The organism is Caulobacter sp. DWR3-1-2 (assembly GCF_049896225.1).
In the GTDB taxonomy this organism is placed as follows: domain Bacteria; phylum Pseudomonadota; class Alphaproteobacteria; order Caulobacterales; family Caulobacteraceae; genus Caulobacter.
This window is the reverse complement of sequence record NZ_JAFCTW010000011.1, coordinates 1-53,613: the sequence shown is the minus strand read 5'-3', so window position 1 is coordinate 53,613 and position 53,613 is coordinate 1. Positions and strand designations below refer to the sequence as shown.

The 53,613-nt window shown below is 66.5% G+C and carries 58 protein-coding genes, 1 tRNA gene and 3 pseudogenes (1 of these 62 only partly in view); 34 read left to right on the top strand and 28 right to left on the bottom strand.

Translation table 11 applies throughout. The annotated features are described in order from the left end of the window. A protein-coding gene (locus tag ACP696_RS15285; RefSeq protein WP_426043995.1) for an acyl-CoA dehydrogenase crosses the window boundary here: on the bottom strand, nt 1-1,036 show its 5' portion. Its footprint begins 704 nt before the window's first position; the window shows 1,036 of its 1,740 coding nt (coding positions 1-1,036); it begins with the start codon at nt 1,034-1,036; its stop codon lies beyond the left edge, outside the window. Nucleotides 1,037-1,206: 170 nt separating this feature from the next. Between ACP696_RS15285 and ACP696_RS15280 the strand changes: the two genes are divergently transcribed. From ACP696_RS15280 to ACP696_RS15265, 4 genes are read left to right on the top strand one after another with little or no spacing between them, the layout of a single operon-like run. Further along, nucleotides 1,207-1,824 carry a YceI family protein gene (locus ACP696_RS15280; protein ID WP_426011199.1) on the top strand — a complete coding sequence of 206 codons (618 nt, stop codon included), beginning with the start codon at nt 1,207-1,209 and terminating at the stop codon, nt 1,822-1,824. Between the two features lie 39 nt (nt 1,825-1,863). Further along, nucleotides 1,864-3,219, top strand: a complete 1,356-nt coding sequence (locus tag ACP696_RS15275; protein ID WP_426011200.1) for a YceI family protein — start codon at nt 1,864-1,866, stop codon at nt 3,217-3,219. Then, entirely contained in the window at nt 3,150-4,139 is a 990-nt protein-coding gene (locus tag ACP696_RS15270; RefSeq protein WP_426011201.1) for an L-threonylcarbamoyladenylate synthase, read from the top strand. The genes ACP696_RS15275 and ACP696_RS15270 overlap by 70 nt, the downstream gene beginning before the upstream one ends. A gap of 5 nt (nt 4,140-4,144) precedes the next feature. Continuing rightward, the gene (locus ACP696_RS15265; protein ID WP_426011202.1) at nt 4,145-4,465 is read left to right on the top strand and encodes a 1-deoxy-D-xylulose-5-phosphate synthase; all 321 of its coding nucleotides are present in this window, start codon (nt 4,145-4,147) and stop codon (nt 4,463-4,465) included. Here the strand turns inward: ACP696_RS15265 and ACP696_RS15260 are convergent. Continuing rightward, nucleotides 4,462-4,857, bottom strand: coding sequence for a type II toxin-antitoxin system VapC family toxin (locus ACP696_RS15260; RefSeq protein ID WP_426011203.1), 396 nt, complete (start codon nt 4,855-4,857; stop codon nt 4,462-4,464). The genes ACP696_RS15265 and ACP696_RS15260 overlap by 4 nt on opposite strands. Beyond that, nucleotides 4,854-5,138, bottom strand: coding sequence for a type II toxin-antitoxin system VapB family antitoxin (locus ACP696_RS15255; RefSeq protein ID WP_426011204.1), 285 nt, complete (start codon nt 5,136-5,138; stop codon nt 4,854-4,856). Before ACP696_RS15255 ends, ACP696_RS15260 begins: the two co-directional genes overlap by 4 nt. 67 nt (nt 5,139-5,205) lie before the next feature. Here ACP696_RS15255 and ACP696_RS15250 point away from each other — a divergent pair, with 67 nt between their 5' ends. Continuing rightward, on the top strand, nt 5,206-6,630 hold the full coding sequence (locus ACP696_RS15250) for an FAD-binding oxidoreductase (RefSeq protein WP_426011205.1): 1,425 nt from the start codon (nt 5,206-5,208) through the stop codon (nt 6,628-6,630). Here ACP696_RS15250 and ACP696_RS15245 read toward each other — a convergent pair. Beyond that, nucleotides 6,627-6,944, bottom strand: coding sequence for a hypothetical protein (locus ACP696_RS15245; protein WP_426011206.1), 318 nt, complete (start codon nt 6,942-6,944; stop codon nt 6,627-6,629). The two genes, ACP696_RS15250 and ACP696_RS15245, sit on opposite strands and share 4 nt — an antisense overlap. A 14-nt stretch (nt 6,945-6,958) precedes the next feature. Next, on the bottom strand, nt 6,959-7,762 hold the full coding sequence (locus ACP696_RS15240; RefSeq protein ID WP_426043994.1) for a hypothetical protein: 804 nt from the start codon (nt 7,760-7,762) through the stop codon (nt 6,959-6,961). Between the two features lie 94 nt (nt 7,763-7,856). On the opposite strand from ACP696_RS15240, the gene yaaA reads away from it, so the two are divergent. From yaaA to ACP696_RS15220, 4 genes are all read left to right on the top strand, one after another. Next, nucleotides 7,857-8,624 carry a peroxide stress protein YaaA gene (gene yaaA / locus ACP696_RS15235; RefSeq protein ID WP_426011208.1) on the top strand — a complete coding sequence of 256 codons (768 nt, stop codon included), beginning with the start codon at nt 7,857-7,859 and terminating at the stop codon, nt 8,622-8,624. A 93-nt stretch (nt 8,625-8,717) separates the two neighbouring features. Then, complete coding sequence (locus tag ACP696_RS15230) at nt 8,718-9,515, top strand: 3-hydroxybutyrate dehydrogenase (RefSeq protein WP_426011209.1); 798 nt, start codon at nt 8,718-8,720, stop codon at nt 9,513-9,515. Between the two features lie 87 nt (nt 9,516-9,602). Beyond that, nucleotides 9,603-10,676 carry a patatin-like phospholipase family protein gene (locus ACP696_RS15225; RefSeq protein WP_426043993.1) on the top strand — a complete coding sequence of 358 codons (1,074 nt, stop codon included), beginning with the start codon at nt 9,603-9,605 and terminating at the stop codon, nt 10,674-10,676. A gap of 65 nt (nt 10,677-10,741) precedes the next feature. After that, a complete protein-coding gene (locus tag ACP696_RS15220; protein ID WP_426011211.1) occupies nt 10,742-11,167 on the top strand; it encodes an NUDIX hydrolase in 426 nt (141 codons plus the stop codon). A gap of 137 nt (nt 11,168-11,304) precedes the next feature. On the opposite strand, the gene ACP696_RS15215 is transcribed toward ACP696_RS15220, so the two are convergent. Both ACP696_RS15215 and ACP696_RS15210 read right to left on the bottom strand, forming a co-directional pair. Continuing rightward, the gene (locus tag ACP696_RS15215; RefSeq protein ID WP_426043992.1) at nt 11,305-11,538 is read right to left on the bottom strand and encodes a hypothetical protein; all 234 of its coding nucleotides are present in this window, start codon (nt 11,536-11,538) and stop codon (nt 11,305-11,307) included. Nucleotides 11,539-11,628: 90 nt separating this feature from the next. Next, a complete protein-coding gene (locus tag ACP696_RS15210) occupies nt 11,629-13,089 on the bottom strand; it encodes a catalase (protein WP_426043991.1) in 1,461 nt (486 codons plus the stop codon). A 125-nt stretch (nt 13,090-13,214) separates the two neighbouring features. On the opposite strand from ACP696_RS15210, the gene ubiA reads away from it, so the two are divergent. Beyond that, the gene (gene ubiA, locus ACP696_RS15205; protein WP_426043990.1) at nt 13,215-14,159 is read left to right on the top strand and encodes a 4-hydroxybenzoate octaprenyltransferase; all 945 of its coding nucleotides are present in this window, start codon (nt 13,215-13,217) and stop codon (nt 14,157-14,159) included. Nucleotides 14,160-14,287: 128 nt separating this feature from the next. Here ubiA and ACP696_RS15200 read toward each other — a convergent pair whose 3' ends face one another. Next, nucleotides 14,288-14,641, bottom strand: a complete 354-nt coding sequence (locus ACP696_RS15200) for a lysozyme inhibitor LprI family protein (RefSeq protein ID WP_426043989.1) — start codon at nt 14,639-14,641, stop codon at nt 14,288-14,290. Nucleotides 14,642-14,708: 67 nt separating this feature from the next. Here ACP696_RS15200 and ACP696_RS15195 point away from each other — a divergent pair, with 67 nt between their 5' ends. Then, complete coding sequence (locus ACP696_RS15195) at nt 14,709-15,659, top strand: fatty acid desaturase family protein (protein WP_426043988.1); 951 nt, start codon at nt 14,709-14,711, stop codon at nt 15,657-15,659. Between the two features lie 49 nt (nt 15,660-15,708). Here the strand turns inward: ACP696_RS15195 and ACP696_RS15190 are convergent, their stop codons facing one another. Next, entirely contained in the window at nt 15,709-16,044 is a 336-nt protein-coding gene (locus ACP696_RS15190) for a hypothetical protein (RefSeq protein ID WP_426011217.1), read from the bottom strand. A gap of 121 nt (nt 16,045-16,165) precedes the next feature. Between ACP696_RS15190 and ACP696_RS15185 the strand changes: the two genes are divergently transcribed. The 4 genes from ACP696_RS15185 (at nt 16,166) to ACP696_RS15170 (ending at nt 18,411) form a co-directional block, all read left to right on the top strand. Continuing rightward, nucleotides 16,166-16,837, top strand: coding sequence for a class I SAM-dependent methyltransferase (locus ACP696_RS15185; RefSeq protein ID WP_426011218.1), 672 nt, complete (start codon nt 16,166-16,168; stop codon nt 16,835-16,837). Nucleotides 16,838-16,878: 41 nt separating this feature from the next. Beyond that, on the top strand, nt 16,879-17,223 hold the full coding sequence (locus tag ACP696_RS15180) for a VOC family protein (RefSeq protein ID WP_426043987.1): 345 nt from the start codon (nt 16,879-16,881) through the stop codon (nt 17,221-17,223). Between the two features lie 205 nt (nt 17,224-17,428). Next, nucleotides 17,429-17,887 carry a YkgJ family cysteine cluster protein gene (locus ACP696_RS15175; RefSeq protein ID WP_426030325.1) on the top strand — a complete coding sequence of 153 codons (459 nt, stop codon included), beginning with the start codon at nt 17,429-17,431 and terminating at the stop codon, nt 17,885-17,887. Beyond that, nucleotides 17,884-18,411: a YkgJ family cysteine cluster protein gene (locus ACP696_RS15170; protein ID WP_426011221.1), complete on the top strand. Its 528-nt coding sequence runs from the start codon at nt 17,884-17,886 to the stop codon at nt 18,409-18,411. The genes ACP696_RS15175 and ACP696_RS15170 overlap by 4 nt, the downstream gene beginning before the upstream one ends. Nucleotides 18,412-18,496: 85 nt before the next feature. On the opposite strand, the gene ACP696_RS15165 is transcribed toward ACP696_RS15170, so the two are convergent. The 4 genes from ACP696_RS15165 to ppk2 form a co-directional block, all read right to left on the bottom strand. Next, nucleotides 18,497-19,384 carry an SDR family oxidoreductase gene (locus tag ACP696_RS15165; protein WP_426011222.1) on the bottom strand — a complete coding sequence of 296 codons (888 nt, stop codon included), beginning with the start codon at nt 19,382-19,384 and terminating at the stop codon, nt 18,497-18,499. A 27-nt stretch (nt 19,385-19,411) separates the two neighbouring features. Then, nucleotides 19,412-19,642 carry a hypothetical protein gene (locus tag ACP696_RS15160; protein WP_426011223.1) on the bottom strand — a complete coding sequence of 77 codons (231 nt, stop codon included), beginning with the start codon at nt 19,640-19,642 and terminating at the stop codon, nt 19,412-19,414. An 8-nt stretch (nt 19,643-19,650) separates the two neighbouring features. Then, on the bottom strand, nt 19,651-20,490 hold the full coding sequence (locus ACP696_RS15155; RefSeq protein WP_426011224.1) for an alpha/beta hydrolase family protein: 840 nt from the start codon (nt 20,488-20,490) through the stop codon (nt 19,651-19,653). Between the two features lie 62 nt (nt 20,491-20,552). Then, on the bottom strand, nt 20,553-21,314 hold the full coding sequence (gene ppk2 / locus ACP696_RS15150; RefSeq protein WP_426011225.1) for a polyphosphate kinase 2: 762 nt from the start codon (nt 21,312-21,314) through the stop codon (nt 20,553-20,555). Nucleotides 21,315-21,425: 111 nt separating this feature from the next. Here ppk2 and ACP696_RS15145 point away from each other — a divergent pair, with 111 nt between their 5' ends. Both ACP696_RS15145 and ACP696_RS15140 read left to right on the top strand, forming a co-directional pair. Continuing rightward, the gene (locus ACP696_RS15145; protein ID WP_426011226.1) at nt 21,426-22,142 is read left to right on the top strand and encodes a 16S rRNA (uracil(1498)-N(3))-methyltransferase; all 717 of its coding nucleotides are present in this window, start codon (nt 21,426-21,428) and stop codon (nt 22,140-22,142) included. Between the two features lie 137 nt (nt 22,143-22,279). Further along, nucleotides 22,280-23,638, top strand: coding sequence for a glutamate--cysteine ligase (locus ACP696_RS15140; RefSeq protein WP_426011227.1), 1,359 nt, complete (start codon nt 22,280-22,282; stop codon nt 23,636-23,638). Between the two features lie 127 nt (nt 23,639-23,765). Here the strand turns inward: ACP696_RS15140 and ACP696_RS15135 are convergent, their stop codons facing one another. After that, a complete protein-coding gene (locus ACP696_RS15135; protein ID WP_426011228.1) occupies nt 23,766-23,924 on the bottom strand; it encodes a hypothetical protein in 159 nt (52 codons plus the stop codon). 109 nt (nt 23,925-24,033) lie between these two features. Next, nucleotides 24,034-24,609, bottom strand: coding sequence for a DUF427 domain-containing protein (locus tag ACP696_RS15130; RefSeq protein WP_426011229.1), 576 nt, complete (start codon nt 24,607-24,609; stop codon nt 24,034-24,036). Nucleotides 24,610-24,797: 188 nt separating this feature from the next. Between ACP696_RS15130 and ACP696_RS15125 the strand changes: the two genes are divergently transcribed. Beyond that, nucleotides 24,798-26,699 carry a peptide MFS transporter gene (locus tag ACP696_RS15125; RefSeq protein WP_426011230.1) on the top strand — a complete coding sequence of 634 codons (1,902 nt, stop codon included), beginning with the start codon at nt 24,798-24,800 and terminating at the stop codon, nt 26,697-26,699. Nucleotides 26,700-27,066: 367 nt separating this feature from the next. Here ACP696_RS15125 and ACP696_RS15120 read toward each other — a convergent pair whose 3' ends face one another. The 3 genes from ACP696_RS15120 to gloB are packed head-to-tail and all read right to left on the bottom strand — an operon-like array spanning nt 27,067 to nt 28,510. Beyond that, nucleotides 27,067-27,252: a hypothetical protein gene (locus tag ACP696_RS15120; RefSeq protein WP_426011231.1), complete on the bottom strand. Its 186-nt coding sequence runs from the start codon at nt 27,250-27,252 to the stop codon at nt 27,067-27,069. Nucleotides 27,253-27,308: 56 nt separating this feature from the next. Next, nucleotides 27,309-27,767, bottom strand: coding sequence for a cupin domain-containing protein (locus ACP696_RS15115; protein ID WP_426011232.1), 459 nt, complete (start codon nt 27,765-27,767; stop codon nt 27,309-27,311). Then, nucleotides 27,764-28,510: a hydroxyacylglutathione hydrolase gene (gene gloB / locus ACP696_RS15110; protein WP_426011233.1), complete on the bottom strand. Its 747-nt coding sequence runs from the start codon at nt 28,508-28,510 to the stop codon at nt 27,764-27,766. The genes ACP696_RS15115 and gloB overlap by 4 nt, the downstream gene beginning before the upstream one ends. 84 nt (nt 28,511-28,594) lie before the next feature. Here gloB and ACP696_RS15105 point away from each other — a divergent pair, with 84 nt between their 5' ends. From ACP696_RS15105 to ACP696_RS15095, 3 genes are all read left to right on the top strand, one after another. After that, entirely contained in the window at nt 28,595-29,431 is an 837-nt protein-coding gene (locus ACP696_RS15105; RefSeq protein WP_426011234.1) for a class I SAM-dependent methyltransferase, read from the top strand. Further along, entirely contained in the window at nt 29,428-29,772 is a 345-nt protein-coding gene (locus tag ACP696_RS15100) for a P-II family nitrogen regulator (protein WP_421739545.1), read from the top strand. Before ACP696_RS15105 ends, ACP696_RS15100 begins: the two co-directional genes overlap by 4 nt. A gap of 91 nt (nt 29,773-29,863) precedes the next feature. Continuing rightward, a complete protein-coding gene (locus ACP696_RS15095) occupies nt 29,864-31,405 on the top strand; it encodes a phospholipase D-like domain-containing protein (RefSeq protein WP_426011235.1) in 1,542 nt (513 codons plus the stop codon). Here the strand turns inward: ACP696_RS15095 and ACP696_RS15090 are convergent. The 3 genes from ACP696_RS15090 to metX all read right to left on the bottom strand — a co-directional run bounded on the left by ACP696_RS15090 (nt 31,329) and on the right by metX (nt 34,073). Further along, nucleotides 31,329-32,138, bottom strand: a complete 810-nt coding sequence (locus ACP696_RS15090) for an endonuclease/exonuclease/phosphatase family protein (protein WP_426011236.1) — start codon at nt 32,136-32,138, stop codon at nt 31,329-31,331. The genes ACP696_RS15095 and ACP696_RS15090 overlap by 77 nt on opposite strands. Beyond that, complete coding sequence (metW, locus tag ACP696_RS15085; RefSeq protein ID WP_426011237.1) at nt 32,135-32,791, bottom strand: methionine biosynthesis protein MetW; 657 nt, start codon at nt 32,789-32,791, stop codon at nt 32,135-32,137. Before metW ends, ACP696_RS15090 begins: the two co-directional genes overlap by 4 nt. A 130-nt stretch (nt 32,792-32,921) precedes the next feature. Further along, the gene (gene metX / locus ACP696_RS15080) at nt 32,922-34,073 is read right to left on the bottom strand and encodes a homoserine O-acetyltransferase MetX (protein WP_426011238.1); all 1,152 of its coding nucleotides are present in this window, start codon (nt 34,071-34,073) and stop codon (nt 32,922-32,924) included. Between the two features lie 86 nt (nt 34,074-34,159). On the opposite strand from metX, the gene ACP696_RS15075 reads away from it, so the two are divergent. The 5 genes from ACP696_RS15075 to ACP696_RS15055 are packed head-to-tail and all read left to right on the top strand — an operon-like array spanning nt 34,160 to nt 38,332. Then, nucleotides 34,160-34,672, top strand: coding sequence for a SixA phosphatase family protein (locus tag ACP696_RS15075; protein WP_426011239.1), 513 nt, complete (start codon nt 34,160-34,162; stop codon nt 34,670-34,672). Beyond that, nucleotides 34,669-35,013 (top strand): DUF952 domain-containing protein, encoded by a 345-nt coding sequence (locus ACP696_RS15070; protein ID WP_426011240.1) that lies wholly within the window; start codon nt 34,669-34,671, stop codon nt 35,011-35,013. Before ACP696_RS15075 ends, ACP696_RS15070 begins: the two co-directional genes overlap by 4 nt. Further along, nucleotides 35,010-36,074: a quinone-dependent dihydroorotate dehydrogenase gene (locus ACP696_RS15065; protein ID WP_426011241.1), complete on the top strand. Its 1,065-nt coding sequence runs from the start codon at nt 35,010-35,012 to the stop codon at nt 36,072-36,074. Before ACP696_RS15070 ends, ACP696_RS15065 begins: the two co-directional genes overlap by 4 nt. Beyond that, nucleotides 36,071-36,808, top strand: a complete 738-nt coding sequence (locus ACP696_RS15060; RefSeq protein ID WP_426011242.1) for a TVP38/TMEM64 family protein — start codon at nt 36,071-36,073, stop codon at nt 36,806-36,808. The genes ACP696_RS15065 and ACP696_RS15060 overlap by 4 nt, the downstream gene beginning before the upstream one ends. 9 nt (nt 36,809-36,817) lie before the next feature. Then, nucleotides 36,818-38,332: a sensor histidine kinase gene (locus ACP696_RS15055; RefSeq protein WP_426011243.1), complete on the top strand. Its 1,515-nt coding sequence runs from the start codon at nt 36,818-36,820 to the stop codon at nt 38,330-38,332. 90 nt (nt 38,333-38,422) lie between these two features. Here ACP696_RS15055 and ggt read toward each other — a convergent pair whose 3' ends face one another. Continuing rightward, entirely contained in the window at nt 38,423-40,153 is a 1,731-nt protein-coding gene (gene ggt / locus ACP696_RS15050) for a gamma-glutamyltransferase (protein ID WP_426011244.1), read from the bottom strand. Between the two features lie 218 nt (nt 40,154-40,371). On the opposite strand from ggt, the gene ACP696_RS15045 reads away from it, so the two are divergent. Further along, nucleotides 40,372-40,448: transfer RNA gene (locus ACP696_RS15045), tRNA-Arg, on the top strand. A gap of 177 nt (nt 40,449-40,625) precedes the next feature. On the opposite strand, the pseudogene ACP696_RS15040 reads toward ACP696_RS15045, so the two are convergent. From ACP696_RS15040 to ACP696_RS15025, 4 genes and pseudogenes are all read right to left on the bottom strand, one after another. Next, nucleotides 40,626-41,098, bottom strand: a pseudogene (locus tag ACP696_RS15040) (transposase). Between the two features lie 416 nt (nt 41,099-41,514). Then, complete coding sequence (locus tag ACP696_RS15035; RefSeq protein ID WP_426011245.1) at nt 41,515-42,072, bottom strand: SOUL family heme-binding protein; 558 nt, start codon at nt 42,070-42,072, stop codon at nt 41,515-41,517. 211 nt (nt 42,073-42,283) lie between these two features. Further along, on the bottom strand, nt 42,284-42,580 hold the full coding sequence (locus ACP696_RS15030) for a hypothetical protein (RefSeq protein WP_426030348.1): 297 nt from the start codon (nt 42,578-42,580) through the stop codon (nt 42,284-42,286). A 72-nt stretch (nt 42,581-42,652) separates the two neighbouring features. After that, entirely contained in the window at nt 42,653-43,558 is a 906-nt protein-coding gene (locus ACP696_RS15025) for a MerR family transcriptional regulator (RefSeq protein ID WP_426011246.1), read from the bottom strand. Between the two features lie 111 nt (nt 43,559-43,669). On the opposite strand from ACP696_RS15025, the gene folE2 reads away from it, so the two are divergent. The 7 genes and pseudogenes from folE2 to ACP696_RS14990 all read left to right on the top strand — a co-directional run. Then, nucleotides 43,670-44,467 carry a GTP cyclohydrolase FolE2 gene (folE2, locus tag ACP696_RS15020; RefSeq protein WP_426030350.1) on the top strand — a complete coding sequence of 266 codons (798 nt, stop codon included), beginning with the start codon at nt 43,670-43,672 and terminating at the stop codon, nt 44,465-44,467. 2 nt (nt 44,468-44,469) lie between these two features. After that, nucleotides 44,470-44,853, top strand: a complete 384-nt coding sequence (locus ACP696_RS15015; protein ID WP_426011248.1) for a DCC1-like thiol-disulfide oxidoreductase family protein — start codon at nt 44,470-44,472, stop codon at nt 44,851-44,853. Next, nucleotides 44,850-45,293: a DUF3429 domain-containing protein gene (locus ACP696_RS15010; RefSeq protein WP_426011249.1), complete on the top strand. Its 444-nt coding sequence runs from the start codon at nt 44,850-44,852 to the stop codon at nt 45,291-45,293. The genes ACP696_RS15015 and ACP696_RS15010 overlap by 4 nt, the downstream gene beginning before the upstream one ends. Beyond that, nucleotides 45,290-46,030, top strand: coding sequence for an SDR family NAD(P)-dependent oxidoreductase (locus tag ACP696_RS15005; RefSeq protein ID WP_426011250.1), 741 nt, complete (start codon nt 45,290-45,292; stop codon nt 46,028-46,030). Before ACP696_RS15010 ends, ACP696_RS15005 begins: the two co-directional genes overlap by 4 nt. Nucleotides 46,031-46,573: 543 nt before the next feature. Continuing rightward, nucleotides 46,574-47,027 (top strand): annotated as a pseudogene (locus ACP696_RS15000) (transposase); the annotation flags it as partial. A gap of 464 nt (nt 47,028-47,491) precedes the next feature. Beyond that, on the top strand, nt 47,492-48,544 hold the full coding sequence (locus ACP696_RS14995) for a hypothetical protein (RefSeq protein ID WP_426043986.1): 1,053 nt from the start codon (nt 47,492-47,494) through the stop codon (nt 48,542-48,544). A gap of 197 nt (nt 48,545-48,741) precedes the next feature. Continuing rightward, nucleotides 48,742-49,275, top strand: a pseudogene (locus ACP696_RS14990) (haloacid dehalogenase); the annotation flags it as partial. Here ACP696_RS14990 and ACP696_RS14985 read toward each other — a convergent pair. Both ACP696_RS14985 and ACP696_RS14980 read right to left on the bottom strand, forming a co-directional pair. Next, nucleotides 49,230-52,409, bottom strand: coding sequence for a PAS domain-containing protein (locus ACP696_RS14985; RefSeq protein ID WP_426044015.1), 3,180 nt, complete (start codon nt 52,407-52,409; stop codon nt 49,230-49,232). The pseudogene ACP696_RS14990 and the gene ACP696_RS14985 sit on opposite strands and share 46 nt — an antisense overlap. Before the next feature lie 358 nt (nt 52,410-52,767). Continuing rightward, complete coding sequence (locus ACP696_RS14980) at nt 52,768-53,169, bottom strand: PAS domain S-box protein (protein WP_426030354.1); 402 nt, start codon at nt 53,167-53,169, stop codon at nt 52,768-52,770. Between the last annotated feature and the right edge of the window lie 444 nt (nt 53,170-53,613).

The window sequence follows — 53,613 nt, the reverse complement described above, 5'->3', positions numbered from 1 at the left end:
TCATCAGCAGCAAGGTGCGGCGGATGTCGGGATGGTCGAACAGCCGGGCGGGATAGGCGCCCGTCCAGGCCGAGCGGCCTTGCGTGCGTTCCAGCGAGAAGGCCAGGGCCTGCTGATAGGCCCGCTCGGCGATGGCCACGCCCTGGGTTCCGACCTGCAGCCGCGCGGCGTTCATCATCGTGAACATGTGGGCCAGGCCCTTGCCCAACTCGCCCACCAGGGTGGCCTTGGCCCCCTCGTACAGCATCACGCAGGTGGGCGAGCCGTGGATGCCCAGCTTGTGCTCCAGCCCGCCCACCCGCAGGGCGTTGGCCACGCCCAGCACGCCATCCTCGCCGACCAGAACCTTCGGCGCCAGGAACAGCGAGATGCCCTTGACGCCGGGCGGCGCGTCGGGCGTGCGGGCCAAAACGAGGTGGCAGACATTGTCGGCCACGTCGTGGTCGCCCCAGGTGATGTAGATCTTCTGGCCGACCAGGGCGTACCCGCCCTCGCCATCGGGCGTGGCCATCGTCGTCAGGGCCGCCAGGTCCGAGCCGGCCTGGGGCTCGGTGAGGTTCATGGTGCCGGTCCATTCGCCGGAGACCAGCCGGGGCAGATAGAGCCGCTGCTGGCTTTCCGAACCATGGCTGGCCAGGGCCTCGATCGCCGCCAGGGTCAGCATCGGGCACAGGCCGAACGCCATGTTGGCGGCGTGGACCATCTCGAAGACGGCGATTTCCAGCGTCTTGGGCAAGCCCTGGCCGCCGTGCTTCGGATCGGCCGCCAGGCTGTTCCAGCCGGCCTGGGCGAAGGCCTTGTAGGCGGCGGGGAAGCCTGGCGAGGTGCGGACCACGCCATTGTCCAGCTGCGCGGGCGTCAGGTCGCCGGCCCGGTTGATCGGGGCCAGAATCTCGCTGGCGAAGACGCCGGCCGCGTCGAGAACCGCGTCCACCGTGTCGGCGTCGGCCTCGGGAAAGGCCGCGGCCAGGCGGTCGAAGCCGGCCACATGGCGCAGGGCGAAGGCGAGGTCGCGAACGGGCGCGCGGTAGGTCATGAGGGAGGTCCGATCCAGGGGACGGCGAGGTGAACCCTGTTTAGAGACGGCCGCCGCGTGTGCAAAGCCGAAGGGATCACGGCTTCGTGAAGCGCTGACCCTTTATCGCTGGGCCAAGCTTCCCAAGTTGGGGTTCAGCAACTATTTCTATTACAGTTTGGAGACTGCCCATGAACCGCCGTTTCGCCTCCGCCCTCCTGGCCGGCGCTCTTCTGCTCGCTCCGGCGGCCCTCCCCGCCGTCGCCTCGGCGCAGGCCGTCGCCACCGACCCGGCCCAGGCTCCGGCCGGCAATTGGACGATCGACAAGAAGCACGCCAGCCTCGAGATGAAGGTCTCGCACTTCGGCACGTCGCACTACACCTTCCGCTTCGCGCGCGAAGCCATCGACGGTTCTTACGTCTATGACCCGGCCAAGCCGCTGGCCACCAAGGTGTCGATCACCATCGACGCCGCCGCCGTCGATACTGGCCTGCCGGACTTCAACAAGGAAATCGGCACGGACCCCAAGTTCTTCAACGCCGGCCAATATCCCAAGATCACCTTCGTCTCGACCAAGGTCGAACCCGGCAAGCTGACGGGCGACCTGACCTTTCGCGGCGTGACCAAGCCGGTGACCCTGGACGTCAAATATAACGGCTACGCCAAGACCCCGTTCGGCTCGCAGATCATGGGCTTCTCGGCCACCGGCACGATCAAGCGCTCGGACTTCGGCTTCACCCACCTGAAGGGCCTGGTCGGCGACGACGTCGATCTGGAAATCGAAGCCGAGTTCAATCCGAAGAAGTAGGGTTGGATTCGAAACCCGCGATTTCTGACGAGGTACGCCATGACCACCGAGTCGACCGTTGAGACCGCCTCGGTGGCGGGACGCACGCGATACACGCCCCCTTCTCGCTACACGACGGTGGCGATCATCCTGCACTGGCTGATCGCCGCCGCCATCATCTTCCAGATCATCCTGGGCTGGCGGATGGGGGACGGTCCCAAGGGGCCGACCACCTACGCGATCTTTCAACTGCACAAGTCGATCGGCATCACCATCCTGCTGCTCAGCTTGGGCCGGCTGGCCTGGCGGCTGACCCACAGGCCGCCGCCGCACCCGGTGGGGCAACCCCGCTGGGAGACGATCGCCTCGCAAGTGGTCCACGTGGCCTTCTACGTGATCATGATCGGACTGCCGGTCACCGGCTGGATCATCGTCTCGACCAGCCGGCTGCCGATCCCGACCGTGCTGTTTGGCGCGATCCCCTGGCCGCACCTGCCGTTCCTGCCCGAGCTGGCGGCCGGTCCCAAACACCTGTGGAATCAGGTCGGCGAGCTGGGTCACGGCCTGCTGGTCAAGACCACCTATCTGCTGCTGGCCCTGCACCTGGGGGCGGTGGCCAAGCACCAGATTCTCGACCGCGACGCCGTTTTCGGCCACATGGCGGCTGGCGCCAAGCCGGGTTGGAAAGAGCCGCGCGCCTGGCTGGCCGCCGCGGGACTCATCGCGGTGGTCGCCGCCGGCTATCTCTACATGCCGTCGGTGAAGGCCAAGACGCCGGCGGCGCCCGTTCCTGCGCCTGAAGTGCAATGGCGAGGCAAGCCGGCCTTGGTTCAAAACGCCGCGCCCGCCGAGCAAACACCGTCCGCCGAAGCCGCCACCGCCCCCGCCGCGCCCGCCGAGTTGGACAAGGCGCTGAAGGACCCCGTCGCCTGGACCGTGGCCAAGAGCTCGACCCTGGGCTTCTCCGCCGCCTGGGAAGACAACACCATCCAGGGTCAGTTCAAGCGCTGGACCGCCGACATCCTGTTCTCGCCCGACGCCCTCGACCGCTCGAAGCTGACGGTCAGCATCGACATGGCGTCGGCCGCCACCGGCGACGACCAGCGCGACGCCAGCCTGCCCAGCGAGGACTTCTTCGCGGCGGCGACCCATCCCAAGGCTGTCTTCACCGCCAGCAAGTTCCGCCAGACCGGCGAGGGCCGGTTCGTCGCCGACGGCGTGCTGGATCTGCGCGGAGTCAAGAAGCCCGTCAGCCTGCCGTTCTCGCTGAAGATCGACGGCGACACGGCCACGGCGCGCGGTGTAACCACCCTGGACCGGACGGTGTTCGGGGTAGGACAGGGTGAATGGGCGTCGACGAGCGAGATCGGGGCGAAGGTGAAGGTCAGCTTCGCCATCGCGGCCAAGCGGAAATAGACCCGCAAGTTGTTGGGGCCGCGCGGGCGCTCGCCGCCGGCGGCCTGGTGCTCCTGCCGACCGAGACGGTCTATGGCCTGGGGGCCGACGCCTCGAACCCGACCGCCGTGGCGGCGATCTTCGAGGCCAAGGGCCGCCCGCGCTTCAACCCGCTGATCGCCCATGTCGCCAGCATCGAAGCCGCCGCCCGCATTGCCACCTTCGACGATCGCGCCCTGGCTCTGGCGCGAGCCTTTTGGCCCGGCCCGCTGACGATCGTCGCCCCGATCCGCGACACCGCCGCCGTCTGCGATCTGGCCCGGGCGGGTCTCGACACCGTGGCCATCCGGGTGCCCGGCCACCCCCTGTCGCGCGCCGTGCTGGCGGCGTTCGGCGGTCCGGTCGTTGCGCCTTCGGCCAATCGCTCGGGCCGGCCGAGCCCCACCACCTTTGCCGACGCCTTCGCCGAGACCGGCGACAAGACCGCCGCCGCCCTGGACGGCGGGCCCTGCGACGTCGGGCTGGAAAGCACGGTTGTGGCGGTGCTCGACGGTCCGGTGAGCCTGCTGCGCCCCGGCGCCGTGACTCGCGCCCAGCTGGAGGCCGTGGTCGGCCCGCTGGCCGAGGCGCAGAATGACGCCAAGCGCTCGCCCGGCAGGCTGGCCCTGCACTATGCCCCCGACGCGCCGGTGCGGATCAATGCCGAGACCCCGGCGGCGGGCGAGGCGTTCCTGGCCTTTGGGCCATGGCCGCAAGGGGATAGGGTGTTCAATCTCAGCCCCTCGGGCGATCTGGCGGAGGCGGCGGCAAACCTGTTCGCGTTCCTTCGCGCCGCCGACCGCACCCAGCCGACAGCCATCGCCGTCGCGCCGATCCCGGGCGAGGGCCTGGGCGAAGCGATCAATGACCGGCTGCGGCGCGCGGCCGGTTTCATAGGATAGAGCCGATGAAATTCCGCATCATGTATATCGAGGACAAGTCCAAGGGGCTGAACGGTCCGGCGCGGATCGGGCGCGTCCGGCTGTCGAAGACCGGCGAGACGCTCTACTACGCCGGCCGGGCCTTTGAGGCGCTGCGCAATTCAGGCCTGAAGGCCAATTTCACCGACGTCGACACGGGCCACCCCTTCTGGATCGCCAAGGCGCGCAAGGATGGCGGCGACCGGCTCTTCAAGGGCGCGGGCGATCCGCCGGTGATCGACGACGACGTGCGCGAGGACTATTGGCGCGACGTTCGGGGCCTGCCGGATCCGGACGTGGCGGGCTAGGCGTCCAGCGCCGAGCGGACGTCGGTCATCGGAAAGTCGTCGCCCTTGTAGAGCAGTGGCGCGCCGAGTTGCTTGGCCAAGGCGTAGGCGAAGCAGTCGGCGAGGTTCAGGCGGGCGGGGTGGTGTCCTTTGCCGTAGGTGAGGTAGGCGTCTAGAGCCTTGGCGGAGTCCTCGGGGTCGGGGTGGACGGCGACTCCGAGTTGAGCAAGCCAAACGTCCAGTTCAGCCCGGTCTTCGAGATGGCCCCGACTGATCAAGACGACGCCGGTTTCAACATAGTTGAATGCGGAGATTACGGTCCGATCCGAGGATAACAAGGCTTGCATGATCAGAATGTGGTCAGGCTCGCTGGTGGCGACGGCGACCAACGCCGAGGTATCGACGACAATCATTCAGGATCGGTTGTGTCGAGGCCGGGGATTTCGTTAAGCTCATCGAAGTCGGCCTTGGTGACGTTCAGCTTGACCTTGTCCAGGCCGACGGCGCGCCTGAAGCGATCGGTCGCTTCGCGCATTTCCTCGATCGTCCGCGCTCGATGCGGTCGGGCTTCGTGTTGCTTGGCCAAGCGTTCGCGCACCGCGACCTCTACGGCGGTTGTCAAGCTTTCGCCCGTCAGTCCGGCGAGTTCGCGCACGGCGCGCTCGGCCTCTGGATTCTTGATCAGGATGCCCATGGCGATCTCCGTATAGACCGCAGTATATACTGACAGCCTCGCTCCCGGAAGCGTATCCTCCGCCACCATGACCAAGCCCCTCCCCGCCGACACCCTGTCCCGCCTGAAGGCCGTGCTCGGCGAGGGCGGGTGGAGCCAGGACCCTGATCGTCTGGCCCCCAAACTGGTCGAATGGCGCGGGCGGTGGTCCGGCCAGACCCCACTGCTGGCCCTGCCACGCTCCACGGCCGCGGTGGCCGCAGTGGTCGGCATCTGCGCGGCCGACGGCGTGGCCATCACCCCGCAGGGCGGCAATACCGGCCTGGTCGCCGGCCAGATCCCGCAGGGCGAGATCCTGCTCTCCACCGAGAAGCTGACGAGGGTGCGCGACATCGACGCCTTCGACGACGTCATGGTGCTGGAGGCCGGGGTCACCTTGGCGACGGCCCATGAGGCCGCGCTCTCGGTCAGCCGCCGCTTTCCCCTGAGCCTGGCCTCGGAAGGCTCTTGCACCATCGGCGGCCTGGCCTCGACCAATGCCGGCGGCACGGCGGTGCTGCGCTATGGCACGATGCGCGACCAGGTCCTGGGGATCGAGGCGGTGCTGCCCAATGGCGAGGTTTGGAACGGCCTGAAGCGGCTGCGCAAGGACAATACCGGCTATGACCTCAAGCACCTGCTGATCGGGGCCGAGGGCACGCTGGGGGTGATCACCGCCGCCAGCCTCAAGCTCTATCCGCTGCTGGCTTCACGCTGCGTGGCCATCGCCGCCGTCGCTACCCCCCACGCCGCCATCGCCCTGCTAGCCAGGGCCAAGGACGAGACCGGGGGCGCGATCGAGGCCTTCGAGCTGATGAGCCGGCTGGGCGTGGCGTTCGCGATCAAGAACATCCCCGGCCTGCGCGAGCCGCTGGAGGCCGTCCATCCCTGGTACGTGCTGATCGAGACCGCCTCGGGCGAACCGGGCGCCGCCGAAGCGGCCATGCAGCGGTTGCTGTCGGACGCGCTGGAGACCGGCCTGATCCAGGACGCGGCCGTCGCACAATCCCAGACCCAGGCCCACGCCTTCTGGGCCGTGCGCGAGAACCAGTCCGGCGGCCAGAAGCCCGAAGGCGCGGCCTGGAAGCATGACGTCTCCGTGCCGGTCTCCAAGGTCGCCGCCTTCATCGACCAGGCCACGGCGGCGGTGGAAAAGCTGTCGCCCGGCGTCCGGGTGGTCGCCTTCGGCCATGTTGGCGACGGCAATGTCCATTACGACGTCCTGCGGGCCGACGGCGCGCCCATGAACGAGAAGGGCGACGACCCGCACGACGCCCTGCGCGATACGGGCGCCCGCATCGTCCATGACATCGTGGCGTCGATGGACGGCTCGATCAGCGCCGAGCACGGCCTGGGGGCGATGAAGTCGGTCGAGGCCCTGCGCTACAAGAGCGCCGTAGAGGTCGAGGCCCTGCGCGCCATCCGCGCCGCGCTGGACCCCCAGCGGATCATGAACCCGCGCGTGCTGTTCTAGGCAGTCCTGTCCGCCGCCTTCGCCAGGGCGTTGGCGCGGGCTCTCCGGACGCCCAGACAGACGAACATCGACGCCAGGGCGCCGAGCGGAACCGTCGCCTTGTAATAGCCGGCCTGCTGGCCCGGCCCGAGGATGTTGATGGCCGCCGGCACGAAGCCCCACACGCCGTCCGAAGCGCGCATCCAGAACGCCCCGATCCCGACGAAACACAGCACCGCCCACAGGATGCGGTACTTCAGGCCCTGGGTGCGCAGCACCAGGAACAGGGCGCCGAACATCACCAGCGGGCAGGTCAGGGCGGCCAGCAGGCCCAAGGTCTGGGGTACGATCAGAACGCCTCCTCCACTACGGGCTCAGCCTTCGGCTTGGCCCATACCCCGGTTAGGATCAAGACCGCGCCCAGCGGAACGATGAAGGTCAGGATCCAGGGGTCGAACCGTGAGCCCCCGCGGACCACACCGGCGCCGAGCAGGGCGATGTTCACCAGCTTCCAGCTGAACACGGCGTTGAACCAGTTCATCTGCAGGCTGCCGACCCCCGCGAACGCGGCGATCCCCCATAGCCATTTGCGCTTCAGGCCCTTGATTCGGATTACCTTTATCAAGGCGGCCAGCATCAGGCCAAGGCTGGCCGCCAGACCGGCTAGAAAAACGTATTGGGTGTAATGCTTGCCAGCCAGGGAGAATTTCAGCGCCTGGAGTTCCTCCGTGGTGGCGACCTGGGCATTGAACCCGGTCATCAGCCAAGCCTTTGCGCCCTCCGGCCGCGCTAGCGCCACCCGGGCCAGAACCACCTTGCCGGGATAGTCGTATTCGTGGGCGAGCGTCGCCGTCTTGCCCTTGCCGACCATGGAGAGATAATTCCAGCCCACGGCCTTGCCCAGGCTCGGTTCGCCCGCGGGAATATAGGCCCGGACCTTGACCAATTCCTCGGCGGTCTGCGGCGTGCGAATTTCCGGCGACAGGCGGGCTTGCAGGCTCGGTGACTGAGTGCGGATCTCCGAATAGACCGCACGCGCCACGGCGTCGGCCTCGGGATCCAGGGCCGGCGCCTGACAGCTGGCAAGTCCAGCGAACCCGGCGCAGACGAGCAGCGCCGCGATCCTTCTCAAAGTCGGTCCGAAATCAATCATGCTGTCCCCACCCTACGCGTAACATCGCGGCGCGCCGGCCCATTGTCCAGCCTCGCACTAGCCGTGGCCCTCCGGAGCCTCTATCTCCCCGCCCATGTTGATGGTCATCTCCCCCGCCAAATCGCTGGACTTCACCGCCCCTGACCAGGTGCTGCCGCTCACCACGCCCGAGTTGAAACCGCAGATCGCCGAACTGGCCAAGCTGACGCACAAGCTGAAGGCGACCGACCTGCGCCGGCTGATGCACATCTCCGAAAAGCTGGCCGAACTGAACTACGAGCGCTTTCAAGTCTTCGACCCGCAGGTCGAGGAGGGGCTCCAGGCCGTGATCGCCTTCAACGGCGACGTCTATGCGGGTCTCGCCGCGCGCGAGCTGGACCGCCCGGCCCTGGAGTGGGCCCAGGACCACCTGCGCATCCTGTCGGGCCTGTATGGCGTGCTGCGACCGCTCGACGCCCTGCAGGCCTATCGCCTGGAGATGGGCGTGCGGTTGAAGACCAAGAAGGGCTCCAACCTCTACGACTTCTGGGGCGAAACAATCTCCAAGACCCTGAACGCGGCGGCCCAGGACCAAGCCGATCCCACCCTGGTGAACCTGGCCAGCCAGGAATATTTCGGCGCCGTCGACGCCAAGGCGCTCAAGTTGCCCATCGTCAACTGCCACTTCAAGGAAGAAAAGGGCAACACGCTGCGCGTGCTGGGCTTCTTCGCCAAGAAGGCCCGCGGCCGCATGGCCCGCTTCGCCATCGACAACCGCGTCGAGCGGGCGGAAGATCTCAAGGGCTTCGACCTGGACGGCTACAGGTACCGCAAGGATCTCTCGACACAGGCCGACTGGGTTTTCGCTCGGCTCCAGCCCTGAATTTATCCACCGGTGAGTTATAAACGCTCGCTGATCGCAACAGCGAGCTATATGTTGCGTTGCAGCATGAGCGGGATGCGCAAGGAGTTGCCGATGGCCGTGGATTTCGGTTTGCAAGGTCAGGTCGCGATTGTGACCGGTTCGACCAGCGGCATCGGCCATGCCATGGCCGACGCGCTCGCGGCCCAGGGCGTCAATATCGTCCTGAATGGCCTGGGCGAGATGACCGCTATTGAGAAAACCCGCGCCGACCTGGCCGAAAAGCACGGCGTCGAGGTGCTCTACAACGGCGCCGACATGACCAAGCCCGGCCAGATCGCCGAGATGATCGCCGCCGCCAAGGCCGAGTTCGGCGAGCTGGACATCCTGATCAACAACGCCGGCGTCCAGCACGTGGCGCCGATCGAGGACTTCCCCGCCGACCAGTGGGACCTGATCATCGCCATCAACCTGTCGTCGGCCTTCCACGCCACCAAGGCGGCGATCCCGATCATGAAGGAGCAGGGGCGCGGACGGATCGTCAACATCGCCTCGGCCCACGGCCTGGTCGCCTCGCCGTTCAAGAGCGCCTATGTGGCCGCCAAGCACGGCATCCTCGGCCTGACCAAGACCGCCGCCCTGGAACTGGCCACTTTCGGTATCACCTGCAACGCCATCTGCCCGGGCTTCGTGAAGACCTCGCTGGTCGAGGCCCAGATCGTCGATCAGGCCAAGGCGCGCGGGATCTCGGAGGAGGCGGTGATGAAGGACGTGATCCTGGCCGCCCAGCCGACCAAGCAGTTTGTCACCTTCGACCAATTGAACGGTCTGCTGCTGTATCTGGTGTCCGACGCCGGGGCCTCGGCCAACGGCGCGGCCTTCAGCATCGATGGAGGCTGGACCGCGGCGTAGGTCCAGACTTTTCTTCCGTCTTCCCGGCCTTCGCCGGGAAGACGGAGTGGGGGGAGCGTCGAGACCGTCTGAACTCGGAGCTTCTCCATGCCCATCGGTCCGTTCAAGAAAAAGCCCTCGGGCCCCAAGCCCATCAGCCTGGCCCTGCAGGGCGGTGGCTCGCACGGGGCTTTCGAGTGGGGGGTGATCGACCGCCTGCTCGAGGAGGAGGACATCGAGATCCATGCGGTGACGGCCGCCTCGGCCGGCGCGATGAACGCCGTCTGCCTGGCCCAGGGCCTGATCGACGGCGGCCGCGCCAATGGACGAGAAGCCGCCAGGACCCGGCTCGAACGCTTCTGGAAACAGGTCAACCGCAACGGCGGGCGCAACGTGTTTGGCGACACCAGCATCTGGACCAACGCATTTTCCGGCGGGACCGACTGGCTGAAAAACACCCCCGGCTGGCGGATGGCCGAGACCTTCGCCCTGTCGATGAGCCCCTACGAGTTCAACCCGTTCAACCTCAATCCGCTGCACGACGCCCTGGAAGGCGAGATCGACTTCAAGGCGCTGCGCGAGCGCTCGCCGATCAAGCTCTACATCGCCGCCACGGCCGTGCGCACCAGCAAGTTGAAGGTCTTCCGCGAGACCGAGCTGACCGCCCGCCACATCATGGCCAGCGCCTGCCTGCCCCAGGTGTTCCAGGCGGTCGAGATCGACGGCGAGCCCTATTGGGACGGCGGCTTTCTGGCCAATCCGCCGCTATGGCCGCTGTTCTACGACGACACGCCCGATGATATCCTGCTGGTCAGCCTCAACCCCTTCGTCCGCGACGAGACGCCCAAGACGCCGGGCGAGATCATGGATCGGCTGAACGAGATCACTTTCAACGCGGCGCTCGCCAGCGAGCTGAGGGCCATCGGCTTCGTGCAGAAGCTTCTCGACGAGGGGCTGCTCAAGGACACCGCCCGCGGCCGCTACCGCAGGATGCTGATGCACGCCATCACCGCCGACAAGGCCTTGGCCGACCTGTCGCTGGGCAGCAAGTTCGACACCGAGTGGAGCTTCCTGACCGACCTGCGCGACCGGGGCCGCAAGGCGGCCGACGCCTGGTTGGGGAACCACCTGACCAAGGTGGGGGTGAGTTCGAGCCTGGACCTGAAGAACGGGTTTCCGTAACAGCCTGGCCAGGGATGACAGCGACGAGCACGGAGCCTATCAGGCCCGCCATGGCTTCTACCCCTATGTCCGAACTCCTCCCCGTACCCACCGTCGGCGTCATCTGCCTGCGTGATGACCAGGTCCTGCTGATCAAGCGCGGCACCGCGCCCCGACTGGGCCAGTGGAGCCTACCAGGCGGCCGGCTGGAACGGGGTGAGACCACTCGCGCCGGGGCCCTGCGCGAACTGGCCGAGGAGACGGGCGTCGAGGCCGTGCTGCTGGGGCTTGTCGACGTGGTGGACGGGCTGTTCACGTCGCGGACGAGCGGCGAGACGACGCGGCATTACCTGATGATCGACTATGCCGCGCGGTGGGTGGCGGGCGATCCTGTAGCCGGCGACGACGCGGCCGAGGCGCGGTTCTTCACGCTGGCCGAGGCGCTGGCGGCGGTGGAGTGGGATGTGACGCGGGCGGTGATTGAGCAGACGTTTGAGCGGTTTGGGGGATAGGGCGGAGGTCTGGCTTGCGCGGTAGCCCTGAAGCGCGGCGGATCAGCTGGGGACACACACTCGTCCCGCCGCCTGCGCCAAGCGTGCAAGGGCCGTGGAATGAGTGTGTGTGTCCCCGCCCGTGAGTGGATTCGCCGTCAGGCAAAGCGCAGGTGCGGCGATGTGTTTCCCAGCAGCGCCGCCCGGATCCGCGACCCAAACTTCGTGCCGGAGGTCAGGCGCGTGACCATCCCGGCGTCGCCGGCGCGGTCAAAGGCTCGCGCGGCGGCGGTCCACAGGGCGGTGGTGACGGGATGGGGCATGACGATCCCGGCGGCGAGGCCGAGGGCCAGCAGGGCCCAGGCTTCGAAACGATCGATGGCGGAAGACATCAAATGGAACTTTCAAGACTGTGGAGGCGGGCCGCCACGCTGGGTGAATGCGTGACGGCCCGTCTCGGGCCTGCGAAACAGCGGCGATCGCTATTGTGCGGCGACGAGGCTCTCGATCGTCAGCCCCAGGCGGTGGGCGACGCCGGCCGCGTAGGCCGGATCGGCGCGGTGGAAGTGGACCAGTTGGCGCTGCTGGATCTCGACCGGCACGCCGTGCATGGCCGCCGCGATATTGTCGAACAACTGGCGCTGCTGGTCGGCGTTCATCAGGCGGAACAGGTCGCCAGGCTGGGTATAGTCGTCACTGATCCCCCGATGGTCGAAACGGTCGGCGTCGCCCTCCAGCGGCAGGGCTGGTTCGACGAAGGCCTTGTCCTCGACCGGTCCGCCGAAGCTGTTGGGCTCGTACCAGGCGTTGGTGCGCGGCGGACTGTCCAGGCGCATCGCGCCGTCGGCGTGCTGGGTGTGAACCGGGGCGATCGGACGGTTGACCGGCAGGGCCTCGTAGTGGGTCCCGATCCGATAGCGGTGGGCGTCGGCATAGGCGAAGATCCGCGCCTGCAGCACCTTGTCGGGCGAGAAGCCGATGCCGGGCACCACGTTCGAGGGGCTGAACGAGGCCTGTTCGATCTCGGCGAAATAGTTGTCCGGATTGCGGTTCAGCTCGACCATCCCGACCTCGATCAGCGGATATTCGGCGTGCGGCCAGACCTTGGTCAGGTCGAAGGGGTTCCAGCGGAAGGTTTCGGCCTGGGCCTGGGTCATCACCTGGATGCAGAAGCGCCAGCGCGGGAAGTCGCCGGTCTCGACGGCCTCGAACAGGTCGCGCTGGGCGCTTTCCCGGTCGTTGGCGATGATGGCGTTACCCTCGGCGTTGGTCCAGTTCTTGATGCCCTGCATCGACTTGAAGTGAAACTTCACCCAAACCCGCTCATTGGCCTCGTTGAGGAAGCTGTAGGTGTGGCTGCCGAAGCCGTGGATGAACCGGTAGCCCTGAGGAAGGCCACGATCGCTGAACAGCGTCGTCACCTGGTGCAGGCTCTCGGGGCTCAGCGACCAGTAGTCCCACATGGCCGTCGGCGAGCGCAGATTGGTCACCGGGTGGCGCTTCTGGGTGCGGATGAAGTCCGGGAACTTCAGCGGGTCGCGGACGAAGAACACCGGGGTGTTGTTGCCCACCATGTCCCAGTTGCCCTGCTCGGTGTAGGCCTTGATCGAGAAGCCGCGCACGTCGCGCTCGGCGTCGGCGGCGCCGCGCTCGCCGGCCACGGTGGAGAAGCGCATCAGGACCTGTGTCTGCTTACCCACCTCCGACAGGAAGGCGGCCTTGGTGTAGCGGGTGACGTCCTGCGTCACGGTCAGGGTCCCGTAGGCGCCCGAGCCCTTGGCGTGGACCACCCGCTCGGGGATCCGTTCGCGGTTCTGGTGGGCCAGCTTTTCCATCAGCTGATAGTCCTGCATCAGCAGGGGACCGCGCGGACCGGCGCTGATCGAATTCTGGTTATCGGCGATCGGTGCGCCGGCCGTGGTGGTCAAGGTGGTCTTGGTCATGGTCGCCTCGCCGTGTTTGATGGTTGACCTTGACCGCGGCGCAGAGATTAATCCAATTGATCGTTTCTTGCGAAGTCATCGGAAAATTCTATGAGGTGGTCGGGCGGCGGGCGTCGCGCTAAGCCTTGCCCATGAGCGAACCCGACACCGCCATCCTGCCCGACGCCGCCGCCGGCAACTGGGTCGATCGCCATGCGCCGCCGGCCCTGCGGCCCTGGTTGAAGCTGGGACGGTTTGACCGTCCGGCGGGAATCTGGCTGCTGATGCTGCCCGGCTGGCAGGGCATCGCCCTGGCGGCGGCGGGCAAGGGGCAATGGCCCAATCCGTGGCTGCTGATCGCCTTCTTCCTCGGCGCGGCTTTGATGCGGGCGGCCGGCTGCGCCTTCAATGACATTATCGACCGCGACTTCGACGCCCAGGTCAGCCGCACGGCGATGCGGCCGATCCCGGCGGGACTGATCAGCGTCAAGCAGGCCTGGGCCTTCGTGATCGGCTGCTGCGCGGTCAGCTTCCTGATCCTGATCACACTCGGCTGGCTAGCGATCGGCCTGGGGATCGCTTCCCTGGCCCTGGTCGCGGCCTATCCCTTCATGAAGCGCATCACCTGGTGGCCGCAGGCCTGGCTGGGCCTGACCTTCAATTGGGGCGCGCTGCTGGGCTTCGCTGCGGCCACCCACAGCCTGACCTGGGCCGCCGCCCTGCTCTATGCCTCGGGCATCTTCTGGACCCTGGGCTACGACACGATCTACGCGGTGCAGGACCTCGAGGACGACGCCTTGGCCGGGGTGAAATCCTCGGCCCGCCGGCTGGGCGAGGCCGCGCCCCGCGGGGTGCTGGCCTTCTATATCGCCTGTTTCGTGCTGGTGATCGCCGCGGCCTGGGTCGGCGGGGTGGGACCCGTGTTCCTGCCGCTGGCGGCGCTGTTCGCTGTGCACCTGTCACGCCAGGCGGCGGCCCTGCGGATGGACGATCCGGTCGGGGCGCTGGCCCTGTTCAAGTCCAACACCCATGCCGGCTTCGTGCTGTTCCTGGCCCTGGTGGCGGGGGCGTGGAAGCCGGCGGGGTTTTAGGCGCCACACCCACTACGGTTGTCATCCCGGACAAGGCCCGTAGAGCCGGAGATCCCGGACCGCCGGAAGCGCCGGCGTCCACGCCTCGGTCCTGGATCTTCGCGCTGCGCGCTTGTCCGGGATGACAGCTAGAACGGGCCGCTGGTGTAAATGCGCTCCATGCTGCGATCCAGGTCGCTCAGGCGGCGGTCATAGGCCCGGTTCAGGCAGGCGCGGTTGGCGCCGCAGGTCCTGCGGTCGCGCAGCCACTGGCGTTGGGCGTCCTCCAGCGAACCGCGACCCCCCATGGCCAGGGTCTTGCGGTTGATGTCGTACAGCACCGACATCCTCACATCCTTGTCGTTCAGGGCCAGGTTGGCGCAGATCGCTTTTTCATCGGCGGTGCGAGCCTTGGCGCAGTTGAAACTGGCGGCCCCCGCTACAGAAGGGAGGGCGGTCCCCGCGACCAAGGTCAGGGCGAGGGCGGTGAGGACAAGGCGCATGAAGGTCTCCGAGCTGTGACGTAGCGTCATTCTGTAAGCCAGAAGCTGACTGTGGCATGGTCGTTCCATGGCCGTCGCGACCCGTATCAAGCCGCAGGAACTGTTCACCCCCGCCGAATGGGCGCCGCTGTCGGCGCGCTCGCGGTGGAAGGGCGTCGCGCTGGTCGCCCACGCCTGGGCGGTGATCGTCGCGGCCGGGGCGGTGTTCGTGCTCTGGCCCAACCCGCTGACCTACATCCTGGCGGTGATGCTGATCGGGGCGCGGCAGCTGGGCCTGGCGATCCTGATGCACGAGGCGGCGCATGGCGGTCTGCACCCCGACCTCAAGGTCAATGACTGGGTGGGCCAATGGCTGTGCGCGGCGCCGACCGGGGCCAGTCTCGCCAGCTACCGGCCCTATCACCTGACCCACCACAAGTTCGCCCAGCAGGCCGAGGATCCAGACCTGATCCTGTCAGCCCCATTCCCCGCGACCCGGAAATCCCTGCGTCGCAAGATCGTCCGTGACCTGACCGGCCAGACCTTCTTCAAGCAGCGGTTCGGGCCGCTCATGGCCAAGCTCAAGGGCCGCGCCGATGGCCAGCCCGCCGGCAGCGTGTTCGCCGGCGAGGCGGCGCGGCAGAGGCCGTTCCTGCTGTGGAACCTGGGGCTGCTGGTCGTGCTCAGCGCGGCGGGCCTGTGGTGGGCGTGGCTGGCGCTATGGATCGTGCCGATGGCGACCTGGTTTCCGCTGGTCACCCGGCTGCGCAACATCGCCGAGCACGCCTTGGTGGCCAAGGACGAGCCCGACCCGTTTCGCCATGCGCGGACCACCCAGGCCAGCTGGATCGAGCGAGCCCTGATCGCGCCCTATTACGTCAATTTCCACGCCGAGCATCATCTGTTCATGCACATGCCATGCTGGAACCTGCCCAAGGCGCATCGCCTGCTGGTGGCGAAGGGCCTGACGGGAAACATGCTCACCGCGCCAGGCTATCTGTCGGTGCTGAAGGCTGCGTCCGGCAAGGCGCCGGCCTAGGAGCTCATTAATACCCGCCCGTTGGCGACGCCAACGGGCGGGCCTTTGCTTAGCTGCAGCTCTTGGCCTTGTGCAGCTCGGCCAAGATGGCCTTGCGCTTCACGACCAGTTCCTCGGCCTTGTCGGCGTCCATGTAGTTGCCCACGGCGGCGGGCCAAAACAGCAGCACGGCGGCGACATTGGCCCCGCTCACACCCTTGTTGTGCTTGGCCTTTTCCAGAATGACGTCGAGCTCTTTGTCCTGCGACGCGATCTGGGCGCAGGTCAGGGAGCTGTCCGACAGCTGATTGGTCGAGATCTTCTGATTGGTGGCGCACGCGCTGAGGCCGAGCGACAGACATGCAAAAATGATCGCCGTAGAGGCGAGCGGGCTATTGAACTTCATGATATTCCCCCAGGAGCACTAACAACAGCCAGAAGCCTAGCCGTGATCAACCGCTAAACGGTTGCGGTGGTTCGTCAAGCACCTTTCGGTTGTCGCAAATTTCGGTTGTCGCAAAGTCGACATGAAAGTTCTCACCATCGACCAGACCCTCGCCGGCCGCCGGGCCTTTATCGTCGAGAACACCCGCCTCCAAGCCCCGCCTCACACGCCCGAGCTCCAGCTTTATCTGGCTGACGAGATCACGCCGATCTGGCAGCTGACCGAACAGGCCCTGGCCGAGCTCGGCCTGCCGCCGCCGTTCTGGGCGTTCGCCTGGGCGGGCGGTCAGGCCCTGGCGCGCTACATCCTCGACCATCCCGAGACCGTGGCGGGCAAACGCGTCATCGACTTCGCCAGCGGCTCGGGCCTGGTGGCCATCGCCGCCATGAAAGCCGGGGCGGTCAGCGTTCTGGCTGCCGATATCGACGTGTTCTGCGAGGCCGCCGTCGGCCTCAACGCCGAGGTCAACGGCGTCGCCGTGGCCTTCACCCGGGTCGATCTGTTGAACGCCCCGCCGCCGGCAGCTGACGTGCTGCTGGCCGGCGACATCTGCTACGAGCGCCCCATGGCCGAGGCGGTCATGGCCTGGCTGGCGCTAGGACGGGCGGCGGGCGCGATGGTGCTGATCGGCGATCCTGGCCGCACCTACTTTCCCAAGGAGGGCCTGGTGAAACTGGCCGAATATCAGGTGGCGACGACCCGAGAGCTGGAGGACACGGCGGTCAAGCGCACCAGCGTCTGGACTCTGCCTTGAGTCTATACCAGAACAATCCAAGAACATCTTTAGGAGAAGTCATGCGCGAAGACGGCAAGATCGACTATATCGAATGGCCCGCTGGCGACCTGTCGGCCACCAAGGCCTTTTACACCGCCGCCTTCGGCTGGTCGTTCGTCGATTACGGTCCCGACTACGCGGCCTTCGAGGGCCAGGGCGCGGACGGCGGCTTCACGACGCCGCAAGAAGGCGCGATCGACCGGCCGCTGGTGGTGCTTTACGCCCACGACATCGAGGCCATGCTGGCCAAGGTGGCGGCGGCCGGCGCAACCATCACCAAGCCGATCTTCGCCTTTCCGGGCGGCCGGCGGTTCCATTTCACCGATCCGTCGGGAAACGAGCTGGGGGTCTGGAGCGAGACCTAGAGCATCGCGCGGAAAAGTGGCCACCGCTTTTCCGCAAAAGCGATGCGAAAACAAAAGCCTAGAGCAAGCCGTGCGATTCCTATATCGCGCGGCTTGCTCTAGGCCTGCGCCGCTCGTCCCGGCGTTCGCCGGGGCGAGCGGTATTTGGTCCGACGGAAAAACCGTCATGAAACCGCGATAAATCCGTCTCCTGACGATCCAGGGGATGACGACAGTGGGCGAGGCGACGCCAGCCAGGACCTGCGGCGACTGCGGGATGTGCTGCAAGCTGATGGGCGTCAAGGCCATCGACAAGGCGCCGCACGCCTGGTGCGGCCACTACCGCAAGGGCGCCGGCTGCGCGATCTATGACACCCGGCCCACGGCCTGCGCCAGCTTCTCCTGCTACTGGCTGCGGGCGCCCAACCTCGATGACCGCTGGCGGCCGGACCGGGCCAGGTTCGTGGTGCATCGCGAGAACGCCGGTCAGGGCCTGATCGTCGAGGTCGATCCGGCCTCGCCCGAGGCCTGGCGAAGGGCCCCGTTCCACGGCACGTTCCGCGATTGGGCGGCACGCGGCGCGGCCAAGGGCGGGACCCTCTACGTCCTGGTGGGCCGCCGCGGCTTCGAGATCCTCGCCGATCGCGACATCGATCATGGCCTGGTGCGCGAGATGCCCGCATGACCGATGTGGCCCTCTCCAAGTCCTGCGGCGACTGCGGCATGTGCTGCAAGGTGCTGCACATCAGCGAGCTCGACAAACCGGCAGGCCGCTGGTGCAGCGTGTTCCGCAAGGGGTCGGGCTGCGGCGACTATCACGGCCGGCCCTCGGCCTGCCAAAGCTTCCATTGCCTGTGGCTGAGCTCGGAGCGATTGGACGCTGCCTGGCGACCCGACAAGGCGGGCTTCCTGATGTATTCGGACCGGGACGGCAAGCGGCTGAACGTCGTGGTCGATCCGGGCAAGCCGGTCGCCTGGAAGCGCGAGCCCTACTATTCACGGCTGAAGGCCATGTCGCGGCGGGCCCATGACGGTTACGAGCTGCTGGTCTGCATCGGCGACCGGCGCGTGGTGATGTTCCCGACCGAGGACGTTGATCTGGGCGTCCTCAATCCCGACCACAAGCTGGTCAGCGGCTATGTCGAGCGCGACGGCGCCCAGGCGCCGTTCGCCATGGTGCTGAGCGACGTGGAAGGGGCCGGGGTCTAGCCGGGGACACACACTCGCCCCGCCGCCCTGATCCCGCTGCCTCTGACCGTGGGACGAATGTGTGTCCCCATCCGGTATCCGCGCGTCAGAACCGTGGATGAAAATCTCGCGGCGACCACCCGAAGTCGGCCCGCGCCGGGCCGTCGTCGAAGGTCAAGTCCTGGGCCATGCGGTCGCCCATGGCCGCCGTCGCGCCGGGATAGAAGGGCTTCAGCAGGGTCAGCAGCCCGCGAAACAGCCACGGCGGCAGGGTCAGGATCGCCGGGCGACGGCCCAGCCCCTGGAAAACCCGCTCAGCCATGACCCGGTAGGTCAGGATCTCGCCGCCGGTCAGGTCATAGGCTCTGTTCGAGGCCGCCGGCGCCTGGGCCGCCTCCAAGGCGCCGATCGCCAGGTCCTCGGCGTGGACGGGTTGGCGCCGACCCGCCCCCGCTCCTGAAAGCGGCAGCACCTTGAACCGCCGGATCAGGCTGGCCAGCCGGCTGACATTGCCGTCGCGACCTTCGACATAGATCAGGGTCGGGCGAAGGATGGTCCAGCTGACGCCTTGGGCGGCGCAGAACGCCTCCACCTCAGCTTCCGCATCGGCCAGCGCCTTGGCGACCGCCCGTTCGGAGGCCTCGGGCGAGTCTTGCTTGGTGAAGCGGCTGGTCGAGGAAAAGGCCACCAGTCGGCTCAGGCCGCGCGCCTTCAGGGCCGGCAAGGCCCGGGGCAGCAGCCAGATCGGCGACAGCGAGAACACCGTGCCCACCTGTGGCAGCGCCTTGGCCAGGTCCGGATCGCCGAGATCCGCGTCCACCCAGCAGATATCGTCGCTGGGCGGCCGACGGCTCAGCGCCATGGGTTCGATCCCCGCCGCGCTCAGCCGCGCCAGCAGGAACCGCCCGATCAGGCTGGTGGCCCCCAGCACGAGCACAGGCGAGGGAAGGCCGGAGGGAGCGCCAGGCTGCAAGAGGGTGTTTTCAGCGTCCATCTTGTCCCTATAGTCTGCGGCGATACGTCAGCCCACGGGATCTTTGGCCATGACCTTCGACGCGGTGCGCGCCTTCGCCTTCAGCCTGCCCGGCGTCGCCGACGGCACGTCCTGCGGCCATGCCTGACTGAAGGCCCACGGGAAGGTCTGACCCGGCTGTGGGACGACGGCGACGCCCCGGTCTGTCCGGGAATCACCTTCGACCAGCGCGAGATGCTGATCGAGGCCGAGCCGGAGACCTTCTATGTCACCGACCATTCGCACCGTCAGGAGCCGAACGGCGTCAACTGAACCCCTGGCGGCAGCTGAACCTTAATCACGCCGCCGCCCTGGGTCTTGGCCGCGACGGCGCGCAGGATCATCGCCAGGACCGCGCCGTCGGGACCATGGCCCGCGCCACCGACGGTGAACAGCGCGCCGTCCTTGCGAGCCTTCGACCCGGCGGCGCGCATCGCTTGGCCATGGGCGTAGGGTACGACCTGGTCCGCCGTGCCGTGCACGAGGTAACAAGGCTCGTCGAGCGTGACGATCGCGCCGGCGTTGTCATAGCGGTCGGAGATCATCCATCGGGCCGCCGCCGGGGCCATGGTTCGAAGATCGGTGAACGTGCCGATGGTCACCAGTGCGTCGAGCTTTTGCCGCCGAGCCAGACCAAAGGCGACGCCGCCACCCAGGCTGTGTCCCACCACGATCAGTTTTCCGCCCCCCGACACGACACGGGCTCGCGCGAAGAACGCGTCCGCGTCGGCGGCCAGTCCTGCCTCGCTGGCCCGACCCGGATTGCCGCTGTATTCGCGGTATTCCGCCGCCACCAAGCCATAGCCCTCGGTGAGCAACGGCGCGAGCCAGCGCATCGAGGTCGCCGCGCTCGAGCCGTTGCCGTGGAACATCAGCAAGGTCGGCTTGCCGTCTCGCGGCGCGATCTCCAGCCCCTTGAGGGTCAGTCCGTCGGCGGTCCGGACGGTGTCGATCACGGCGCCGGTCGGCAGACCCGCCAGGTCGAGCGGGGCCGTTGGGGCGGGATAGATGCGCTCATGTATTTGGGCGCTGGCGGGCGCGGCCAGGAGCAGAGCCCCGATGACGGTGAGACAGGCCAGAGCTTTCATGACCGCGATGCTATGCGGCCCGGCCGGGAGGGCAAGCCCCGAAATGCGGGGTTGCCGAGCCCTCAGCGCGCCAGCCGCCCATCCGTCAGCGCCGCCGGCTCGAACTTGAAGATCACCTCGGAATCCGGCCGCTCTATCCCCTTCAGCAGCTTTTTCGGGGCCGAGGCGTGCAGCATGTAGCGCAGGATGTTCAGCCGGGCGGCCTTCTTGTGGTTGGCGCGCACGCAGACCCAGGGCGCCGGGGTCGAGTGGGTGCGCATCAGCATCTCGTCGCGGGCGGCGCTGTAGTCTTCCCACTTGGCCTGGGCCACGGCGTCCAGATCGCTGACCTTGAAGGCCTTCAGCGGCTCCTCGCGCCGCGCTTCCAGCCGTTCGGCCTGGGTCTCGCGGTCGATGTCGAGCCAGAACTTGGTCAGGCGCACGCCGTTCTGCACCAGCATCAGCTCGAAGGCCGGCACGTCACGCAAAAACTGCTCCTGCTCGTCGGGCTTGGAAAAGCCCATGACCCGCTCGACCCCGGCCCGGTTGTACCAGGAGCGGTTGAACACCACGGCCTCGCCGGCGCCGGGCAGGTGGGCGACATAGCGCTGGAAGTACCACTCGCTACGCTCGCGATCGCTGGGGGCGGGCAGGGAGATCACCTGGGTGGCGCGGCGGTGGGCGTGCTCGGTCAGCCGGGCGATGGCCCCGTCCTTGCCGGCGGCGTCGCGGCCTTCGAAGATCGCGACGGTTTTCCAGCCCTCTTTCATCGCCTGTCGCTGCAGGCCGACCAGGGCCAGTTGCAGGTCGCGAAGTTCGGCTTCGTAGTCGTCGGTCTTGCTCATGGCGCAGAGCCTACCCCCGGAACGTGCAGTTGCGCTAGAGTCGTTGTTTTTACGCGTTTTCTTCACGCGAACCGATATCCACTTCGCTCCAAAACGCTCTAGAAGAGCGCCATGATCCGTCTCTTCGTTCCCCATCCCCTGAAGCTCGGCGCGGGCGTCGCGCCCTCCGTCGATCAGTCGCGCTACCTGACCGCCGTGATGCGGCTGGAGGTCGGCGCCGAGATCCTGGTGTTCAACGGCCAAGATGGCGAGTGGCGCGCCAGCCTGACCGAGGCCGGCAAGCGCGGCTGCCTGTTGCGCTGCGAGGAACAGACCCGCGAGCAGGACCATGCGCCGGACCTCGACCTGGTGGTGGCCATGGTCAAGCGCGGCCGGGTCGAGACCATCGTCGAGAAGGCCGCGGAACTGGGCGCGCGCCGCGTGCGCCTGACCCAGACCCGGCGGACCAATGTGGATTTCCTGAAATTGGGGCGGCTGGACGCCATCGCCATCGAGGCCGCCGAGCAGACCGGACGGCTGGATGTGCCGGTGATCGACGACCCCATGAAGCTGGAAAAGATTCTCGATGACTGGGACCCGGCGCGCCGGCTGATCTTCTGCGACGAGGGCGGCGACGCCCGGCCGATGATCGAGGCCTTGGCCGCTACGGCCCCGCCGGCCGCCATCCTGATCGGCCCCGAAGGCGGCTTCGCGCCGGAGGAGCGCGAACGCTTGCGGTCGCTGCCCTTCGTCATCCCGGTGTCTCTGGGCCCCCGCATCCTGCGCGCGGATACGGCGGCGATCGCCGCCATGACCCTGTGGCAGGCGGCGGCAGGGGATTGGCGCTAGCGCCGCCTGTCGCGAAAGGCTGTGCGCGCCCTCTTGAGGTTCGCTAAGAAAACGCCCTACTGCGCTGCACGACAGTTCGCGGGCGGGTCGGAGGGTTTGCCCTCCCTTCTTGATGCGTGTTTTGGGAGGGATGACCGATGGCGCAAGCCGCGAGCCAGGAGCGTCCGCTGACGCTCGACGATCTGACCGCCTATTTCGCCTCGGGCTCCAAGCCCAAGGAGGCTTTCCGGGTCGGCGCCGAGCACGAGAAGTTCGGCTTCTACCTCAAGGACCATACGCCCGTGCCCTATGAGGGCGACAAGGGCGTGCACGCCCTGCTCACCGGCCTGCAGCGTTTTGGCTGGAAGCCGGTGATGGAAGGCGAGGTGATCATCGGGCTGGAGCGCAACGGCGCCAATGTCAGCCTGGAGCCCGGCGGCCAGTTCGAGCTGAGCGGCGCGCCGCTGCTGACCATGCACGACATCTGCGAGGAGACCGGCCAGCACCTGGACGAGGTCAAGACCGTGGCCGACGAGCTTGGCCTGGGCTTTCTCGGCTTGGGCTTCTCGCCGCTATGGAAGCGCGAGCAGGTGCCGATCATGCCCAAGGGCCGCTACGTGATCATGCGCAACTACATGCCCAAGGTCGGCGGCCTGGGCCTGGACATGATGCTGCGCACCTGCACGGTGCAGGCCAATCTCGACTTCTCCAGCGAAGCCGACATGGTCGCCAAGTTCCGGATGAGCCTGGCCCTGCAGCCGATCGTCACCGCCCTGTTCGCCAATTCGCCGTTCACCGAGGGCAAGCCCAACGGCTTTCTCTCGGCCCGCGCCGATGTCTGGAACGACACCGACCCCGACCGCACCGGCCTGCTGGACTTCGTGTTCGAGGACGGGTTCGACTTCGAGCGCTACGCCCGCTACGCCCTGGACGTGCCGATGTATTTCGCCAAGCGCGGCGACCGCTATATCGACCTGGCCGGCCGCAGCTTCAGCGACTTCATCGACGGCAAGATCGGCGAACTTCCGGGCGAGCGCGCCTCGATCAAGGACTGGGCCGACCACACCACCACCCTGTTTCCCGAGGTGCGGCTGAAGACCTATCTGGAGATGCGCGGCGCCGATGCCGGACCTTGGAGCCGCCTCTGCGCTCTGCCAGCCCTATGGACCGGCGTGTTTTATGACGACGCGGCGCTGGCTGCGGCGTGGGACATTTGCAAGGACTGGACGGCCGAGGATCGCGCTGGCCTGCGTCGCGACGTGCCGAAACTAGGCCTGAAGGCTCAGGTCGCCGGCCGCTCTGCCCAAGACGTGGCCAAGGACTTCGTCGCTATCGCCCGGCAAGGGCTGAAGGCGCGCGCCCACGTCAACGGCGGCTTTCTGGATGAGACGATCTATCTGGGCGAACTTGAAGAGATCGCCGACAGCGGGATAACGCCCGCCGAGCGCCTGCTGGCGCTGTACCACGGCGCCTGGAAGGGCGACATCAATCGGGTGTTCGAGGATTTCGCCTACTAGGGGATTTTTCGAGCGAAGTGGTTCCGGTTCGCGTGAAGATAAATGCGTCAAAACAACAGATTAGAGCTCACGGCCTGACGCAGTCAGGTCGGGAAAAGCTCCAAGCGGACCTCGAAACGCTTGCGCCTCAAAAAAGGGCGCGCATCGCCGCGATGATCCCGACCCAGGCGGCCACGCTGGCGCCCAAGACGATCAGGCGCCCCCAGGCGATGGGCGGCAGGAGCGGCTGACGCACCGACGAACGCGGGGCGGCGTTAAGACGAGAGTCATAACCAGTGTAGGCCATGGCGTTCCTTCCCATGCCTCTCTCTGGAGGCCTCGCGCTTAAGCGCTGCCGTATTGCAGCGCCTAAATAGTTAACGAAGCCTTGGTAATTCGCGAAAAATCAGTGCGGCTCAGATTGATCCGGTTCCGTCGTACGGGCGGCTGACGACCGCGCGACCGTCGTCGTTCTTGATGTCGTCGCCCTTTCGCGCTTCGTCCTCGGGCATATCGACATTGGCCTGCCAATGCTCGGCCTGGCTGGCGCCGGAACCGCTGTCGGTATGGCGGACGACGTCATCGACATCGACATGAACATCGTCATCCAAGGCCGCGGTCTGGGCTGGGGTCTGGCCAGCGGACTTGAATTCCACGTGCTGTGGATAGAAGGCCAGGCGTCCGGCGATCTGGCTCACGGCCGGAAACGGGGTCTCGTAAGACCAGACGGCGTTCTCGATCAGCTGCCGGTCGCGGTAGATCGTGTAATAGGTCGCGTCCCCCTTATAGGGGCAATGGGTGACCTTGTCGGTCTTCTGCAGGAAGTCCATGGCCACGTCGGACCGAGGGAAATAGCGCACCACCGGATAGTCGGCTTCGGCCAGTCGCAGCACGTCTTCGCTGTCGGCGATCTCGTGACCTTCAAACAGCACCGCGACCCGGCCCGGCTCGCGCGAGCAGGTGATCGGATGATCCTGGTCTGGCGTTTTCATGGTGTTTCTCCCGTATCGCGCGAAGGCGGCGATATAGAGAACGCGCGGGGCCCTGAGGGGGGTCCAAAGCGGCAAGCCATTGCTTGTGAAACGCCGACTCCCGTGATCTTCTCCCCGCCGAATGGGGAGGGCGAGGGCGAAACGACCTGTTCGACGCCCCTGCCGCTTGAATATCTCAAGGTTAGTGAATGAATATCGTTGTCGCCATGGGCATCCTGGTCACGCTGGTGACCGGCATACCCGTGCTTATCCAGATCTTGCGAGGCCATCCGCGCGGGCTGATCATCTGTTTCATGGCCGAGATGTGGGAGCGTTTCTCCTACTACGGCATGCGCGGCCTGCTGATCTTCTACCTCACCCAGCATTTCCTGTTCGATTCGAAGACTGCCAGCGGCCATTACGGCTCCTACACGTCGCTGGTCTATATCGTGCCGCTGCTCGGCGGCTTCCTGGCCGACCGCTATCTGGGCACCCGCAAGGCCGTGGCGTTCGGCGCCATCCTGTTGGTGGCGGGCCACCTGACCATGGCGGTCGAGGGCCATCCGGCCACCCAGACCCTGACCTATGGCGGCCACGCCTACGAGTTCCAGGCCACGGGCCGGGGCGAGGAACGCGTCGCCAAGATGATGATCGCCGACAAGCCCTATGACGTGGCGGCCAATGACCAGGGCGACTTCGAGATCAAGAACCTGCCGGCCAATTCGATCATCCCCTCGGTGCTGCCCAAGGGGCAGTATCAGCTGGGCGTTGAAGACCGTGATCCGCTCTATCTGAACATCTTCTGGCTGGCCCTGTCGCTGATCATCGTCGGCGTGGGCTTCATGAAGGCCAATGTCGCCACCCTGGTGGGCCAGCTCTATCCCCAAGGCGATCCGCGTCGCGATCCCGGTTTCACCCTCTACTACTACGGCATCAACCTGGGCTCGTTCTGGGCGGCCATCCTCTGTGGTCTGCTGGGCGTCAATGTCGGCTGGAACGCGGGCTTCGGCATGGCCGGCATCGGCATGCTGGCCGGCTTCATCGTCTTCGTGCTGGGCAAGCCCCTGTTGTTGGGCAAGGGCGAGCCACCCGAACCCAAGACGCTCAAGGCGCCGGTCGTTGGCCCGATCAACCGCGAAGGCCTGATCTATGTCGGCGCGCTGGCCATGGTGGGGATCGTCTTCTTCGTGGTGCAGTATACGCCCGTCGTTGACTTCACGCTGGTGGCCGGGATGTTCGGTTCGCTGGGCTATATCCTGTGGTTCGCCTTCGTCAAATGCGAGAAGGTCGAACGCGAGCGGCTGCTGCTGGCCACCGTGCTGGTGCTGGGCGCGGTGGTGTTCTGGACCCTGTTCGAACAGGCCGGTTCGTCCCTGAACCTGTTCGCGGCCAGTAATGTCGATCTGGTGCTGCTGCACAAGCCGGTGACCTGGTTCAATGGGGCGGTGATCCTGGGCGCGCCCGAGCAACTGGCGGCGGCGGGGATCGATCCCAAGAGCGGCTTCTGGGTCAATACTTCGTTCAACGCCGCCCAGACCCAGGCGATCAACGCCGGCTGGATCCTGATCTTCGCGCCGGTGTTCGCCGCGATGTGGACCTTCCTCGGCTTCCGAGGCCGCAATCCGGGCCCGATGATCAAGTTTGGCCTATCGCTGATCCAGGTCGGGGCGGGCTTCCTGGTGCTGCTGATCGGCGCTCATTTCGCCGATGGCGCCTTCCGCATGCCGCTGGTCTTCTTGGTCATCATGTACATGCTGCACACCTCGGGCGAGATGTTCATGTCGCCGGTCGGTCTGTCTCAGATGACCAAGCTGTCGCCGCTGTCGATCGTCTCGTTCGTGATGGCCGTCTGGTACATGGCCCTGGCCATGGCCAACTGGCTGGCCAGCAAGATCGCCGGCATTGCCGCGACCGAAACCGTTGGCGGCCAGGTGCTGGACCCGGCGGCGGCCATGACCCAGTCGTTGCTGGTGTTCAAGATCATCGGCCTGGTGTCGATCGGTATCGGGGTGCTGTTCCTGGTCCTGTCGCCGATCCTCAAGAAGTGGTCACACGGCTCGGACGACACCACGACCATGCCGGCGGCGGAGCCGGCGTCCACCACCGTCTGATAAGAAGGCCCCGGAGCGATCCGGGGCCTTCCTGCTCTCACGATCAGACCCTGCTGGGCTCGTTCTGGCCGGGCAGGCGCACGTGCAGTATGGCACATCACCTGCCCTGTGATTGTCGTGCATGTCCGGGCGAACTTCGTAGAAAATCCGGCAGCCACTGGCCAGGCGACAGCGCACACCCGGAAATGTCTCGCTCAATGGCCAGGTGACGGGCGTGTTCACGAGATTCGCGATGGCGCCCACGAGGACTTCCATGCGCTCGAGAGCCTGAGGCGTGGGGCCGGCAGAGGCAAAGAACCGATCTTTCGCGGCCTGGAGGTCTCGCCTGGCACGCGGCGTGAGTTCGAGGTCGCGCGGCAAGGCGAGATCAGCCCGTCTGGCGTAACACTTGAGCGCGCGCCTGGTCCAAGAGCTTCTGGAGATAGGTTAGGGCGCCGTCGCCCCGCAGCGAAAGACCTGCCTCCGAGTCCTGTCTCGATTGCTCCAGCACCTTGGCTATCTCCAAGTCCTCCAGCGAGGCTGTGGAGGTCGCGATGTCGTCGCTTTGAGCCATGGGGCGCTCCTGTGCTCTTACAATAACGCCTGTCATTTGGCCTGTCACCTAGCCTGTCACGCGCTCGGCCGCCACCCCTCCGGCGCCAGTTCGAAGCCCTCAAACCGAAACCCTGGCGCGACGGTGCAGCCGACGAGCGTCCACGCCCCCAGGCTGACGGCGGTCTGCCACCAGCCGACCGGCACGATGACCTGCGGACGACAGCCGGCCCGCAGGTCGGGGCCGAGCGTATAGGCCGTGAGGCCGACACCGTCGGGCGGCGACAGGGTCAGAGCGATCGGGGCGCCGGCGTAGTAGTGCCAGGTCTCGACCGCGTCGATGCGATGCCAGGCCGACAGCTCCTGCGCCTGCAGCAGATAGTAGATCGCCGTCGAGGCCGAGCGGCCGTCTGCCGGCGCTTCGTCCTCGAAGGTGCGCCTGTACCAGCCGCCCTCGGGGTGCGGCGCCAGGTCGAGCAGGCGGATGATCTCCTTGGCGCCCAGGTCGCCGGAAAGGCCGAGCGGCGGCGTGCTCATCCCTTGAAACCGTCCTTGGCGGCGCGGATTTCGCCGAACGCCTCGGCGGGCGACAGATGGGGGCGCAGCAGCGGCGCGCGCAGGAAAGGGTTGGTGGCCTTCTCCAGGCCGATGGTGGTCGGCACGGTGGCTTCGCCGCGCTCACGGGCGGCGAACACCTGGTCGGCCCGGATCTTGAGCGCCGGTTCGTCGTCCACCGACAGGGCGAAGCGGGCGTTGGACGCGGTATATTCGTGGGCGCAATAGACGGTGGTGTCGTCCGGCAGCGCGGTCAGCTTGGCCAGCGACCCCCACATCTGCTCGGCGGTGCCCTCGAAAAGTCGCCCGCAGCCGAGGGCGAACAGCGTGTCGCCAACAAAGGCGATGCGGTCCGCCGCATCGTAATAGGCGATATGCCCCAGGGTGTGGCCGCCGGTGTCGATCACCGATAGGGTCGTCTCGCCAAGAGCGACCGTGTCGCCCTGGCCCACCGGCCGGTCCAGCGGCGCGATGCGGGTCACTTCCTGTGGTCCGACGATCGTCGCCCCGGTCGCTGCCTGGATCGCCGCGTTGCCGCCGGCGTGGTCCGGGTGCCAGTGGGTGTTGAGGATCAGGTCCAGGCTCCAGCCCAGGGTTTTCAGCGCCGCCAGTATGGCGTCGGCGTCGGGCGTATCGATGGTCGCGACCTTGCCGGTGGCGTCATCGCGCACCAGAAAGCCGTAATTGTCCGACAGGCAGGGGAACTGGTGGACGGTCAGCGACATGCTTCGGCTCTCCTGGGGGCGACGGAACGGTGACGCGCGGTGTTCGCCCGCCTACATAGATGAGGCCGCCTGCCAGGAGACTCAATGCGTCGCGACGTCCTCGATCTTAGAGCCTTCTACGCCACCCCCCTCGGTCGGTCGGCGCGCGAGATGCTGGGGCGCAAGGTCGAGGAGGCCTGGGGCGATGCGCGGGGCCTGGACGTGCTGGGCCTGGGCTACGCCACGCCCTTCCTCGACACCGCCCGCGCCAAGGCCCGGCGCGTGGTGGCGGCCATGCCGGCGACGCAGGGCGTCGAGGTCTGGCCCCGCGGCGAACCCAACCAGGCCACCTTGGTCGAGGAGACAGCCCTGCCGTTTCCCAACGCCATGTTCGACCGCATCCTGGCCGTTCATGCCCTGGAGGAGGCCGCCGACCCGGCCGCCGTCCTGCGCGAAATCTGGCGGGTCATGGCCCCCTCGGGCCGACTGATCGTCGCCGTGGCCTCGCGCGACGGGCTGTGGGCCGGGGCGGAGAGCACGCCGTTCGGGCACGGCCGGCCGTTCAGCCGCCACCAACTGGAAAACCTGCTGCGCGAAGCCGACCTGGAGCCCGCCGGCTGGACGCGGGCGCTCTATGTGCCGCCGACGGCGGTGATGTCGCGCTGGGCCGAGGGGTTCGAGCAGGTTGGCGCCCGCCTGTGGCCGCGCTTCGCCGGCCTGATCCTGATGGAGGCGGTCAAGCAGACCTTCGCGGTCAAGCCGCGCGGCAGCCGCCAGCGTGTGCGGGTCTTCGCGCCCGGCGTGCTGGCCCCGTCACCCACCGGTCCGGCGCCTGTTCGGAAGGCGCCGGGCAATCTAAATGCCGCAAGGCCCTTGGAGCCTTCGATTTCCGGGCCTAGCCTTGAGTCGCAAACACCGTCGCCAGCGAGAGCCGCGCCATGAAGATGATCGTCGCCATTATCAAGCCCAGCCGTCTGGACGCCGTGCTTGAAGCGGTCACCGAGGCGGGCGCGTCGGGCCTGACGGTCACCGAGGTGCGTGGCTATGGCCGACAGAAGGGCAAGACCGAGGTGTATCGCGGCGCCGAATACGAGGTGAAGCTGCTGCCGAAGGTCAAGCTGGAGATCGCCGTGCCCACCGATGTGGTCGAGTCGGTGGTCGAGGCCCTGCAGCGGACCGCCAACACCGGCAAGATCGGCGACGGCAAGGTGTTCGTCATGGACCTGGAACAGGCCCTGCGCATCCGCACCGGCGAACGCGACGCCGCAGCGATCGCCGGCTAGCCTCGCCAACAAAAAATGACGGCCAGCGGCCGGGCAAGCGCAGCCATAACGCCGGTCGATGCGTTGGGAGCGTTCACGTCAAAGGGGCGACATGGCCGACGACGCATCTCTGCCGAACCCCGCCACGTTGCTGCAGCCGGGTTCGACCTGTTGGCGGCTCGAGACCGCCGAACGGCTGGCGCTGTTCATCGACAATGATGAGGCGTTCGACGCCCTGAAGACCGTCCTTTTATCGGCCCGCAAGTCGATCTGGATCCTGGCCTGGGTGTTCGATCCCTTGACGCGCCTTGACCCTGACCGGGTTAAGAAGAGCCGCGACCCGGAGCGCGTCGATCGCATCGGCCTGCTGCTGCGTCGCCAGGCGGCGCTGAATCCGGTGCTGGACGTCCGTATCCTGGTCTGGGACATGCCATTTCCGATCGCGGCCTCGCAGCTGTTCGGACCCCACCGGGGTAAGGTGTTCTTCGCCGGCTCGCGGGTGAAGTATCACCTGGACAACACCCTGCCGGCCAGCGCCTGCCACCACCAGAAGGTTGTCGTGGTCGACGGCACAGTGGCCCTCGTCAGCGGCGGGGACATCGGCATCGATCGCTGGGACACCACCCGGCACCTCGACAACGACCCTCGTCGGCGTCTGCCGACCGGCCATCACTATCCGGCCCGGCACGAGGTGGCGGCGATGGTCGAGGGCAAGGCCGCCGAGGCGCTCGGCGACCTGTTCATCGAGCGCTGGCGCAAATCCACGGGCGAGATGATCGAGCGGTCCGACAAGCCCGCCGAGAGCCCGTGGCCCGACGATCTGTTGCCCGACCTGCGCAAGGTCGGCCTGGGCATCTGCCGCACCCAGCCCGCCTGGAAGGGCGATCCCGAGATCAATGAAACGATGTTGATGCACCTGGCCAGCATCAAGTCGGCCAAGCGGCTGATCTATCTGGAGAACCAGTACATCACCTCGCCGATCATCGTCGAAGCCCTGGCCGAGCGCCTGGCCGAGGCGGGCGGTCCCGAGGTGGTCACCATCGGTCCGGCCCACAGTCCAAGCTATTTCGACCAGATGACCATGGACAGCGCCCGCACGGCGGCGATCAACCGCCTGCGCGAAATCGACGTTCACGGCCGGTTCTCGGCCTTCAGCGCCAAGACGCCCAAGGGCGCGGCGATCATCGTCCACTCCAAGGTGGCGATCATGGACGACAAGATGCTGCGGCTCGGTTCGGCCAATCTGAACAACCGCTCGATCGGTCTCGACACGGAATGCGACATCGCCTTCGAAGGTCGGGACGACGCCAGCCGGGCGGCCGTGCGCGCCTTTCTAGGAAGGCTGATCGGCCACTTCATCGATCACGAGACCGAGCATGTGCTCGAAACCTATGATCGCGAAGGCAGCCTGGCGGTGACCATCAACCTGCTCGATCGCCGGGGCGGCCAGCCGCGTCGCCTGGCGCCGGTGCCGGTCCGCGAGCTGACCGGCGTTCAGAAGTTCATCGCCGACTGGAGCCTGGGGGACGCCATCACCCCGGACGACGCCTGGCGTCCTTGGGGCCGCCGCAAGCGGCTCAAGCGCGATCTGCATCGCCTGATGAACCACGAGGGCTTGAAGCTGACATTGCCGGGTCACCTGCAACGGGACTGATCTCCAGATCGACGACCAACGGCAAATGGTCCGACGCCACCCGGGCCAGGGCGCCGTACGGCGAACGTATGCCGACCGTCTTCAGACCCTTGGTCAGAAAGACGTGGTCGATCCGCATGAACGGGAACTTGGAGGGGAAGGTCGCGGTCGGCGTCTTGTCCCAGCCAGCGCTCCGGGTCTGGGCGTCGCGCAGCACCGCCTTCAGCATCCGGTAGGTGGCCGAATAGGGCGAGGCGTTGAAGTCGCCCAGCAGGATGCCGGGCGCCGTCCAGGCCTCGTGCGTCATCCACTTATCGCCGAGTAACGCTGCGGCCTGGCGCTTTTGTTCCTGGGGCACCAGGCCAAGGTGGGTGTTGATGATCTGCACCGGAACGCCGCCGACCTCGACGGTGACCCATAGCGCGCCACGCGGCTCCAGGCCGGGGATACGCGTGTAGAGCGGCAGCCCCTCGGCCTTGACCTTCCTTTCGGGCAGGGCGGTCAGGATGGCGTCGCCGTACAGCTCCTCTTCCACCGCCATGGCGGGATGGAAGTGCGACTTCATCTTCAGCAGTTCAGCCAGGCGGTGGGCTTGGTCCACGCCCTTGGTTCGAGCGCGGCGGACGTCCAGTTCCTGCAGCGCCACCACGTCGGGTTTTTCGGCGGCGATGACCTCGGCCACGCGTTCGACGTCGAGCCGGCGGTCCGTGCCCACGCAGCGGTGGACATTGTAGGTCATGAGGCGAAGTTTCATCCGTCGAAGAGATCGCCTGAGGCCGCTGGAGGTTCCGCCGCGAGCGGGGATGGGTTGCGACTGAGCATGAACAGGCAGCTCTCGGCGCGCCAATTCTCCAGGGCCCTGGTCGGGTCGATCTGCCGAGCGGGCCCTTGGCCAGCGAAGGCGGCGCAGGTGTCGATGCGGACTTCGAGGTCTTCGGTCAGGGCCAGGAAGTCGGCCAGGGTGCACAGGTGGATGTTCGGCGTCGCCCACCAGGGCAGGGGCAGGGCCTCGGTCTCGGGCATGCGGCCGCGATGCAGCAGCGACCAGCGCACCTTCCAGTGACCGAAATTGGGGAACGACACCACCGCGCGGTCGGCGATGCGCAGCAACTCGGCCAGCACATGGCGCGGCCGGCGCGTTGCCTGCAGGGTCTGGGACAGCACCGCATAGTCGAACGAGCGGTCGGGGAAGTGGTCGAGATCCAGGTCAGCGTCGCCCTGCACCACCGACAAGCCGCGCGACATGCAGGCGGCCACGCCGGCAGCGCTGATCTCCAGACCCCGGCCATCGACCTGCTTTTCGCGGGTCAGCAGATCCAGCAGCACGCCCTCGCCACACCCGACGTCCAGCACCCGCGATCCCGGCCGAACCAGGCGCAGGATCTCCTTGAAGTCTTCCCGGATCATAGTCCTCCCCCTATGGGGGAGGTGTCGGCGAAGCCGACGGAGGGGGGAGTGCTCAAGCGCCCGACGACTGCCCCCACCGGCGCTTCGCGCCGCCTCCCCCACAGGGGGAGGGCCTTGGTCATGCGAACCCTCACAGCCCCCGCTCCCGGTCCACCGAACTCATGAACCCCTGCAGGGCCGCGTCCATCACCGGCTCATCCAGCAGGAAGGCGTCGTGGCCCTTGTCGCTCTCGATCTCGACGAAGGCCGCGCGGCAGCCGGCGGCGGTCAGGGCGCGGACGATGTGGCGGTTCTCGGCGGTCGGATAGAGCCAGTCGCTGGTGAAGGACAGCACGCAGAACCGCACGTGGCGAGCGCCGGCGAAGGCCTGGGCCAGCACCCCGCCATGGCCGGCCGCCAGGTCGAAATAGTCCATGGCCCGGGTGATGTAGAGGTAGGAATTGGCGTCGAAGCGATCGACGAAGCTGGCGCCCTGGTGGCGCAGATAGCTCTCCACCTGGAAATCGGCGTCGAAGCCCCAGGACAGGCCGTCGCGCTGCAACTCGCGGCCAAACTTCCGCTGCAGGGCCGGCTCGGACAGATAGGTGATGTGGGCGGCCATCCGCGCGACGGCCAGGCCCTTCTCGGGCCGCGACTTGCCCTTGGCGTAGGCGCCGGCTTTCCAATCAGGGTCGGCCATGATCGCCTGGCGACCCACCTCGTGGAAGGCGATGTTCTGGGCCGAGTGGCGTGACGCCGAGGCCACGATCACGGCGCTGAACAGGCGCTCTGGATAGTCGGCGGCCCATTGCTGGACCTGCATGCCGCCCATCGAGCCGCCGACGACGGCCAACAGGCTTTCGACACCCAAGGCGTCGATCAGCATGGCCTGGGCCCGCACCATGTCGGCGATGGTGATCACCGGGAAGGTCAGGCCGTAGACCTCGGCCGTGGCGGGGTTGACCGAGGCGGGCCCGGTCGAGCCCATGCAGCCGCCGATGACGTTCGAGCAGATGACGAAGTGCCGGGCCGGATCGATGGGTTTGCCCGGACCGATCAGCCGCGTCCACCAGCCGGGCTTGCCGGTGGTGGGATGGGTCCCCGCGACGTGCTGGTCCAGCGTCAGGGCGTGGCAGATCAGGATGGCGTTCGTGCCGTCCGCGTTCAGCGTCCCCCAGGTGCGATAGGCGACCTCGAGATTTTCCAGCTTGGCGCCGGAGTCGAGACGCAGGGGCTGGTTGGACGGGAACCGCCAGGTTCCGCCCTCGGACAGCACAGCCCCGGCGAAATCGAGATTTGCCATGCCGCCTTGGACCGCTTGGCGCCCCCTGTGTCAACTGGGCTCGCAACCGCGCTTCCGATGCGCGGCGGCGAAGGCTATGGAGGGTCATGGACCGACTGATCCTCATGCGCCACGGCAAGGCCGAGCAGCACGCCGCCTCGGGTGGTGATTTCGAACGCGCCCTGGCCCCCCGCGGGCAGAGCGACGCCGCCCTGATGGGCAAGGTGCTGGCCAAGGCCGGACTAGCGCCGGATCTGGCGCTGGTGTCCTCGGCCCGCCGCACGCGCGAAACCTGGGACGCCGCCGGCCCGGCCTTTCCCAAGGCCAGGGCCGAGCCCCGCCGCGACCTCTATCACGCCGAGGCTCAGGACGTGCTGGCGGCGATTCGCGAGGGGGCGCCCGACAGCGGAACCGTCATGGTCGTCGGCCACAATCCTGGCCTGCACGAACTGGCGCTGCGAATGGCGATGGGCGCAGCGGCCGATCCGGCTCTGCTGGCCAAGCTGCGCGGCAAGTTCCCGACCTCGACGGTCGCGGTGTTTTCGATCGACACGGATGGAGCCCCGACCTTGAGCCACCTGTTCTATGCTTCGGAAAATGGCGGACAAGGCGGCGAATGAGCACGATCTACAAGCTGCTGTCGGCCGATAGCTGGGCCGCCGCGCGCGCGGCCGGCGCATTCGAGGGCTCGGCCGTCGATCTGGCCGACGGCTTCATCCACTTCTCGTCGGGCGAGCAAGCCCAGGAAACCGCCGCCAAATGGTTCGCGGGTCAGGATGACCTGCTGCTGCTCACGGTCGAGATCGACGACGCCGACCCGGCCCTGAGGTGGGAGGCCTCGCGCGGCGGGGCGCTGTTTCCCCACCTCTATCGCCCGCTGCGGACCGATGAGGTCACCGCCGAGCGGCCGCTGGCCCTCGACGCCGTTGGCGCGCCGATCATCGGCGAGCTCTCCGCATGAGCCTGCACGACATCGCCGCGCGCGCCCTGCATGGGCTCGATCCCGAGGACGCCCACGGCTGGGCGATCAAGGGCCTGAAGATGGGTCTGGGTCCGCGCCAGTCGGACGTGGACGACCCGATCCTGTCGCTGACCGTCGCCGGCCTGCCGCTGTCCAACTGCGTGGGTTTGGCCGCGGGCTTCGACAAGAACGCCGAGGTCCCGGCCGCGATGTCGAGAGCCGGCTTCGGCTTCGTCGAATGCGGCACGGTCACGCCCCTGGCCCAGGCTGGCAATCCGCGCCCGCGGCTCTTTCGCCTGACGCAGGACCAGGCGGTGATCAACCGCATGGGCTTCAATAACGAAGGCCTGGAGCCGTTCGCCGCCCGCCTGTCGACGCTGAAGGCGCAGCGGACGCGCGGTATCGTCGGGGCCAATATCGGGGCCAACAAGGACGCGACCGACCGCATCGCCGACTATGTCACCGGCCTGACCCGCCTGTGGGGTTTGTCGGACTATTTCACCGTCAACATCTCGTCGCCCAACACGCCCGGCCTGCGGGCTCTGCAGACCAAGGCGGCGCTCCAGGACCTGTTGGGCAAGCTGGCCGAGGCGCGCGGCCTGCTGAAGGCGGCAGGGACGGTGGACTATCCGATCTTCCTGAAGGTCGCGCCCGACCTGGAGGACGGCGAGGTCGAGGCCATTGTCGAGACGGTGAAGGCCAATGGCCTGAACGGAATCATCGTCAGCAACACCACCATCGCCCGCCCCGGCGGTCTGAGGTCGCCGCACGCCACCGAAAGCGGCGGCCTGTCGGGACAGCCCCTGCTGGCCGCCTCCAACGCCATGATCGCCCGCTTCCACGCCGTCAACAGCGGTCACCTGGCGCTGATCGGGGCCGGCGGAGTCGCCAGCGGCGCCGACGCCCTGGCCAAGATCAAGGCCGGGGCCTGCGCGATACAGCTCTATTCGGCCCTGGTCTATGGCGGCCCGGGACTGGTCAGCCGCATCAAGCGCGACCTGGCCGCCCGGCTCCGGGCCGAGGGCTTCGCCTCGGTCACCGACGCGATCGGGACTGCATGACCCCCGACGCCGCCCTGACGTGGCTACGTCGCTTCGGACCCCTGGCGGCCCTTCTGGTCCTGCTGGCCCTTGCCCTGGGCACGGGCCTGGCCGGCAGGCTGTCGCTAGAGACCCTGCAGGCCCAAGGTACGGCGCTGCAGGCCTACGCCCACGCCAATCCGCTGAAGTGTGCGGCGATCTATATCCTCATCTATGTCGCCACCGTCTCGATCTCGCTTCCGGGCGCGCTGATCCTCTCGCTGACCGGCGGCTTTCTGTTCGGGCCGATCGGCGGCGGCTGCGTGGCGGTGACCGGCGCCACCGGCGGTTCGACCGTGGTCTATCTGGTCTGTCGCACGGCTTTCGGCGACTTCCTGCGCCGTAAGCCCGGGGCTCTGCTGGCGCGGGTCGAGGAAGGGTTCAAGGCCGACGCCTTCTCCTACCTGTTGACCCTGCGGCTGATCCCGGCCTTTCCGCTGCTGCTGGTCAATGTCGCCTCCGGGCTGATGAACATCCCCCTGCGCACCTATCTGCTGGCCTCGTTCCTGGGCATGATTCCCAGCTCGTTCGTCTATGCTGGGATCGGCGCGGGCCTGGGCCACTTCTTCGCGAGCGGCGAGCCGGTGACGATGCACAGCCTGTTCTCGCCGCGCATCTATCTGCCGATCTTGGCCATGGGCGCCCTGGCCTTGTTGCCGCCGCTCTGGCGCTATTGGCGTAACCGGCGCGTTGCCGAAGCCTCAGACGTGAAGTAACCCAGACAGATGGCCGAGCCGGTCACGTCGTCAGAGACCGAACCGCCCTCGTCAGGGGGAAAGCCAGGGCGTCGCTTCCCGTGGCCCGGCGGCCTGTCGGCGCGCCTGCTGCTGCTGACCGCCCTGTTCGTGGCGATCGCCGGCGCCTTCATCCTGCCACCGGCCCTGGCCGACTTCGAGAAGCAGTGGCTGCTGGATCGGGTCCGCGCCGCCGAGCTGGCCTCGACCATCGCCGACGCCGACCCCGAGCGCCGGATCACCGACAAGGTCTCCCAGCAATTGCTGGACCAGGCTGGTGTGGTGATCGTCGCCCTAGAGGTCGATGGCGCCCGCCGCCTGGTCCTGCCCACCGAGCCGCGCGGCCTCAAGATCAAGCCGCCCTATCTCGTGGACCTGCGCCGCCAGAACTCCGGCTCGTGGCTCGCCGCCCCGTTCTTCACCTTGAAGAGCGCGCCGGGCAGCATGGTGCGGGTGATGGCCGAGCCGCGTTTCCGCCAGGAAGCCGAGTTCGTCGAGATCGTGCTGCCCGACGGCCCGCTGAAGGCCCAGCTGATCGGCTATTTCGGCCGGCTGGCGGCGGTGACCCTGTTCGTCGCCTTGCTGGCGGGAGGGCTGATCTATCTATCGTTGAACTTCCTGCTGGTGCGCCCGATGCAGCGCATCACCCAGGCCATGGAGCGGTTTCGCGCCGACCCCGAGGACGCCCGCGCCCGCGTCGTGGTCTCGCGCCGCCGCGACGAGATCGGCCGCGCCGAGCGCGAGCTCGACCTGATGCAGACCGACCTGATCACCGCCCTGCAGGCCAAGGCCCGCCTGGCCGCCCTGGGCGAGGCGGTGGCCAAGATCAATCACGACCTGCGCAACATGCTGACCAGCGCCCAGATGGCGTCGGACCGCCTGGCCGCGCTCGGCGATCCCAAGGTCGCCCAGGCCTTGCCGCGTCTCGAACGCGCCCTCGACCGCGCCATCACCCTGGCCACCGATGTCATGGCCTATGGCAAGTCCAAGGAGCCCGCGCCGCTGGCCCGACCGCTGCCGCTCCGCGCCGCCCTCGACATGGCCGCCGAGGACTCGGGCCTGCTGCCGACCGGGGTGGCTTTGGAGACCGTCATCGAGACCCGCGAGCAGGTGCTGGCCGATCCCGATCAATTGCATCGCATCCTGACCAACCTGCTGCGCAACGCTCGCGAGGCCATCGAGGGCTCCCCCGATCGCGGGGGCAAGGGCAAGGTCTTTGTCGAATTGCGCCGCGTCGACGGCATGAGCGTGCTGCGCCTGTCGGACGATGGTCCGGGCGTGCCGGAAAGGGCTCGCAACAACCTCTTCCAGCCGTTCGTCGGCTCGGTGCGGCGGGGCGGCACGGGCCTGGGCCTGGCGATCGCTCGTGAGCTGGCCCAAGGCCATGGCGGCGATCTGGCGCTCGTCGAGACAGGACCGGGCGGCTCGGTGTTCGACCTGACCTTGGCAGGCGTGCTCGAGCCGGCGCTGGCCCCGGCGAAGCCCAAGGCGAACTCCAAACCCTAGAGCATTTTTCTTCACGCGAACCGGAACCACTTCGCTCGAAAAATGCTCTAGGCAAGCCTCGAAGAACGCAGAGCGCCCCTACAGCCCCCCCTACAGCCCCTTGGCCACGCCCTCGCGCCGAGGATCCGCCCCGCCTTCCAGCACGCCACCCGGCCGGACGATCACGCCATGCAGGCCGGAGGTCTCGTTCTGGCCGGTACGGATGGCCACGCCCCGCGCCTGCAGAGCCGCCGTCATCTCCGGCCCGAACTTCTCGACATCGGCCGAGAAGCTGTCGCCGCGCGCCACGATATTGGGCAGGTTGATCGCCTGCTGCATGGACAGGCCCCAGTCGAACACCCCGACCATGGCCTTGAGATTATAGGACAGGATCGCCGAGCCGCCTGGCGAACCCAGGGCCGCCAGGAACTTGCCGTCCTTGTCGAGCACGATGACCGGAACCATCGACGAGCGCGGCCGCTTGCCGCCGGCCACGGCGTTGGCCCCGGGGGCGCCGTCGGGGTCCTTCGGGTCGAAGTTGAAGTCGGTCAGCTGGTTGTTGAGGAAGAAGCCGCCGACCATCCGGCCAGAGCCGAAGACGCTCTCGACCGTGGTGGTCATTGACACCACATTGCCCTGCGGATCGACGATGACCATGTGGGTCGTGCCGGCCGGCTCACGCGTCGAGTCCGCGCCCACGACCGGGGCGCCCCTGGGCAGGCCAAAGGTGGGCGCCGGACCCGCGCTCGTGCCGATCAGCTTCGCGCGCTCCGCCACATAGGCGGGGTCCAGCAGGCCTTCGACCGGAACCTTCACGAAGGACGGATCGCCGATATAGCGGTCGCGGTCGGCGTACATCACCCGTTCGGCCTCGGCCATCTGCGTCCAGGCTGTCGGATCGGTCGGCCCACGCGTGGCGATGTCGGTGTGTTCCAGCATCATCAAGGCCTGCAGCAGCGACGCGCCGCTCGACGACGGGTTGGGCACGCAGACCGTATAGACCTTCCACGGCCGGCACAGGGCGTCGGCCGAGCGCGGCCTGTAGGCCTTCAGATCGGCCAGTGTCATGCTCGACGACAGCTCACCCTGATGCAGTCGATCGACGATCGCCTGGGCCAGCGGGCCGTCATAGAGCGCGCTGGGCCCCTTGGCGGCCAGGCTGCGCAGGGTGACGGCGTAGGCCGGGTTCTTCAGCGTGTCGCCGGCCTGGTAGCGCTGGCCGTTCGGCTTGGTGAAATAGGTGATGACATCGGGCGCGACGTTCTCCGGAATGCGCGGGCTGTTGATCATCCCGGCCAGGCGTGGACTGACGGTAAAGCCGCCATCGGCCAGGGCCTCGGCGTCCTTGAACAGCGTGCCCCAGGCCGCCTTGCCGTGCTCCTTCTGGGCCTGGGCCAGCATGGCCACAGCCCCCGGCACGCCCGTCGAGCGGCCGGAAAGCAGGGCGGTGACGAAGTCCAGCGGCTTGCCGTCCGGTCCCATGAAAAGCTGCGGCGTGGCCGCCCGCGGAGCCTTCTCACGACCGTCATAGGCGGTCACCTTGCCGGTCTTGGCGTCGTAGAACACCATGAACGATCCGCCGCCCAGGCCCGAGCTTTGCGGCTCGACCAGACCGAGCACCGATTGCACCGCCACCGCCGCATCCACGGCCGACCCGCCATCGCGCAGCACCCGCAGCCCCGCCGCGACCGCCAGCGGATTGGCGGCGGCGACCATGCCCCGCGGCGAATAGACGGGCGTCGCGGCGATCGGCGTCGCGGCCATCGCCGGTTCCGGCGTCACGGCCGCCAGGGGCGCGCAACCGGCGAGCAAGGCGAGAACCAGGGGGGCGATCAAGCGCATGGGCGGACTTCCGTCGAAAGGTCGGTAAGCGAATGGCGCCCGCACCAGCGCGGATCCACGCGCGGCCAAGGTCGTCCAGGTCTTTCAAAAGGGGAGCGCGGCCTTGCGGGTCAAGCCCCCGCCCTGGTTCTCCACAAACTTCCCCCCATCTGCATGAAAACCCGCTTGCGCCCCACCGGTGAACGGGCTATCTCCCCCGCCTCGCCGAAAGGCAATGCGCGCCCGTAGCTCAGCTGGATAGAGCATCAGACTACGAATCTGAGGGTCGGACGTTCGAATCGTTCCGGGCGCGCCATTTTCTCCGAACAATCTCAATGGGTTGTGAGCTTCGCTGTCACGGAGCAGCGGCGGCGTTTGGCTGTAACAGCTGTAACGACGCTGGGGTTGCCGGTGGATTTTCTGACTTGGTTGGCACAAAGCGGCTCCAAAACAATGGCTTATCGGAATTCCGGTAGTCTAATACCCATCGCCCCTAGCGTGAACCTTTGGCCCATTGGCGGTGGCCGATGGATTTGATGCGGTCTGGCTCTGCCATCAATTTGTTCCAGGCCTCGCAGATGGCTTGGACGATGGCGTCGTCGTCGTCGAACACCCGGTTGGAGAGGAAGCGCTGTCGCAGGTGCTGCCAGACGTTCTCGGCGGGATTGAGCTCGGGTGAGCGTGGCGGCAGGGGCAACGGGGTGAGGTTGTCGGGCGGTCTGAGCTTTTGGGTGGTGTGCCATCCGGCCTGGTCGAGGACGACCACGCCATGGGCTCCCGCAGCGCCCAGTCCCGCAGCGTCTGCCGGTCCATGCCGGCCAACTCAGCCGCTTCGGCTCGACTGCGGCCTTCATAAACCGCCGCCAGCGCCAGCAGTCGCCGCGCCTGATCGGCATTCTTGGCGCGGGCCGCCAGACGACGGGTCTGGGCGGCGTCATAATCGTCTCGAAGCTTGATCGCCGACATCCACAACCTCCCTTGCAACCACGAGAGTGAATCACCGTTCGGCCAGTCACGGAGTCCTGTCGGAGTCAGAGCTAGGGGCTTTTGGTATTGGCCAACTGTCCGAATTTCCGGCGCCACCTCACAAGAGAGCTACTTCTGAACATGGCGGCTGATGATCGTCCTTACAAAAACACCGTCGCCGTCCTCGCCACGATGCACGGGAAAGAGCGCGCAATCGGTCCTGTGCTCGAAACAGGAAATCGCAAGTCTCCCCTGCGAATGGTGCGGCGAGCGGTCCCATGTCATTCGCGCAGAGGTGTTGACCCGCCAAGCCTGCCACTATCGACAAGAGCGTCCCGCGACGAGCGCCACGACCGCAGATCCTGGCCGCTGTGAGAGCTGCAGGCCGCTGCCGCCGTTTGGCCGATCAGGCGCAATCAGGGCGCGACGGGGATCATCACTTCGTTGCGCCGCAAGAACCAGGGGGTCCACGGGGGATCATACTGGGCCAGCGACGCCGGGCCGACAGCGCGGAGGTGGTGTGTTCCAGTAATCTTTTCGAGCTCGGAGGTTTTGGCGGCCACATCGTCCTTCCGCGCCAGGCCAGAGAATCGGAGAACCGCAAAGCGGGCGGGCGCAAGAACGCGCAGGTGCACCTTAGGGTCGTTAGGTTCGGGAAGCGTCGCTAAGGAATAGGCGCTCGGCATCGTGAAGCGCACGACCCATTCGTTTGCACTCTGGGTCTGGGTGACCGGCGCGGTCATGGCGATCTTCTCGCTCATCGACGACTGGGCCACCGGCGCCGTCATGGCGATGCTCTGGCGGCGTTTGTTGCCACCAAATATATAGCCGGCGAGCAGGCGAAAGCCTTTGCCGGCCGCTGCTTTCTGGTCCCCGCCGACGGTCACCTCAGCAACCACCAGGGCCGGATAGTCGCGGACTTCGAAAGCGCCCTCGCGGAGGACGGCCTTAAAGGGTGGTTCTTCGACGGCCATCGCAACGGTTCCGATGAGGGTGACGCCCAGTACTGCGCCCAATACTCTCCGTCTCATAATCATCCTACTCTCTTGCGACCCGTCAGCACGCCGCCGGCTCTTTGGTGGCGTGCTCCGGTGCGGTGTACGGCGGCCGATTGCGATTGAGTCGAAGGCCATGCAAGTTCTAGCGGGTGCAATTCAAGCCGCCAGAGCCCGCATCCGACGAGTTCTATTCGTGCTCCCCGTCGGGCCTACGTGCCGATTGAAATGCAAACAACGCTGGCTTCTTTTCTGCGGCTGTGTAGGTCGCAACAGTTATGGCCGCAGCTGCTATTAGAGCTATGTGTCCAATCATACTTACGGCGAAGAACGTATAGCTACCAATAGCAATAGAAAAGGCCGAAACCCACATCCAAGCCAGAATCTGCAGTATCATATGTCTAGTGGGCACGTCCGGGATATGACGCAGCGGGCTGACATTATGGTCGAATACGTAACTCCAAATGTGAACTACAAACTTTTTCATGAGACTTTTCCTTCTGATTGTTGCGGTCTTGCTTTTGCTGTTGAGAATATCTGTCTAATCGGCTCGGTTGCATCACACTTGAGCGATCCTTCCATCTTCACAAGCCCGCCACGCCGTAACTGCGGGCCCGATGGCGGCTAGCGCTCGCAGCACTCGGACGCCGGGCTTCGGTCGTAGGCCGGCGCAGGCGCCGCCGGCCCAGATCTCTACGGTACTGGGCACGAGGGCGCGCAGTTCAGAGAGGCCAGCGACCGCCTGAGTCACCGGGATCATCGACGAGAACGACAGCGCCAGGATGTCGACCTCGTGCGCCCTGGCGGCAGCAGCAATTTCGGGGATCGGTGTCTGCACGCCCAAGGAAATGCCGAGGCAGCCTTCGAGCGTGAACATCGCCTCGGCCATCAGCAGGCCGAGAGCATGCGGTTCTTGCGGAAAGGTGCTGAACAAAACCCGCGGGCGACGACGCGGCACGCCTGCGCCCTGGGCTGCATTGATGGCGCTGCGCAGGACGGTCGTGAACTGCTCGGTGAACAGGTGTTCCTGATGGATCTCAAGCTCGCCCCGCGACCACGCGACCCCGACCGCCTCTGCTAGCCCAGGCCCGATTTCGGCTGCGAACGCGCCCAAGCCGGCCCGCATGACCATGGCGTTCAAAACCTCCCGCAGCCCGGCCGCGTCATAAGCCTCCAGAAGCTTCAGAACCTGCTGGCCCTCGCCCCCGACGGACCGCGGCGCCTGGGAGTCGATCTGCCGTAGCAGGGCGAAAAGGTCCTCGTCCGGGCGGCCGACCACTCTCCCGGGACGATGGCCCGCAGCCACCAAACGGCGGAGCAGGCGGAGGGTGGCCACCTGATCGGCTGGGTACAGCCGTTCGTCATTGTGGTCCCTCAACGGTTTGGGGAAACCGTAGCGTCGCTCCCAGACGCGCAGCGTGTCTTTGGGCAAGCCGCAGTCGCGCTCGACCGCCGCGATGCTCATCAGGCGCGAGCTGTCGGGTGCATCTATATTTGTCATGGACAACTATCAGTTATTTTCTGGACAATCGGGCTTCAAGGCGTATTTGTCCAGGACAAATACGCGGAGCCCGCCATGAACATGATCACCACCGCGCTGATGCCAGATGTGCAGTCCAGCGAGGATTCTCGAAACATCGTCATACAGCGGGTGGGCGTGAAATCGGTTACCTATCCGATGCTCATCGCCACGCACGACGGCGTCCAGCCTTCGGTTGCGGTCATCGACATGTACGTGTCCCTGCCGGCCCACGCCAAGGGAACCCACATGTCGCGGTTCCTGGAGGTGCTGGAGGATTTCAAGGCGCCCCTTTCCGCGGAAACCCTATCAAGCCTGATGGCGACCATGCTGACGCGCCTCGGCGCCGAGAGCGGCGTCATCGAGATGCGGATGCCCTACTTTGTCCGCAAGACCGCGCCCGTTTCGGGGATCAAGAGCTTGCTCGACCACCAGCTGACGCTCCGCGCCGAACATGCCAACGGCCAACTGTCGATCACTCAGCAGATCCTGACCCCGGTCACCAGCCTCTGTCCGTGCTCGAAAGAGATCTCGCTCTACGGCGCCCATAACCAGCGCTCGCACATCACCATTGCCGCGACGCTGGCGCAGGGCGCCGTGTTGCCGTTGCAGGACCTCATCGATATCGCTGAGGCGAGCGCGTCCTGCCAGCTCTGGGGGCTTCTGAAGCGACCAGACGAAAAGTATGTGACCGAGCGCGCTTACGAGAACCCGAAGTTCGTGGAAGATCTCGTGCGCGATATCGCTGTGTCGCTGTCCGCCGATCCCCGCGTGGCCCGCTATGAGGTCTCCTCAGAAAACTTCGAGTCCATTCACAATCACTCAGCGTTCGCATGGCTGTCAGGCCCCCAGTAGCCGTGGCCGACCCGCGTTCGCTGACCGTCTGGTACGATGGCGACTGCCCGATCTGCAGGGCGGAGATCGGGCTGATGAGTCAGCTTGATCGCGGCTCGGCGATCGAGTTCGTCGATCTCAGCCTACCGGGTGCGTGCCCGAACGATCGCGTGGCGCGGTTGGCGCGGTTGCACGCCCAGCCTCGCGGCGGGCCGGTGGTCGCCGGGGCGGCGGCCTTCGTGGCCATGTGGGGTGTCCTGCCGGCCCTACGCCCGCTCGCCGTGCTGGCCTCGCCGCCGCCGGTCCTTTGGCTCCTGGAACGAGCCTACGGCCTCTTTCTGAGATTGCGCCCGGGATTGCAGACGATCTTGCGATGGGGCCTGGCGCGGCGGACGAGGAAGCGATGACAGGGCGAACGGGACATACGCCGCGCGGCGTCCTGGCCTACGGCGTTCTGGGGATCATTCCCTTCTGGTCGCTGGCCGTCGCGAGCGTACTGGCGCCGAAATGGGTGGACGTCGCTGCGGCGATCGAAGCCGTCTATGCCGCCCTGATCCTTTCATTCCTGGGCGGGGCGCGATGGGGGCTGGCGGTGCGGGACGCCGCGCCCGATCCCATCGTCGTGGGGCTGGCCATGACGCCGACCCTGGCGGGGCTCGCGGCCCTGGTTTTCCTCCCTGACGCAGCCCGCCTTCAGTTGACCGTGCTAACCGCCGCCTTGGCCCTGAACTGGGCCTGGGACGTCAGCGCCAAGGGATTGCCGCCTTGGTACGCCCGGCTCAGGACCGGTCTCACGATCGGCGCCGTCGGCGGGCTGTGCGTCGGGGTCCTGCAGGTTCCGCAGTGACCAGCGAGGGGAACGGCGACATCGCGGTGGTGATCGGAGCAGGCGGCGGCATCGGTCGAGCCCTCCTCGAGGCGCTTCGGCGCGATGCGCGGTACGGGCATGTGGTCGGCCTGTCACGGCAGCGCCCGTCGGATCTGATCGATGACGCGGATCAGACCTGGATCGAAGCCGATATACTGGAGGCGCCGAGCCTTTTGGCGGCAGCGCGGCGGGTGGCGGCCCTGGGGATGCCAACCCGCGTCATCGTGGCCACCGGCGCGCTGCACGGTCCAGGCTTTGGCCCGGAGAAGTCCCTTCGGACCCTGAACTCGGACACATTGGGTCGGCAGTTCCAGATCAACGCAATCGGCCCGGCGCTCGTCGCGCAGCATTTCCTGCCCTTGATGCCGCGTGACCGCGCCAGCGCATTTGCATCCTTGTCGGCGCGGGTGGGCAGCATCGCCGACAATGCGGCGGGCGGCTGGTACGGCTACCGGGCCTCGAAGGCCGCGCTCAACATGATCATCCGCACGGCTGCAATCGAGCACGCACGCACCCATCCGCTTGGTGTTTGCGTGGCGATCCATCCGGGTACGGTGGCGACGCCGCTCAGCCGGCCGTTCATCGGGCAGACCCCGCCGGCCCGGCTTTTCACGCCGCAGGTCGCGGCAGGCCACATCCTGCGTGTCCTTGACGGATTAAGCCCCGAGGCGACCGGTGGGTTCTACGCCTGGGACGGCGCGGCGATCCCTTGGTGAGTCACCTTCTTCACACCAGATCGGCCGCCCTGACGTGAATCTCGCCGTGCCCGCCGCGCAGCGAACGCCGCACGACCTCTGCTGACGCTCGTCGGAGGCAACGCGATCTTCGCGGCGGCCCCGTTCGCTGTCAAACCCCCGGCCCCCGAGCACTGAGGAGTTTGACAGGGAACGGGGCCCTAATAACCTGGCCCCGCTGGTGGCCCGCCTGGACGAAATGGAGGCCGCTGACGCTGCGTTCCGCGAGGCGACGCAAGCCCGCCGGGCCCATTATCTTGAGCCCGCGGGGTTTGCGCAGAGATATGCCGCCCAGGCGCCTAGATCCCGGCGCCTGGAAAAGTCCCATAAGAACGACAGTTCCACTGTACAGGATAAGGACGCGCCTTCGCCGCGAAGTTCCTCCTTCGCGCGTCCGGCTACGCCTCCCGCGCACGGCAAACGCAACGGATCCTCGGGCCAACGCCACAGCAACGGAACGTCCAGCGCCATTTGCTCTCCGGAGGGAGCAAGCGGCTTGGGCGGCGCTCAACCTGCACCCTCTGCGGCGGCCGAAATGGTGCGCCAGGAGCTCTTATGAGGCTGCCGGTCAGCAACGACACGCTGCTGCGGGTAGTCCGCCGGCGCGGCTCTCCAGCGCCCACGCCGCCCACAGTGGTTGGCATCAACGACTGGGTCTGGCGACGCAACCATCGCTACGGGACGATCATCGGTGATCTGGAACGGAGGCGGCCCATCAGCCTGCTTCCAGACCGCGAGCCGCGCCAGGGCTCATGCTTGGCTGAGCCAGCAACCGCAAATCGCCATCGTCGCTCGCGATCGGGGCGGCGCCTACGCTTTGGCGGCCGCCAAAGCGGTTCCGCATGCGGTCCAGGTCGCCGACTGCTGGCACTTGATGGAGAACGCCAGCCGCGCGTTCCTCGACGCGGTGCGCAAGTCGATGCGCCAGATCCGCGGCGCCATTGGCGCCAAGACCATCAACCCAGCCCTACTCAGCGCCAGATGTACGGCCGGGGGAAGCTAGATGTCCTACAGGCCCGGCTGATTGGCCATGCCACCTGATCGCGTCACCAAATGTGCGTCAGAGCCTTTTTTCCACGCTGCTGCACAGTGAGAAGACGTTGAGGCTTGTTCGGGTCGGGCATGCTGTACCCCTACTGCTCGCCGCGTTTCTACTGGCGACTTATCTCCCGGCTTTCACGTCAAACGCCGAGGCCAACTCTTCGCTGAAGGCTTCTGCACAACGGCGGCCTGTCGCCTGTAGACGGTCAGGACCGGGAGGTCGGGCTCGCGCGGACATCCCAGATCAATTCTACGTCGTTGACGCGGGCAAAGGGGTCTCGAACCAGTGTTTTAACGGAAGGCCCTCGGCCAAAATGCTGAAGATCCAGCATCACCGCCGTGGTCCGGCGCGGTGGTGGTCGGCTCCGATGGGGCTAGGCGGCCCATGGCGGTGTCTCCAGCGTGTCACGGGATGGGACCGAACAGCTCGTCCAGCAGGTCGGCGAAGAAGGCTTCGATGATCCGCGCCTCATGGAGGACTTCGGCCCTTGCGGCGTCTTCATGGGCTACGACTTCCATCTCGGCGCCGAGGGGTCCAAGCTCATCGAGGTCAATACCAATGCCGGGGGCGCCTTCCTCAACGCCATGCTGGCGCGTGCGCAGAGGGCCTGCTGCCGCGAGGCGGACGACGCGATGCGTGGGGCGCCTCCAGATGAATTCGACGCGATCGTCTGGAAGATGTTCCTGGCGGAGTGGCGGGCGCAAGGTCGCGTGGGACAGCCGCGAACAGTCGCCATCGTCGATGATCGGCTGCGGGAGCAATATCTGCTTCCCGAGTTTCTGCTGGCGCAACGCTTCTTCGAGCGCAACGGCCTCAAGGCCTGGGTGGTCGATCCGGAGCAACTGCGCTTCGTCGAGGGCCGATTGGAGTTCGAGGACCAGGCGGTCGATCTTGTCTACAACCGCCTGGTGGACTTCGCCCTGAGCGAAAGCGGCCATGAGCCGTTGCGAGAGGCCTATATGGCTGGCGCGGTTGTGCTCACGCCCAACCCTCGCAATCACGCGCTCCTGGCCGACAAGCGCAACCTGACCCTGCTCTCCGACCCGGGCGCGGCGAGCCGATGGGCGATCACATCCAGCCAGCGGCAGAGCCTGGCGGCCGTGCCCGCCACCGTCATGGTCACCGCGGATAATGCGGACCAGCTCTGGGCGGCGCGCAAGCGCTACTTCTTCAAGCCGGCGGCGGGCCATGGGGGCAAGGCGGTCTATCGCGGCGACAAGATCACCCGAGGCGTTTGGCAGGACATCCGGCAAGGCGGCTACATCGCCCAGGCGTTCGCCGCGCCCCGCGAACGGCGGACCAGGGTCGACGGCGAGATCCAGTCGCTGAAGCTGGACATGCGCCTCTACACCTATGCTGGTTCACCGCTTCTGATGGCCGCCCGCGTCTACCAGGGACAGACCACCAACTTCAGGACGCCGGGGGGCGGCTTCGCGCCGGTTTTCGTCATCTGAATGGGGAGCCGCAAGTTGTCTCCACGGCGATCGTCCTGAACACAAGCTGCGGCGCGTGGCGGGCCTTGGATGCGGGTCTAGGCGATTGAACGGCCTGGCTTGGCTTGGCTTGGATCAAATCCCCATCTCTGCCGTTGCGGCAGATACCCCGCGAAGGCGTCTCGCCCAGTCTCCACTGCGCATATGGGCGCGCGTCGCCCGCTTTCCGCGACGCGGCGGGCGCCGTTCCGGTCTGTTTCGAGGCGGCCGCCGTGATCACCGTGCTGGTGCTCCTGGGGCAGGTCCTCGCACTGCGGGTCCGCGAACGAACCAGCTGGGCGATCAAGGCCCTGCTCAACTTGGCTCCCAAGACCGCGCGGCGCCTCCGCGAGGACGGGACCGACGAGGAGGTCACGCTCGACCTTGTCCTCGTAGCCGACCGGCTGCGGGTCCGACCAGGCGAGAGGGCGCCGGTGGACGGCGAGATCGTCGAAGGCCGCATGTCGATCGACGAGTCCCTGGTGACGGGCGAGTCCATGCCGGTCACCAAGCAGCCAGGGGGCAAGGTCATCGCCGGCTCGATCAACAAGACCGGCTCCTTCGTGATGCGGGCCGAGAAGGTGGGCGCCGACACCTTGCTCTCACGCATTGTGCAGATGGTCGCCGACGCGCAACGCAGCCGCGCTCCGATCCAGCGGATGGCCGATCAGGTCTCCGGCTGGTTCGTGCCCGCTGTCATCGCCGTGGCGGCCGGCCTCGCGGTAAGCCAAGCGACGCTTCGCGCAAGGTCTGTGTTTCGGAAGGGCTTACTGAGAAGAGGCAGCTCCGGCGATACGCCGGAGTGCTCCGCAAAACCAGAAACAAGCAGGATCGGGACTTCCGGAAGAGCGACCTTCACGGCGGCGGCCATTTCCACGCCCGTCATTCCGGGCATCAAATGGTCGGTGACAATCAGGCTGGGCCGAAGGCCGGCCTCGATCATGGCCAAGGCGGTTTCAGCCGAACTAGCCTCTTGGACGGCCCAGCCCATGTCCGTCAGCATCTCAGCTGTTATTGCCCGCACCGACTCTTCGTCATCCACCAGGAGAACTGTGCCCTTAGGGCCTTCGGTCAAAAACGATGTCTCAGGATCCCCTGTCGTCGGGCGAACCGCCTCTTCACTTTGCGGAAGCCAAAGCTCTACGGTGGTGCCGACGCCAAGGCCGCTTTGTATGGTCAGGCTCCCGCCCAATTGTTCCGCGAGGCCATGCACCATTGAGAGCCCAAGCCCGGTGCCCTTGCCGACGCCCTTCGTCGAGAAGAAGGGCTCGATGGCTCGTGCCAGAGTGGCCTGATCCATTCCCACGCCAGTATCGGCTATGGAGACGATGACATAGCGGCCAGGCTCGAGGTCGGCGCGGTCGCCGCGCTTGATGGTTGCGCTCCGGGCCGTCAGCCGCAGCGTCCCATTGTCCTCCATCGCATCGCGCGCGTTGACAGCGAGATTCAACAGAGCCATTTCCAGCTGGTTGGCGTCGGCCAACGCTGGCGGCAGCCGGTCCTCTAGCTCGACCACCACCTTGATATGGGGGCCGATCGTGCTGGCGACCAAATCCGCCATGCCAGCCACCAATTCGCTCACATCAAGGGTTGTCGATTGCAGGGGCTGGCGCCGTGCGAAGGCGAGCAAGCGCTGCACCAGGGTCTTGGCGCGCTCGGCCGACTGGATCGCCATGGAAACCAAGCGCTGTTCGCGCTCGCCCCTGGCGCCCTTGCGTTCGAGCATGTCCAACGCCCCAAGGATCGGGGTGAGCAGGTTGTTGAAGTCGTGCGCCACGCCGCCAGTCAGCTGGCCCATGGCCTCCATCTTCTGGACCTGACGCAACTGGGTTTCGGCGAACCTCAGGCGCTTTTGCTCGCGAACGCGATCGGTCACATCGTAGGCAAATTGGTACGCCCCGATCTGCTCACCGGAGGCGTCGCGCAACACGTTGTACTTCATCTCATAGGACCTGCGGCCACGCGTGGCGTCGCCGAATTCCCCGACTTCCGTGAACTCTTCCCCTCCTAGGGCCCGCGCCCAGACCGAGCGGACCTCGGCCTGGTGGTCGGGCTGGGGCGCCAGGAGATCGAGCATCGAAAGGCCAGCCTTGGGTCGCACCCCATAAATCCGTTCGAACTCATCAGCGGCGGCCCGGTTGACGGCCATCCAGAGGAACTCCAAGTCAACAACCTGCACGAAGGCGTCTGTGCCCTCCACAATATCAGCCAGGAGCCTGCGTTCGGCGAGCGCGGCCGCGACGCGCTTTTCCAAGGTAATGGCCAAGTCTCTGAGTTCGGTTTCAGCCGCTCGCTGGGCCGTGATATCGGTGTGGACACCGACCCATTCAACAATGGAGCCGTCCGAGCCGAAGGTCGGGACCGCGCGAATCGAGAAGGTGCGCCAAGCGCCGTCGGCGCGGCGCAGTCTGTGCTCAAACAAGAACGGCTTGCGCTCGCGGACGGCCTCTTCCCACGCATCGACGGTAGGCTGAGCATCCTCCGGGTGCACGGCTGCGGCCCAACCATAGCCTTGGTATTCGTCTCGAGACTGTCCGGTGAGCCCCGCCCAGCCCGGCTGCTCTCCTACCATGCGTCCCTCGGGATCGTTGGTCCAAATCAGGCCTTCGACCGCCGCGACCGCGGCCTCGAACCGCCCATGGCTCGTCCTGAGGGCGGCTTCGGCGCCGACCCTTTGAATATGAGCCCACGAGCGCTGGGTGACTTCGCCGATCAGCGCCAGGTCGTCCTCGGTCCATGAGCGCGGGGCCGCGTCATGGATCGCCATCAAGGCTGTCAGCCGACCGTCCTTGACGAGGGGCATGCAGATCGTGGCGGCGATCCCAATCGCCTGGAAGGTCGCGGCCTCTTCGGGGGCAAGCTCGGCCAGATTATCCATGACGATCAGCGGCCGGCCAGCGCCAAGGTTGGCCACCGCCAGCTTCCCGAAGTCAGCAAGCCTGTAGTGGCCAACAATGGTCTGCGAACCTGGCGCCGCCCAATCGCCTCGGACCGTAAAGCCGTCCTGATCGGCGTCCATGTCAGCATAGGCGCAGTTCGAACCGCCCATATATTCGCCGACCATCCGCGTGGTGATGGCCAGGATCGCGTCGGCATTGTCGAGGGTTGAGAGGGCCCTGTTGAGGGTGTCGAGGAAGCGGAGGCGGGCTTCGCTTCGTCGCAGTTCGGGCGCGTCGTCCGTGACGTCGCGGCCAACGGTATAGAAGGTTTGGCTGCCGGACTGCGGATCGGGCACGGCGGACCATGAGAACGCCATGGCTTGGCCGTCCGACCTCAGCAGCCTGATGCGAAATTGATGGACGGGCTCCCCCTTTTGCAAGGCCCCAACGACCTGGGCCGCGAAGGGGAGGTCATCAGGATGGATGATTTCAGAAAACGGCCTCGCAAGGAGGTCTTCTTCAGACCTCCCGAGGTGGTGCGACCAGGCCGGGTTGATACGTCGCAAAAAGCCGTCGTATGTCGCCGCCGCTAGGAGATCGCGGCTCATCTCAAAAAGCTGCTCGCGTTCTTCCTCAATGCTTGCCAATGGCTTTGGGTCCTCGTGGATTTGAGCAGGGGTCTCTGCCCAGACGCCCAAGAGCCCGGTGACGCCGCCACGTTCGCCGCGAACAGGCGTGATGTCGAAGTGCGCATCGACCCGGCCTCGCACGTCCAGGCCGAGGGTCGAGGCCGTGATAAGCGCTGGAGCGCCGGTGAACACGCGCTCGAATACGGGCTGCAACGGCGACCCTGCATAGGGCCAACGCTGTTCGTCCGCCAGACCTGGGGGGTCTGCTTCGGGTCCGACGAGGGCGTTAAACGCATCGTTGTAAAGCCAGATCCGGTCCTTGCCCCAGCCGACGAACATGGGCTGTTTCGAGTTTAGCATGAGCTCGACAAGAGCCTTCAAGACGGGTGGCCACTCCGCTGGTGCGCCAAGCGATGTGGACGTCCAGTCGAAAACACGCAGGCGCCGGCGCATATCATCCTCGCCGTCGAGGAAGGCCCGGTCTGGCTCCAGCACGGCGAGCTCCCGTTCGCTCATCTGGAAATCTTCCCCGGCGCAGGTCCAGCAAAATAGGCTCTGGCCAGGTTGAAAGCGATGCGGGACCGGGTCGTTCCACTGAGGGCGATGATCGGCCAGCTCCGTTGGGTCCGACACGCGTCGCCTGACATCATTGACAAGGCACACCTTGCGAGAGAGTGCGCGCTGCTCGCGAACGCCTTCACGGCTTGGCTCGGGTGTCCAGGACATCCCGAACACGGGCCGCCATCTGCTCAAACGTGAACGGCTTGCCGATCAATTCTACCCCGGCAACCGGGAAGCTGGACCCGTCGAGCCTGAAGAACAGCTCGCCCGAGACCTCGGCCGGCTTGCCGGTGCTCGCCCCGTGATAGCTGTTCAGGGCATTGCTTTCAGCATCGGCGCGCAAGGCGGCGATTGGCCGGCCGATATACTCGTCCGCAGTATATCCGAGCAGATCCAGTTCCGCCTGGTTCGCCCGCAGTACCAGGCCATCGCTCCCAACCAGATGAAGCCCGATCGAGCCGTTATCAAAGAAATCTTCGAGAGCAGCCGCAAATTCGTCGGTCGAACCCAATGTGGCGCGGTTGGGCTCAATAGCCATCGGGGGCCTCACACTGGACGCGTCGTGGCCGACGCAACAAGTTTCAGTTAGGTCCCCCGACCTTGCATGTTTTCTACTCCGGGCTCGCTGGGCAGGTCGAGCGTGAATTAGGGGATAGGTCGCGGGAGGGGGAGCTTGCACGTCGTGATCTCTCGCGCCTGGGTCCTGCGGCGCGTAGCGTCTTACCGGCGCCTGTCGCTCTTTCTGACGATGTGTGAGAGCGCCTCGACCGAATACGGCTTCTGCAACAGGGGAAAGCCCTTTTCCTTACTGTCGGATAGAGCCTCGCTATAACCGGAGGTCAGGATAATCGCCTTTTGCGGCTAATGCTCTAGGCCGTAGTGACGATTTAGGATTCCCATCGAGAGGCGGTTCTGATTCAACGCTGCTTTTTGGAGGCGGTGTTGGAAGGCGAAGTTCTTCGGGACGATCAGTGGGCTCGGA

Bases quoted from the DNA above. Each gene is read 5' to 3' on its own strand.
- ACP696_RS15280 (WP_426011199.1), top strand. From the start codon at position 1,207: ATGAACCGCCGTTTCGCCTCCGCCCTCCTGGCCGGCGCTCTTCTGCTC.
- ACP696_RS15275 (WP_426011200.1), top strand. From the start codon at position 1,864: ATGACCACCGAGTCGACCGTTGAGACCGCCTCGGTGGCGGGACGCACG.
- ACP696_RS15270 (WP_426011201.1), top strand. From the start codon at position 3,150: ATGGGCGTCGACGAGCGAGATCGGGGCGAAGGTGAAGGTCAGCTTCGC.
- ACP696_RS15265 (WP_426011202.1), top strand. From the start codon at position 4,145: ATGAAATTCCGCATCATGTATATCGAGGACAAGTCCAAGGGGCTGAAC.
- ACP696_RS15260 (WP_426011203.1), bottom strand. From the start codon at position 4,857: ATGATTGTCGTCGATACCTCGGCGTTGGTCGCCGTCGCCACCAGCGAG.
- ACP696_RS15255 (WP_426011204.1), bottom strand. From the start codon at position 5,138: ATGGGCATCCTGATCAAGAATCCAGAGGCCGAGCGCGCCGTGCGCGAA.
- ACP696_RS15250 (WP_426011205.1), top strand. From the start codon at position 5,206: ATGACCAAGCCCCTCCCCGCCGACACCCTGTCCCGCCTGAAGGCCGTG.
- ACP696_RS15240 (WP_426043994.1), bottom strand. From the start codon at position 7,762: ATGATTGATTTCGGACCGACTTTGAGAAGGATCGCGGCGCTGCTCGTC.
- yaaA (WP_426011208.1), top strand. From the start codon at position 7,857: ATGTTGATGGTCATCTCCCCCGCCAAATCGCTGGACTTCACCGCCCCT.
- ACP696_RS15230 (WP_426011209.1), top strand. From the start codon at position 8,718: ATGGCCGTGGATTTCGGTTTGCAAGGTCAGGTCGCGATTGTGACCGGT.
- ACP696_RS15225 (WP_426043993.1), top strand. From the start codon at position 9,603: ATGCCCATCGGTCCGTTCAAGAAAAAGCCCTCGGGCCCCAAGCCCATC.
- ACP696_RS15220 (WP_426011211.1), top strand. From the start codon at position 10,742: ATGTCCGAACTCCTCCCCGTACCCACCGTCGGCGTCATCTGCCTGCGT.
- ACP696_RS15215 (WP_426043992.1), bottom strand. From the start codon at position 11,538: ATGTCTTCCGCCATCGATCGTTTCGAAGCCTGGGCCCTGCTGGCCCTC.
- ACP696_RS15210 (WP_426043991.1), bottom strand. From the start codon at position 13,089: ATGACCAAGACCACCTTGACCACCACGGCCGGCGCACCGATCGCCGAT.
- ACP696_RS15200 (WP_426043989.1), bottom strand. From the start codon at position 14,641: ATGCGCCTTGTCCTCACCGCCCTCGCCCTGACCTTGGTCGCGGGGACC.
- ACP696_RS15195 (WP_426043988.1), top strand. From the start codon at position 14,709: ATGGCCGTCGCGACCCGTATCAAGCCGCAGGAACTGTTCACCCCCGCC.
- ACP696_RS15190 (WP_426011217.1), bottom strand. From the start codon at position 16,044: ATGAAGTTCAATAGCCCGCTCGCCTCTACGGCGATCATTTTTGCATGT.
- ACP696_RS15185 (WP_426011218.1), top strand. From the start codon at position 16,166: ATGAAAGTTCTCACCATCGACCAGACCCTCGCCGGCCGCCGGGCCTTT.
- ACP696_RS15180 (WP_426043987.1), top strand. From the start codon at position 16,879: ATGCGCGAAGACGGCAAGATCGACTATATCGAATGGCCCGCTGGCGAC.
- ACP696_RS15175 (WP_426030325.1), top strand. From the start codon at position 17,429: ATGACGACAGTGGGCGAGGCGACGCCAGCCAGGACCTGCGGCGACTGC.
- ACP696_RS15170 (WP_426011221.1), top strand. From the start codon at position 17,884: ATGACCGATGTGGCCCTCTCCAAGTCCTGCGGCGACTGCGGCATGTGC.
- ACP696_RS15165 (WP_426011222.1), bottom strand. From the start codon at position 19,384: ATGGACGCTGAAAACACCCTCTTGCAGCCTGGCGCTCCCTCCGGCCTT.
- ACP696_RS15160 (WP_426011223.1), bottom strand. From the start codon at position 19,642: ATGGTCGGTGACATAGAAGGTCTCCGGCTCGGCCTCGATCAGCATCTC.
- ACP696_RS15155 (WP_426011224.1), bottom strand. From the start codon at position 20,490: ATGAAAGCTCTGGCCTGTCTCACCGTCATCGGGGCTCTGCTCCTGGCC.
- ppk2 (WP_426011225.1), bottom strand. From the start codon at position 21,314: ATGAGCAAGACCGACGACTACGAAGCCGAACTTCGCGACCTGCAACTG.
- ACP696_RS15145 (WP_426011226.1), top strand. From the start codon at position 21,426: ATGATCCGTCTCTTCGTTCCCCATCCCCTGAAGCTCGGCGCGGGCGTC.
- ACP696_RS15140 (WP_426011227.1), top strand. From the start codon at position 22,280: ATGGCGCAAGCCGCGAGCCAGGAGCGTCCGCTGACGCTCGACGATCTG.
- ACP696_RS15135 (WP_426011228.1), bottom strand. From the start codon at position 23,924: ATGGCCTACACTGGTTATGACTCTCGTCTTAACGCCGCCCCGCGTTCG.
- ACP696_RS15130 (WP_426011229.1), bottom strand. From the start codon at position 24,609: ATGAAAACGCCAGACCAGGATCATCCGATCACCTGCTCGCGCGAGCCG.
- ACP696_RS15125 (WP_426011230.1), top strand. From the start codon at position 24,798: ATGAATATCGTTGTCGCCATGGGCATCCTGGTCACGCTGGTGACCGGC.
- ACP696_RS15120 (WP_426011231.1), bottom strand. From the start codon at position 27,252: ATGGCTCAAAGCGACGACATCGCGACCTCCACAGCCTCGCTGGAGGAC.
- ACP696_RS15115 (WP_426011232.1), bottom strand. From the start codon at position 27,767: ATGAGCACGCCGCCGCTCGGCCTTTCCGGCGACCTGGGCGCCAAGGAG.
- gloB (WP_426011233.1), bottom strand. From the start codon at position 28,510: ATGTCGCTGACCGTCCACCAGTTCCCCTGCCTGTCGGACAATTACGGC.
- ACP696_RS15105 (WP_426011234.1), top strand. From the start codon at position 28,595: ATGCGTCGCGACGTCCTCGATCTTAGAGCCTTCTACGCCACCCCCCTC.
- ACP696_RS15100 (WP_421739545.1), top strand. From the start codon at position 29,428: ATGAAGATGATCGTCGCCATTATCAAGCCCAGCCGTCTGGACGCCGTG.
- ACP696_RS15095 (WP_426011235.1), top strand. From the start codon at position 29,864: ATGGCCGACGACGCATCTCTGCCGAACCCCGCCACGTTGCTGCAGCCG.
- ACP696_RS15090 (WP_426011236.1), bottom strand. From the start codon at position 32,138: ATGAAACTTCGCCTCATGACCTACAATGTCCACCGCTGCGTGGGCACG.
- metW (WP_426011237.1), bottom strand. From the start codon at position 32,791: ATGATCCGGGAAGACTTCAAGGAGATCCTGCGCCTGGTTCGGCCGGGA.
- metX (WP_426011238.1), bottom strand. From the start codon at position 34,073: ATGGCAAATCTCGATTTCGCCGGGGCTGTGCTGTCCGAGGGCGGAACC.
- ACP696_RS15075 (WP_426011239.1), top strand. From the start codon at position 34,160: ATGGACCGACTGATCCTCATGCGCCACGGCAAGGCCGAGCAGCACGCC.
- ACP696_RS15070 (WP_426011240.1), top strand. From the start codon at position 34,669: ATGAGCACGATCTACAAGCTGCTGTCGGCCGATAGCTGGGCCGCCGCG.
- ACP696_RS15065 (WP_426011241.1), top strand. From the start codon at position 35,010: ATGAGCCTGCACGACATCGCCGCGCGCGCCCTGCATGGGCTCGATCCC.
- ACP696_RS15060 (WP_426011242.1), top strand. From the start codon at position 36,071: ATGACCCCCGACGCCGCCCTGACGTGGCTACGTCGCTTCGGACCCCTG.
- ACP696_RS15055 (WP_426011243.1), top strand. From the start codon at position 36,818: ATGGCCGAGCCGGTCACGTCGTCAGAGACCGAACCGCCCTCGTCAGGG.
- ggt (WP_426011244.1), bottom strand. From the start codon at position 40,153: ATGCGCTTGATCGCCCCCCTGGTTCTCGCCTTGCTCGCCGGTTGCGCG.
- ACP696_RS15035 (WP_426011245.1), bottom strand. From the start codon at position 42,072: ATGGCCGTCGAAGAACCACCCTTTAAGGCCGTCCTCCGCGAGGGCGCT.
- ACP696_RS15030 (WP_426030348.1), bottom strand. From the start codon at position 42,580: ATGAAAAAGTTTGTAGTTCACATTTGGAGTTACGTATTCGACCATAAT.
- ACP696_RS15025 (WP_426011246.1), bottom strand. From the start codon at position 43,558: ATGAGCATCGCGGCGGTCGAGCGCGACTGCGGCTTGCCCAAAGACACG.
- folE2 (WP_426030350.1), top strand. From the start codon at position 43,670: ATGAACATGATCACCACCGCGCTGATGCCAGATGTGCAGTCCAGCGAG.
- ACP696_RS15010 (WP_426011249.1), top strand. From the start codon at position 44,850: ATGACAGGGCGAACGGGACATACGCCGCGCGGCGTCCTGGCCTACGGC.
- ACP696_RS14985 (WP_426044015.1), bottom strand. From the start codon at position 52,409: ATGTTCGTCGGCTGGGGCAAGGACCGGATCTGGCTTTACAACGATGCG.
- ACP696_RS14980 (WP_426030354.1), bottom strand. From the start codon at position 53,169: ATGGCTATTGAGCCCAACCGCGCCACATTGGGTTCGACCGACGAATTT.